Source organism: Flavobacterium aurantiibacter (assembly GCF_002251775.1).
Taxonomy (GTDB): domain Bacteria; phylum Bacteroidota; class Bacteroidia; order Flavobacteriales; family Flavobacteriaceae; genus Flavobacterium; species Flavobacterium aurantiibacter.
This window is the reverse complement of sequence record NZ_NOXX01000228.1, coordinates 1-57,671: the sequence shown is the minus strand read 5'-3', so window position 1 is coordinate 57,671 and position 57,671 is coordinate 1. Positions and strand designations below refer to the sequence as shown.

General features: G+C 39.5%; 40 protein-coding genes (1 of these 40 running past the window's edge). 16 read left to right on the top strand and 24 right to left on the bottom strand.

From position 1 onward, the window contains the following. From CHX27_RS15100 to CHX27_RS15085, 4 genes are all read left to right on the top strand, one after another. Nucleotides 1–923, top strand: the end of a protein-coding gene (locus tag CHX27_RS15100; protein WP_094487559.1) for an efflux RND transporter permease subunit. It extends 1,507 nt beyond the left edge of the window; 923 of the gene's 2,430 nt are visible here — the last part of the coding sequence; its start codon lies off the left edge, out of view; its stop codon occupies nt 921–923. A 62-nt stretch (nt 924–985) separates the two neighbouring features. Beyond that, the gene (gene asnS / locus CHX27_RS15095) at nt 986–2,419 is read left to right on the top strand and encodes an asparagine--tRNA ligase (RefSeq protein WP_094487558.1); all 1,434 of its coding nucleotides are present in this window, start codon (nt 986–988) and stop codon (nt 2,417–2,419) included. A gap of 72 nt (nt 2,420–2,491) precedes the next feature. Continuing rightward, nucleotides 2,492–3,955: an RNA polymerase factor sigma-54 gene (rpoN, locus tag CHX27_RS15090; protein ID WP_094487557.1), complete on the top strand. Its 1,464-nt coding sequence runs from the start codon at nt 2,492–2,494 to the stop codon at nt 3,953–3,955. Continuing rightward, nucleotides 3,955–4,581 carry a hypothetical protein gene (locus CHX27_RS15085; protein WP_094487556.1) on the top strand — a complete coding sequence of 209 codons (627 nt, stop codon included), beginning with the start codon at nt 3,955–3,957 and terminating at the stop codon, nt 4,579–4,581. The genes rpoN (CHX27_RS15090) and CHX27_RS15085 overlap by 1 nt, the downstream gene beginning before the upstream one ends. Before the next feature lie 19 nt (nt 4,582–4,600). Here CHX27_RS15085 and CHX27_RS15080 read toward each other — a convergent pair whose 3' ends face one another. The 5 genes from CHX27_RS15080 to CHX27_RS15055 all read right to left on the bottom strand — a co-directional run bounded on the left by CHX27_RS15080 (nt 4,601) and on the right by CHX27_RS15055 (nt 13,987). Further along, a complete protein-coding gene (locus CHX27_RS15080; protein WP_243389026.1) occupies nt 4,601–5,323 on the bottom strand; it encodes a porin family protein in 723 nt (240 codons plus the stop codon). 346 nt (nt 5,324–5,669) lie between these two features. Further along, nucleotides 5,670–8,831 (bottom strand): DEAD/DEAH box helicase family protein, encoded by a 3,162-nt coding sequence (locus CHX27_RS15075; protein WP_094487555.1) that lies wholly within the window; start codon nt 8,829–8,831, stop codon nt 5,670–5,672. Next, nucleotides 8,831–10,777, bottom strand: a complete 1,947-nt coding sequence (locus CHX27_RS15070; RefSeq protein WP_094487554.1) for an ATP-dependent nuclease — start codon at nt 10,775–10,777, stop codon at nt 8,831–8,833. The genes CHX27_RS15075 and CHX27_RS15070 overlap by 1 nt, the downstream gene beginning before the upstream one ends. A gap of 188 nt (nt 10,778–10,965) precedes the next feature. Further along, nucleotides 10,966–12,207 carry a DNA methyltransferase gene (locus tag CHX27_RS15065; protein ID WP_262494601.1) on the bottom strand — a complete coding sequence of 414 codons (1,242 nt, stop codon included), beginning with the start codon at nt 12,205–12,207 and terminating at the stop codon, nt 10,966–10,968. A gap of 460 nt (nt 12,208–12,667) precedes the next feature. Beyond that, nucleotides 12,668–13,987 carry an amidohydrolase gene (locus tag CHX27_RS15055; RefSeq protein WP_094485625.1) on the bottom strand — a complete coding sequence of 440 codons (1,320 nt, stop codon included), beginning with the start codon at nt 13,985–13,987 and terminating at the stop codon, nt 12,668–12,670. A gap of 561 nt (nt 13,988–14,548) precedes the next feature. On the opposite strand from CHX27_RS15055, the gene CHX27_RS15050 reads away from it, so the two are divergent. Together CHX27_RS15050 and CHX27_RS15040 are read left to right on the top strand one after the other, a co-directional pair. Then, the gene (locus CHX27_RS15050; RefSeq protein WP_094485626.1) at nt 14,549–15,166 is read left to right on the top strand and encodes a hypothetical protein; all 618 of its coding nucleotides are present in this window, start codon (nt 14,549–14,551) and stop codon (nt 15,164–15,166) included. A gap of 360 nt (nt 15,167–15,526) precedes the next feature. After that, complete coding sequence (locus CHX27_RS15040) at nt 15,527–15,961, top strand: hypothetical protein (RefSeq protein ID WP_133063418.1); 435 nt, start codon at nt 15,527–15,529, stop codon at nt 15,959–15,961. A 78-nt stretch (nt 15,962–16,039) separates the two neighbouring features. Here the strand turns inward: CHX27_RS15040 and CHX27_RS15035 are convergent, their stop codons facing one another. The 3 genes from CHX27_RS15035 to panB all read right to left on the bottom strand — a co-directional run bounded on the left by CHX27_RS15035 (nt 16,040) and on the right by panB (nt 17,946). Continuing rightward, on the bottom strand, nt 16,040–16,270 hold the full coding sequence (locus CHX27_RS15035) for a hypothetical protein (protein ID WP_094485629.1): 231 nt from the start codon (nt 16,268–16,270) through the stop codon (nt 16,040–16,042). A gap of 171 nt (nt 16,271–16,441) precedes the next feature. Then, complete coding sequence (locus tag CHX27_RS15030; protein WP_094485630.1) at nt 16,442–17,128, bottom strand: RluA family pseudouridine synthase; 687 nt, start codon at nt 17,126–17,128, stop codon at nt 16,442–16,444. Beyond that, nucleotides 17,128–17,946, bottom strand: coding sequence for a 3-methyl-2-oxobutanoate hydroxymethyltransferase (panB, locus tag CHX27_RS15025; RefSeq protein ID WP_094485631.1), 819 nt, complete (start codon nt 17,944–17,946; stop codon nt 17,128–17,130). The genes CHX27_RS15030 and panB overlap by 1 nt, the downstream gene beginning before the upstream one ends. A gap of 95 nt (nt 17,947–18,041) precedes the next feature. On the opposite strand from panB, the gene CHX27_RS15020 reads away from it, so the two are divergent. Further along, nucleotides 18,042–18,485 (top strand): hypothetical protein, encoded by a 444-nt coding sequence (locus CHX27_RS15020; protein ID WP_094485632.1) that lies wholly within the window; start codon nt 18,042–18,044, stop codon nt 18,483–18,485. Between the two features lie 3 nt (nt 18,486–18,488). Here the strand turns inward: CHX27_RS15020 and CHX27_RS15015 are convergent, their stop codons facing one another. The 3 genes from CHX27_RS15015 to CHX27_RS15005 are packed head-to-tail and all read right to left on the bottom strand — an operon-like array spanning nt 18,489 to nt 21,706. After that, nucleotides 18,489–19,913 carry an L-serine ammonia-lyase gene (locus CHX27_RS15015; protein ID WP_094485633.1) on the bottom strand — a complete coding sequence of 475 codons (1,425 nt, stop codon included), beginning with the start codon at nt 19,911–19,913 and terminating at the stop codon, nt 18,489–18,491. A 9-nt stretch (nt 19,914–19,922) separates the two neighbouring features. Then, a complete protein-coding gene (locus CHX27_RS15010) occupies nt 19,923–21,194 on the bottom strand; it encodes an adenylosuccinate synthase (protein WP_094485634.1) in 1,272 nt (423 codons plus the stop codon). Next, a complete protein-coding gene (locus tag CHX27_RS15005) occupies nt 21,194–21,706 on the bottom strand; it encodes a Fur family transcriptional regulator (RefSeq protein WP_094485635.1) in 513 nt (170 codons plus the stop codon). Before CHX27_RS15005 ends, CHX27_RS15010 begins: the two co-directional genes overlap by 1 nt. Nucleotides 21,707–21,870: 164 nt before the next feature. On the opposite strand from CHX27_RS15005, the gene CHX27_RS15000 reads away from it, so the two are divergent. Beyond that, complete coding sequence (locus tag CHX27_RS15000) at nt 21,871–23,181, top strand: mucoidy inhibitor MuiA family protein (RefSeq protein WP_094487569.1); 1,311 nt, start codon at nt 21,871–21,873, stop codon at nt 23,179–23,181. Between the two features lie 690 nt (nt 23,182–23,871). On the opposite strand, the gene CHX27_RS14990 is transcribed toward CHX27_RS15000, so the two are convergent. From CHX27_RS14990 to CHX27_RS14980, 3 genes are read right to left on the bottom strand one after another with little or no spacing between them, the layout of a single operon-like run. After that, a complete protein-coding gene (locus CHX27_RS14990) occupies nt 23,872–24,909 on the bottom strand; it encodes a hypothetical protein (protein WP_094487567.1) in 1,038 nt (345 codons plus the stop codon). 18 nt (nt 24,910–24,927) lie between these two features. Further along, nucleotides 24,928–25,623 carry a hypothetical protein gene (locus CHX27_RS14985; RefSeq protein ID WP_094487566.1) on the bottom strand — a complete coding sequence of 232 codons (696 nt, stop codon included), beginning with the start codon at nt 25,621–25,623 and terminating at the stop codon, nt 24,928–24,930. Continuing rightward, a complete protein-coding gene (locus CHX27_RS14980) occupies nt 25,610–26,170 on the bottom strand; it encodes an RNA polymerase sigma factor (RefSeq protein ID WP_094487565.1) in 561 nt (186 codons plus the stop codon). Before CHX27_RS14980 ends, CHX27_RS14985 begins: the two co-directional genes overlap by 14 nt. A gap of 191 nt (nt 26,171–26,361) precedes the next feature. Here CHX27_RS14980 and CHX27_RS14975 point away from each other — a divergent pair, with 191 nt between their 5' ends. Genes CHX27_RS14975 through CHX27_RS14960 form a run of 4 tightly spaced genes read left to right on the top strand, consistent with a single transcriptional unit; the run spans nt 26,362 to nt 31,043 of the window. After that, nucleotides 26,362–27,168, top strand: coding sequence for a patatin-like phospholipase family protein (locus CHX27_RS14975; RefSeq protein WP_094487564.1), 807 nt, complete (start codon nt 26,362–26,364; stop codon nt 27,166–27,168). Nucleotides 27,169–27,222: 54 nt separating this feature from the next. After that, a complete protein-coding gene (gene pyrH, locus CHX27_RS14970) occupies nt 27,223–27,930 on the top strand; it encodes a UMP kinase (protein ID WP_094487563.1) in 708 nt (235 codons plus the stop codon). Nucleotides 27,931–27,945: 15 nt separating this feature from the next. Further along, nucleotides 27,946–28,509, top strand: coding sequence for a ribosome recycling factor (frr, locus tag CHX27_RS14965; RefSeq protein WP_094487562.1), 564 nt, complete (start codon nt 27,946–27,948; stop codon nt 28,507–28,509). 53 nt (nt 28,510–28,562) lie between these two features. Next, complete coding sequence (locus CHX27_RS14960) at nt 28,563–31,043, top strand: DUF5686 family protein (protein ID WP_133063494.1); 2,481 nt, start codon at nt 28,563–28,565, stop codon at nt 31,041–31,043. A 21-nt stretch (nt 31,044–31,064) separates the two neighbouring features. Here CHX27_RS14960 and CHX27_RS14955 read toward each other — a convergent pair whose 3' ends face one another. Beyond that, nucleotides 31,065–33,335 (bottom strand): cation:proton antiporter, encoded by a 2,271-nt coding sequence (locus CHX27_RS14955; RefSeq protein ID WP_094487560.1) that lies wholly within the window; start codon nt 33,333–33,335, stop codon nt 31,065–31,067. A 173-nt stretch (nt 33,336–33,508) separates the two neighbouring features. Between CHX27_RS14955 and CHX27_RS14950 the strand changes: the two genes are divergently transcribed. The 4 genes from CHX27_RS14950 to CHX27_RS14935 all read left to right on the top strand — a co-directional run bounded on the left by CHX27_RS14950 (nt 33,509) and on the right by CHX27_RS14935 (nt 39,596). Next, nucleotides 33,509–35,938: an efflux RND transporter permease subunit gene (locus CHX27_RS14950; RefSeq protein WP_094487559.1), complete on the top strand. Its 2,430-nt coding sequence runs from the start codon at nt 33,509–33,511 to the stop codon at nt 35,936–35,938. Nucleotides 35,939–36,000: 62 nt separating this feature from the next. Continuing rightward, entirely contained in the window at nt 36,001–37,434 is a 1,434-nt protein-coding gene (gene asnS / locus CHX27_RS14945; protein WP_094487558.1) for an asparagine--tRNA ligase, read from the top strand. 72 nt (nt 37,435–37,506) lie between these two features. Beyond that, nucleotides 37,507–38,970: an RNA polymerase factor sigma-54 gene (gene rpoN / locus CHX27_RS14940; protein ID WP_094487557.1), complete on the top strand. Its 1,464-nt coding sequence runs from the start codon at nt 37,507–37,509 to the stop codon at nt 38,968–38,970. After that, entirely contained in the window at nt 38,970–39,596 is a 627-nt protein-coding gene (locus CHX27_RS14935; RefSeq protein ID WP_094487556.1) for a hypothetical protein, read from the top strand. Before rpoN (CHX27_RS14940) ends, CHX27_RS14935 begins: the two co-directional genes overlap by 1 nt. A 19-nt stretch (nt 39,597–39,615) precedes the next feature. Here the strand turns inward: CHX27_RS14935 and CHX27_RS14930 are convergent, their stop codons facing one another. The 9 genes from CHX27_RS14930 to CHX27_RS14890 form a co-directional block, all read right to left on the bottom strand. After that, nucleotides 39,616–40,338, bottom strand: coding sequence for a porin family protein (locus CHX27_RS14930; RefSeq protein ID WP_243389026.1), 723 nt, complete (start codon nt 40,336–40,338; stop codon nt 39,616–39,618). Between the two features lie 346 nt (nt 40,339–40,684). Continuing rightward, entirely contained in the window at nt 40,685–43,846 is a 3,162-nt protein-coding gene (locus CHX27_RS14925; RefSeq protein WP_094487555.1) for a DEAD/DEAH box helicase family protein, read from the bottom strand. Next, a complete protein-coding gene (locus tag CHX27_RS14920; protein ID WP_094487554.1) occupies nt 43,846–45,792 on the bottom strand; it encodes an ATP-dependent nuclease in 1,947 nt (648 codons plus the stop codon). The genes CHX27_RS14925 and CHX27_RS14920 overlap by 1 nt, the downstream gene beginning before the upstream one ends. 188 nt (nt 45,793–45,980) lie before the next feature. After that, nucleotides 45,981–48,881 carry a site-specific DNA-methyltransferase gene (locus CHX27_RS14915; protein ID WP_207758970.1) on the bottom strand — a complete coding sequence of 967 codons (2,901 nt, stop codon included), beginning with the start codon at nt 48,879–48,881 and terminating at the stop codon, nt 45,981–45,983. Nucleotides 48,882–48,892: 11 nt separating this feature from the next. Continuing rightward, the gene (locus CHX27_RS14910) at nt 48,893–49,576 is read right to left on the bottom strand and encodes a retron system putative HNH endonuclease (protein ID WP_094487553.1); all 684 of its coding nucleotides are present in this window, start codon (nt 49,574–49,576) and stop codon (nt 48,893–48,895) included. After that, the gene (locus CHX27_RS14905) at nt 49,576–50,868 is read right to left on the bottom strand and encodes an AAA family ATPase (RefSeq protein ID WP_094487552.1); all 1,293 of its coding nucleotides are present in this window, start codon (nt 50,866–50,868) and stop codon (nt 49,576–49,578) included. The genes CHX27_RS14910 and CHX27_RS14905 overlap by 1 nt, the downstream gene beginning before the upstream one ends. A 9-nt stretch (nt 50,869–50,877) precedes the next feature. Further along, on the bottom strand, nt 50,878–53,721 hold the full coding sequence (locus tag CHX27_RS14900; RefSeq protein WP_094487551.1) for an SNF2-related protein: 2,844 nt from the start codon (nt 53,719–53,721) through the stop codon (nt 50,878–50,880). Nucleotides 53,722–53,865: 144 nt separating this feature from the next. Then, nucleotides 53,866–55,494 (bottom strand): L-glutamate gamma-semialdehyde dehydrogenase, encoded by a 1,629-nt coding sequence (gene pruA / locus CHX27_RS14895; RefSeq protein WP_094487550.1) that lies wholly within the window; start codon nt 55,492–55,494, stop codon nt 53,866–53,868. A gap of 200 nt (nt 55,495–55,694) precedes the next feature. After that, nucleotides 55,695–57,212: a WG repeat-containing protein gene (locus tag CHX27_RS14890; RefSeq protein ID WP_094487549.1), complete on the bottom strand. Its 1,518-nt coding sequence runs from the start codon at nt 57,210–57,212 to the stop codon at nt 55,695–55,697. Between the last annotated feature and the right edge of the window lie 459 nt (nt 57,213–57,671).

Sequence of the window (57,671 nt, the reverse complement as noted above, 5' to 3'; positions counted from 1 at the left end):
AACCACTCTCGGTAGTTGGTGTGATAAAATACGCTAAGCAAGCGTATTACAACGGAAATCCGCAATTCTACGCACTTCCTACCTCTCAAGAACAAGCGTTTATTCTTACCTACATTAAGAATTCTTCCGGAAGCCAGAAAACCGATTTATTAAAAAGTTATGTCGATTCAACCGGGCGCTATGCTCGTGTAACCACATTTATGCGCGACGAAAACGGCGATAAGATTCCACTCATCGAAGCCGAACTCCGCAAAGAAATCGATAAAATTTTCCCGAAAGATCGCTACACCGTAACAATTACTGGAAAAGCTTTTGTCTTCCAAAAAGGAACGGGCTATTTGCTCGATAATTTAATGTCGTCGTTGCTGTTTGCCTTTTTCCTGACCTGTTTGTTAGTTGGATTTATGTTCCGTTCGCCGAAAATGATTTTAGTATCGCTCATTCCAAACATGCTTCCCCTTTTATTGACAGCTGGGTTAATGGGCTTTTTGGATATACCATTAAAACCATCTACCATTTTAGTTTTTGGAATTGCCTTTGGTTTGTCGGTTGATGATACCATTCGATTTCTGGCGCAGTACCGTGAAGAACTGAAACGCAACAACTGGAAAATTCGAAAATCGGTTTATGCCACCTTTAACGATGCCGGTTTAAGTATGTTCTATACTTCGATTGTGCTCTTTTTTGGATTTTCGGTGTTTATGTTGTCGAGCTTCGGCGGAACGATTGCTCTCGGCGGCCTCGTTTCGATAACACTTTGTTTCGGCATGTTATCGAACTTAATGTTACTTCCATCGCTGGTATTAACACTCAATAAAACCTTGGCAAACGAACAAGAATTTAAAGAACCGATTGTTCCAATTGCCGAACGCACCGACGATGAAATCGATCAAATGCCCGGACATCGCGATTTATCGTCTTAGCATAAAAAAATACTTTTTAAACTATATTTGCGCGCTATTGCAAATTAACAGATTGCCCGATTATGAAATATTCTAAGGTAAAAGATTTATTGGCCGGAACCCTTGTAAATACAGAGGTTGGCGTTCGCGGATGGGTACGAACTTTTCGTAACAACCAGTTTATTGCATTGAACGACGGATCGACAATTAACAACATTCAATGTGTTGTCGACTTTGAAAATACCGATGAAACAACTTTAAAGCGAATCACAACCGGTGCTGCTTTGCAATTGCACGGCACTTTGGTGGAAAGTCAGGGCGCCGGTCAAAAATTTGAAGTTCAGGTAACGCGTTTGGAAATTTTGGGCGATTCGGATGCGGAGAAGTTTCCGATGCAACCGAAAAAACACAGTCTCGAATTCCTGCGTGAAAACGCGCATCTTCGCGTGCGTACCAACGCTTTTGGAGCCATCATGCGCGTACGTTCTGCACTCGCTTTTGCCATTCATCAGTATTTTAGAGAAAAAGGCTTTGTGTATGTACATACACCTGTAATTACGGGTGCCGATGCAGAAGGAGCGGGCGAAATGTTTCAAGTAACGTCTTTAAACCTAGATCAAATTCCAAGAAAAGAAGACGGAACCATCAATTACAAAGAAGATTTCTTCGGAAAACATACCAATTTAACGGTGTCTGGTCAGCTTGAAGCGGAAACCTACGCGATGGCATTAGGGCAAGTCTATACATTCGGACCGACATTTCGTGCCGAAAATTCAAACACCTCGCGTCACTTAGCCGAATTCTGGATGATTGAACCCGAAGTAGCGTTTAATGATTTGCACGACAATATGGATTTGGCGGAAGATTTCATTCGTTACGTCATCAAATACACGCTCGATCACTGTGAAGACGATATCGCCTTCCTCGAGTCGCGTTTGTTAGACGAAGAGAAATCAAAACCTCAAGCCGAACGCTCGGAAATGAAACTTCGCGAAAAGCTGAACTTTGTTTTAGAAAACAACTTTAAGCGCGTTTCGTACACCGAAGCAATCGATATTCTCAAAAACAGCAAACCCAATAAAAACAAGAAATTTGCCTACGTGATCGAAGAATGGGGCGCCGATTTACAGTCGGAGCACGAGCGTTACCTGGTTGAAAAACACTTTAAATCTCCAGTAATCTTATTCGATTATCCGGCAAACATCAAAGCGTTTTACATGCGTTTGAATGAAGACGGAAAAACCGTTCGCGCTATGGATATTTTGTTCCCGGGAATTGGGGAAATTGTAGGTGGTTCGCAGCGAGAAGAACGCTACGAGGTTCTGGTCGAAAAGATGGAAAAACTCGGAATCGACCAAGAAGAATTGTGGTGGTATCTCGATACACGCCGCTTCGGATCGGCAATTCACTCCGGTTTTGGTCTTGGTTTCGAACGTTTGGTACTTTTCGTTACCGGAATGAGCAATATTCGCGACGTAATTCCGTTCCCAAGAACACCACAAAACGCAGAATTTTAATCGTTGGAAAAATAAATTTCGGCTTGACACACGTGCTTCTAAATCCGTAAATTTAGGCTACCAATAATCGTTATGTTAAAACAGCATCTAAACCTCAAACTCTCTCAGAAGCTTTCGCCTCAACAAATTCAGTTGATGAAATTGATTCAGCTTCCTACCCAAGCGTTCGAACAACGCCTCATGGAAGAAATGAACGAGAATCCGGCACTGGAATCGGGCAATGAAGACGAATTTGAAAAAGACGCCTACGAAAACGACAGTTACGACGAGTATGATAACGACGACAACGAACACATCGATGCCGACGACATCAACATCGATGAGTATTTGAGTAACGACGAAACGCCCGATTACAAAACACAAATCAATAACTACAGCGACGACGATGACGACCGCGAATCGCCGTACGCCGCAGCGGTTAGTTTTCATCAAGATCTTATCAATCAGCTCAATACCTTCATTCTCTCCGAAAACGAACGCGCCATAGCCGAGTTTCTTGTGGGAATGATCGACGATATGGGCTACATCCGCAGAAGCATCGCCGATATTGTAGACGATTTGGCTTTTACCCAAGCCATTTATACCGACGAAAAAACCGTGGAACGCATGCTGCACGTAATCCACGAACTCGAACCTTCGGGCGTAGGTGCGCGCGATCTGCAAGAGTGCTTGCTGCTTCAATTAAAACACAAAACACCTTCGGAATACGTTGATTTAGCCATCGATATCATCGAGAACCAATTCGATGCCTTTACGAAAAAGCACTACGACAAACTCGCCCAGAAATACGGTGTCAGCAACGAGCAGTTGAAAAAAGCGATTCACGAAATCGAGAAACTCAACCCGAAACCAGGCGGCTCGTTCGCAGGCAGCAGCCGACTCACCGAAACCGTTGTGCCCGATTTTGCGATTCGCATCAACAACGGCGAACTCGAACTCACGCTTAACGGACGTAATGCACCTAGCTTGCACGTATCGCGCGATTACCAAGAAATGATGCAGACATACAAGGTTTCTCGCGATAAATCGTCGCAACAAAAAGAAGCCGTGCAGTTCATCAAACAAAAACTCGATGCAGCAAAATGGTTTATCGATGCCATCAAGCAACGCCAAGAAACGCTGTTTGTAACCATGAACGCCATCATGCATTATCAAGAAGAATACTTCTTAGATGGCGATGAAACCAAACTGAAACCGATGATTTTGAAAGATATCGCCGATTTAGTCGGTCTTGATATCTCAACCGTTTCGCGCGTGGCCAACAGCAAATACGTGGAAACGCCTTACGGAACGAAACTCATCAAAGAGTTTTTCTCCGAAGCCATGAAAAACGATCAAGGTGAAGATGTTTCAACCATCGAAATCAAAAAGATTTTGCAAGACGTAATCAGCGAAGAAGACAAACACAAACCGTTACCCGACGATCAGTTAGCCGAAATTCTCAAAGAACGCGGCTATCCTATTGCGCGCCGAACCATTGCAAAATACCGCGAACAACTCGACATTCCCGTGGCGCGTATGCGTAAGAAAATGTAATGAATCAGCAGCTAAAAAAAGCACTTCGCAACATCCTAATCGGATTTTCATACGTGTTCCATCCGCTGTTTACGCCGCTATTTGCCGTTACTTTCTACGATTTTTTTATTGGCATCAATTATCCTGCCGAGGCTAAATACCTGTTTTACATTCAAATAATTTTGGTTACGGTGTTTATTCCGCTAACCGTTTATTTCTTACTGCGATCTTACAAAAAAGTAGAGTCTATTATGTTGGCAAATGTCAACCAGCGTAAAATGCCTCTAGCTATTCATAGCTTATTGGTGTTTATTTTATTGAAAAATACGGTTTCGGTTGAGTTTGGCTTACCGTTGTACTACTTTTTCTTAGGAACTTTAATCAGTACGCTGTTGGCTTTAGTGGCCACTTTTCTAGAATTTAAAGTTTCGTTGCACCTCACTGCTACAAGCGGTCTGGCAACTTTTGTTGTAGTAACTTCCTTGTTTTTTCAGGTAAACTTATTGCCGGTAATTGCAATGCTTTTGTTTTCTATCGGTGCTGTAGCCACATCGCGACTCCTCATGAAAGCACACACACCAAGCGAATTACTCGCGGGTTTAATCGTCGGAACAGCGCCGCAATTACTGCTATTATTTTGGTTTTAAGACGGTTAGCGAAGCCTTTCTACAAAATATAAAACATCAAACCTAAATTTAAGGTCGTTAAGTCAATGCGTCGGCCATCAATTTGCGCGTTACGGAATAAAGGTTGCGAGCCGTAATACGCGTAAAAATTCCAGGTATTGTAGCCTGCCGAGAGGTATGGACCAAATTGCCATTTTCGAAAATCCCGATTATTAATAACCGTAACCGTTTCGTTTCCAACGAATTTGGTTTTCGAAAAAACTAAATACGAGGCTTTAAAACCGGCATAAAACCGCCAAAACTTGTGCGACTCCGGCGTTGAATTTCGAAACCGAATTTCGAGCGGAAACTCCAGTAAAACTTGTTCCATTTTATTCCGATCGTAATTCACATCTTGTAAAATCACATAGTTTCGCATGCCATCAAACTCGCTAACTTGTAAATCGTGGTGGTATTTGTTGTACGAAATGCCCATACCGGCGGCTACAGCAAATGTTCGCTTTTTGTTCAGCGGAAAATCGCGCAGAAAACCGCCGCCAAAACCGGGCGATACACCGTTTTGCGAATATCCGTCAGGCATTTGTCTCACCAAATTGTAAGTAATACGCAGGTAAAATTGGTCTTCGCGATACAACGAATCAACTTTCGAGTAAAAGGTCGTGTCGGCAACCGTCGTCGGAAGCTCCTGCGCGGCTGCTACAACGCTGCAAAAAATAAAAAGTAAAAAATAGCGAAGTCGCATAATTCCTGTCGGTGTAACCATGTTATAAGCGAAGATATTACATTTATGCGAGCGTTTCCAAGCTATTTTTACGATTTTAGGTCGCTTATTTGGGCAACTGCCCGGCAAACGTTCGCTGGAAATACCTGTGCCGGTCACCGCGCTTTCCAAGTCAAGGTGCGCTAAAAAAACAACAACAGCTACACGTCTTATAGCTTCCGTTGGTCGCTACAATCCGCGTGCTGTTGTACGTTTTTTTACGCGCACGCTTGCTTTTCCAATCGCTGTTGCAGAAAAATCGTGTTAACGTGTGTGCATAAAAAATCGAGAAAAATGTAGCTCAATTGCCATGAACCCCAGATTAATTCGCAATTCAAACGATCTTTAACTATATTACAATCGATCTAAAAAGTAGGTCAAAAAAATCTCTTTGCTCCCTTTGAAAAAATACATGATTTGAATTAAAGTCTTCAATGCTTTCTTGTCCTTTCCAATGTTTCAATTGGTTGTAAGGGGTATTAGAAATTATGAATGAATTTAGTTCAATGTCCGGGTCATTCAATTTTTGTTGAATACTTGTCTTGATTGTTTTATGTAATTGAATTTTAGGGTCTGTCAAACCTTGAATTTGTCTAAGTCCTTTAGGGTCAATAAATGAAACGTATTGCTTGTTGCCTATGACAAGCCAAAGGATAAAGTCAGGGAAAAAGTTGTTTGCCTCAAAAAAGCCAATACCTTTTTTACTCATGTTTCTCAATAAGTACAGTTTTTTGTCTTTAAAGAACTCCGTATTGGTGTTAAAATATTGTTTTAGGTCTTCAACTAAATCTCTTTCGCCTTTATTCAAAGGAACCGGTTGTATTTTTATTACTTCTTCATATCTGCCTTTGTCAATATAAATTAAAGGCTGATAAAGATGAAGATTGGCATACAAAGCCTCAAAGTCATTGTCGATTTTGAAGTTTTCCTGAAATTCTTTTTTGCGAACTACTTCCTTTAATTCTTTAATCTTTCCGATTAGCCTGTCCTCTGTCTTTTTAACAAGAAAGTTGTATTCTGCTTCAAAATTTGGATGTGTGCTATCAATAAATGCAACTTCTATCTTGTCGCTGTAAAACTTGTTTTTCTGATAGTTATAAAGTCTTTCTACAAATGATTTCAAAAGTGTAAGAGCCAATTCATGCCAAAGCTTTACTTTACTGTAATCAGTTAATTCAAGTTCGCTGGAAGGAATTAGTAAGGTGTACCATTCCGAACTTTGAAGAATATCTTTTAATGCTTCAATGGATAGGTTTACATTATACCAACTGCGTTCATTTTTGAACTTCTGTATTTCAAAATAGATTTTATTCCAATCTAAAAAGGCAATATGAATATTTTCAAGTTTACCTTCTTCCACTGTTACTACGGTTGAAACATTTGTGGTTTTAGAACTTTTTAATACCTGGACTTTCGGATACCAATCCACTATCACTGGCGGAACTTTTTCGGTTATTACAGCATCCACCAAAACATCACGTTTAAAATTGGAGCCATCTTTAACCTTGATGTATTTCAGCTTTTTCTCCGACAAATCTGAAATGGTCGGCAAAATGTCAATGGTAATTTTTTCAAAATCAGAATCAGTTGGCAAGCCTTCTTCTTCCAAGTAATCTTTGAATTGCTGCATGTAATCGGCTCTTAAACCGAAAATATTCAGCGTTTCAAGGATGGGTAATACTTCAGGAATGTATTCAGGTTTTAAACTGGCATCTAATGCTGTACTGCGTTTCAATGAAAATTTATAGCCTTTCAATCGTACACCTCTACCAAATAACTGAATGATTTCAGAACCTTCGCCTCGACCAATATTCAACAAGCCCATTGTGCTTACCCGCCAACTGCTCCAACCTTCACTGAATTTTTTTGAACCTATTAGAATATTTACTTTACTGCTTTTGCTATTGATGTCGTGAAATAATGAACTGGAAAAATCTCTTTCACCTGTGTTCATTTTGTGTGCTTCGCATATTTTTAATAAACCTTTATCGTCACCCACATTAATAACTCCAAAATACTCTCCGTTACCAATGCGTAAACCAATTTCTCCCTCTTGTCCTTTAAGGTTGTCTACATGCAAGGAAGCTCCAGCAACATCTGAATTGAAAACTTCTTTTAGAACATCCTGAAAAACAAACTGTGCTGATTTTCCTGATTTACGGATTTCTTTAAAAGCATTTCTAAAAATGGAATGTCCTAATTCATTATTCAAACCATCTTTGGCTTCTAATAATAATTTAATTCGTTCGATAGATTGTGCGTCATTCTTTGCAAAAGCCTCAATGAATTTTAATACTTCCACCACATCAGAAGCCGTTTCTTTGCTGATACTTTTGGTTACTTTACCACCTACAAAAATCGCTAATGGTTTATCAATCAAAAATGGTTCTATGGCTTTTCCATGCTCTTTGAAAACCAATAACTGTTCATAGAACGAAAGTAAACTGGCAGTCAAATAAAGAACAACACGTTCTTCTTTTCCCGGTTCATGCCATTGTTCATTTAGGTTTAAAATTTGATAATCTTTTCCATAACCATCATTATAGAAATAGCGATAGGAATAGTCAAATAATGTTGCCTTTCCATATTCATCAATCAATGCTTTTTGTTTTGCACCAGATAAAGCATGTACTGCCTGACCAAATGTGGCTGAATACTCGAATGAAAAACCTGTTTCACACAAACGGTTTCGTTTGTCTTTCCATTCTGTACCACCTGCACCTCTGTGTCCTTCATCTACTAAAACCAAGTTGTTACCTTCAAATGCTTCAACTGCAACCGTTTTATTGCCGCTTGTTTCTTCGAGTTTGTGAATGTCAATGATTTCAATTTTCTGCCCTGAAAATAAAGAGCCGCCTGATTTATCAAACAATTCCGCTTCCATGCCTGACTGACCAAACTCCTTTAAATGCTGTTTAGAAAGTCCTTCATTGGGAGTTAGCACAATAATTCTGTTCAGCGATTTTTCAAGATTGTGTTGACTTAAGTAATACCTATACTGCAAAATGTTTACATGCATCAATAAGGTTTTACCTGAACCTGTTGCATTCCAATAAGCAAGCTTATTTAAATCATTAATAATAGTTTCTAATTTGAATTCATTGATCACTTTAAAATCATTGCCATGTTTGCCGTGATTGAAGTCTAAAAAAGTATTTAACTCACTTTTTAAGGCGGTTTTATCGCTGAAGTATTTGTCTAAATAGATTTCTGTAAAAAGCAATGCCAAATACTGAAAATATTTCCATTTGATGGGTTCTGTCCTTTTCTCTGAAATTGTTTGGGTATGAGAAAAAATATTTTGATCATATTGAAGTAATAATTCCTTGGGAAGATTTGCATTGCTGTAGAACCTTGCGACCAAAGCATGATGGAAATGGGAAATGTTATTCTCGTCATACCCTTCCAACGATGAATCTTTTAAATCAGATGACAATGCCTCCAAATCTGTTACCCCAAACAGATTGAGTATATATTTATTAAGTACGAGTGATGAACTGAGTTTTGCCATTAAATTCTATTTAGAAAATCCCATTCTGAAATCCATGTAGATTTATCAACCAACTTAATTAATTCGATAAAGTCGCTTTCAATAGAAAAATTGACACCATGCTTATCAATTGTTTGTTTAACGACATTTTCAACGTCATACTTATCCATAATTTTATGGTACTCTTCTTTCGCAATTGTTTCATCAAAATAGTTTCGAACATAACTTACAAAAGTGTGTTCATCCATATTTACAGCTCTCTGACCAAAGACTTGAGCTGTTTTTTCAACCTTACTGTTTTTATATCTATAATAGGTGTTTTTATGAAATTCATCATTGAATTTAGCTTTTAATGTTACATCATAATTCAAATAATTCGATTCTAAATCATCAAAAATGTCTTGCTCGCTGACAATTGTTGCTGTTGCTTTTTCTATCAGTTTTGATAATAGTTTCGCTGTTTTTCTCAAATCAGAAAACAATGTTGCCTCGAAAGTATAAGAGTTTGCACAATAAGTATCAATACCTAATTTTTCTTTGAATTTTTGAGTAAATAAGTCTTTGTGCTCGTTTGATAATTCATCTTTGTCAAAAACTAAAACAGATTTGTCCCAAAGGCTTGTTCCATTTTTAAGACCTGAAAATACAGCCTTGTAAGAAAGTATATTTTCGAATACTTCACTTATACCCCCCAAAACCCAAAACATGTATTTTTTTCTGTTGTTCAATTGTTGGTTGAGCAAAATTCTGAACACTTTTGCGTCATCCTCACCTTCCACAAAAACGAGTCTATCTGCTTCCAAAGCATTTATAAAATCCAACCCCGTGGTATTACCAATGGAACGAATTACAGGAGATAAATTACTTGGCATTATACCTTTGAAATGCAAGCCTAGATGACCTGAGTCAATATTAAAATGAATACTTCTTATTTCTCCAGTAGGTTTTCCTTCCAAATGAAACACTTGATAAGGTGCAGCACTTCTAATTAATGATTCATTGTGTGTAGATAAAAATGTTTGCACTCCGCTACCGTATTTATTGAATACTTCGACTAATCTTCGTTGAATATCTCTGTGGATATGACTATCCGGCTCATCAAGTAAAACAATATTCAAATCCGTCTTATTTTCTGATTTCAAATGAATATTCAGAAGAATGCCGATTATTTGTAATGTACCACTTCCAAGTAGGGATAAGTCTTTAAATACGTCTTTAGAACCTACTCTGAAAAGAATAATTGCTTTAGCATCTTTTTGGATATTAGTTTCGGATTTAAATTCGATTTTTTTCTCTGAATTGTAAAGAACATAATTCAAATCATTAAGAAAAGCTTCGTTAAGAGTGGCATCGAGTCCACTAATAATTCTGTAAAGCCTGTTTCTTAATACAGTTTCGGATTTTCGTACTAATAGCTGCTCTTTAATGATAGGATCGGTTACAAAAGCTTCTTCAAGATTTATCTGTGCGACAGGCGTACTATAAATTAATGATATTGGATTGGGTAAATTAGCAAAATAATCATTGAATGCTCTGTGATCATAGATGCTATAATTTTGTAAAGCAATAACATAGTTACTACCAGAACTTGATATGGTGAATGGAATACAAAGTTCTAGGTTTTCTTCATCTATTAGCGTTAATGCTAACAAAACTTCATTCTTTTTTACTCTTTGGTGAAATATATCCTCAAAATTGGGACTTCTCACCGAATTGATCTCATTGAACGGGAAGTACTTATTATAAGAAGGGCCTAATACATAATCTCCTCTTTTGTAGCCTTTTTCTCCTCTTTTGGCCTCAGAAATAAGTTTAGTAAAACACTCTTGCCAAAGTGATAAAGCCTCCAAAACCGTTGTTTTTCCTGAGTTATTTACCCCTGTTAGTATATTCAAGTCCTTGTTGAAATACAAGGTAATGTCCTTAATGGACTTGAAATTCTTGATTTGAAATTTATGTATATGCATATACTTCTATTTTTTAATTCATTTCAAACATTTTCTTCCCAAACTCTTCTTCAATCAATACCACTTTCCAGCGTTCGTCACCGGTTTTTAGGTTTTCTACGTTGTTGTCGCCATTTACGTAGATGCGGTCAAACTCGGCATCGAGTGGGTTGTATTTACTCTTTTCTAGGAATTGGTTGAGGGCTGTACTATTGTGTTGGGTGCAATCTCTCCATACTACCAGTATTTTTTCTCCGGCTAAATTTTTTACCTGTTACCACTACATAGCCTTCTTTGGGTTTGGCATAACTTTCAACAACCAACCCAATCAGGTAATTGAAGGTTTCAACCAAATCTACTTTGGTAGGTTGCAGCTCGTTGTTTTTGGTAATATTTAAGTAGCAGTTAAACGGATTTTCAAACCACTCCAAATTGAGCAAACTTTCTTTTGCCTCTACATCTAACATATAGTTGAGCATATAGCCTTCTTTAAAGGTAGGGTTCATTTGTAAAGCCTGTTGTTGGGTTACGGTTTGTTTTAAAGCCAAGTTGTTGAGTGTATCTTCATAACTCTCCAAACGCATGTATTTAAAACAATGACTGATACCTTCACGGCTAACAGGCTTGCCTTCTTTCCAGTCTTTGCTGTAGATTACTTTTTGTATGCGGGGTTTTGTAACAATGTTAAAGTATTCCCCCATTTCAACTAAAATATATTTTCGTTTTCCGTTATCCTCTCTATTCAAACTAATTATTGAGTGACCCGTTGTGGCGGAACCTCCAAAGAAATCTAGAATAGTACTATTTGATTCAATATTTAAAGCCTTTATACAATCTTCTACTAAGCTTTTTGCCTTTGGAAAATCAAAAGGCTTCTCATTAAATAGTTCTTTTAATTCTGCAGCACCATAGTTTGCTGATGCATATTCCTTTTTGTCCCACCAAGTTGTGGGCAATGAACTTTCATCTAATCTTGTCTTAAAATCGATACTTACTTCGCCATCAGAATTCTTTCTTACTCTATATTCAGATAATTCATTTGGAACTCTTGCATTCCCTCTTTGCCAATTTTTTTCTATTATTCTGTCACCTTGTTTGATAGTCGGATAGACAATTACTTCACCATCTCGAGGTTGTTCAAGTAAATCGTACTCATTACTTTCATTATTCCATACCATTTCAGGAATTCTAATTTTGTTTTCATCAGCATTTGCAAATATTGGATAATACAACTTTGGCCTATCTTCCCTTTTATCATTGTTCCCTGACCTTATAAAATTTGCCCAAGCAAAACGACCATTTTCATCTTCCTTTGGATATCTTGCCAATCTTTGTTCAGTTAAGTCAAGACTACCCGGCACTGATTTTTCGGATTTTCCATAAAACAAAGCATATTCATGTGCTGGAGCAAATNTGTCGAAGGCCGGTGCCTGAGCTTGTCGAAGGCTAATGGAGATTTTTGTATTAAGACTTGAGTCCCGATAGCTATCGGGATAGTTCCGATAGCTATCGGAATCGTAACGTTCACCCTTTTACGTATCATCTTCCCAACCTAACCCACGTATCATTGGTGCCTCAGCTCGTAGAAGGCAGCTTGTCGAATGCAGCGTTGCGTACATCGTGAAAAACTTTGTGAGACATTGTGCTCAATTTTCGCTTCTTTCCATTTTTTCCATTTTTTCCATTTGCCGCTGCCCCCGGGTGAGCGACAGCAGCGGCATCCTTTGCGGCGCTACGGAATTTCCACAATGCGTTCGCCGGAAAGATACAGCGGATGGCGCGACGGCGGTTCGGTGATCCGTTTGCGAAGCGATATGCTTGCACCGCCGGCACCCCCAAAACAGACAATGAATTAGCCTCTAAAATGACTAGAAAATTGTTCTCTTTTTAAGTTTGCGAACGGTTGCATTTTTACATTTTTTGCAGTTTTCCATAATCGAAAACTAACTGACAAAAAGCTACTACGCCAAGTTTGAAAGAACTGTCGTCGAGCATAAACTCGGGTGTGTGGTGTGGTCCTGCTGTTTTTGGATCTTGTCCTTTGGGCATACCGCCGAGAAAAAAGAAAAGTCCGGGAACCTTTTCCGCGAAGAACGAAAAGTCCTCCGAACCGGTTTTTGCGGGAATCAGTTTTACCTTTTCGGCACCGGCAGCCTTTTTCAGGCTGGGTAGCATACGCTCGGTTAGTGAAACATTATTAAACGTAACGGGATACTTCACTGAAAACGGAAGTTCGACCAAAGCGGTAGCTCCGGCAGCTTCGGCAGTTTTTTCGGAAATTTCACGTATGCGTCTGTAAATTAGCTGCTCATCGGCTTCGGTAAACGCACGTACGTTGCCAATCAGTTCTACTTGTTCGGAAATGATGTTGTGTCTGTTACCTCCGTGGATCGCGCCAACAGTAACTACCGCGGCATTTTCAGTAAGGTTTACGTTGCGACTCACAATGGTTTGGAGCGCAGTTACAATTTGTGCCGCAACGGGAATCGGATCAACAGCTAACCAAGGTTGCGAGCCGTGGCTGGGTTTTCCTTTTACGGTAATTTTAAAATCGCCCACGCCGGCCATAATTCCGGCTGGTCGGTAGGTAATTGTACCGGTTTCGATCATCGAATCCATGTGTAATCCAAAAACAACATCTACTTTCGGATTTTCGAGCACACCTTCTTTAACCATCAGCTTTGCACCGCCTTCTTCGCCTTTTGGCGTTCCTTCTTCGGCGGGTTGAAAAATGAATTTTACTGTTCCCGCCAGTTCATTTTTCATGGCAGCGAGTACTTCGGCAACACCCATTAAAATGGCTACGTGCGCGTCGTGTCCGCATGCGTGCATTACCGCTGTCTCCGCTCCGTTGTATTGCGCACGTACTTTGGAGGCAAATGCTAGGTTATTTCGTTCCTCGACGGGAAGCGCATCCATATCGGCACGCAGCGCAATCACCGGTCCGGGTTTTGCGCCTTTCAAAATTCCCACAACACCTGTAACGGCCACTCCGGTTTTTACTTCGATGCCGAGCGCTTGTAAATGAGCTGCAATAAGCGCCGCCGTGCGTACTTCGCGATTTCCTAGTTCTGGATTTTGGTGAATATCCTGACGCCAGGCAATTACTTTCGATTCGATTTCGGAAGCTCTCCGATTGAGTTCGTCGGTAAGCTTATTCTTTTGTCCATAAACTGTGGAAGTGAAAAAGGCTAAGACAAAAAGCAGACACAGATTTTCTTTGATGTTCATAAAGACTTGTTTTCAAATAGGTACAGGTGAGCGAGATTGATCAATTCAACTAGATTCACATTGAGAGTCAAATTTAGGCTAAAAGAACATGACTTGTTGGATCTGTGGAAACTGATTTTCGGACGTAAATAGCTCAGAAAGCCGATTACTTTTCGTTTTAAGAGTTGAGCTGGTAAATTCTTTGAGAAGCTTTTCCGGCTGTTCGCTATAGTCCGCAAAAAATACGCCTCGTTCAGTCGGCAGGTGTTGGGCTTCTTGGGTCGCCCACACGTACCGCTTCACGTAGCCGTATTTTTCTTACGGGCTGCCGCTACCATCCGGGCTAGGGCATACGTTACTAACGTTTGGTGGAAAAATACCTATAAGTAGGTAGTTTTGGGAGAAGCGAATCCCGTAAATTAGCAAAAGACAAAAGGCAAAACAAGTGTCCAATTTAATAGATTCAAAATACGTATAAATTTTTTGATGTAATGGATTGTTATTGAATAATTTAACGGCGTTTTTAAAAATTGAAAAAGTTGCAGGGACTTCGCCAATTGTAAAGTTATCCACAAGCTTAAAATGACAGACACGAAAAACTGGAAAATTGACACTTCTCTTCTGATAGCTTACAAAAAAAGCGATTGGACAGACGACTCCTTTTCAGAAACAGGTGACGGAAAATATGGCGTTTACATCTATAATATTGACGAATGGAGAATGATGTCTTACGCTGGACTAATAGCCATTTATGCTGACAAGAACAACACAAAACCGTTAGTTAACTCGGCTGACACATGGATATGGTATGACAACGAAAAGACTTTTGACTACGCTCAACTTTCGGACTGTTTTATCTTCAGGAAACCCGCATATAATGAATATTCAACAAGACCTGACTTTCCATTTATTCTAATTAAGCCAACAGAAAAAGTATTTGGTTTTATTGAGTGGGACGCAACTTCAATTTATTACGGTTTTACTGAATTGCAAAATGGTAAACTGACAGTTAAAGAAGTTCATCCGAAAGACTTGGAAAATCTAAATAGACCAAAAAGAACAAACGAAATTATTGACTTGAACAACATCGACTGGTATCACATTAAGGATTTTGACAAAGCTTTAGAAATATATCATAGAAAGACGAAAAAGCCTGTGCATAACAGGACCTTGCCAAAAGCGAGACGGACGTGGTGGTAGAAATTTTTCGGCTCCTAAGAAACTTATTGGTAGCTTGATAGGTAAGTGCTCCGAAAGTATTGCTATTTGTAATAAAGAAAACGTTATGCTTCATACTGCCCAACAGTTTCACCAGCGTTGGGGTGACAGTAATTATGTTCTATATCATTTAGGGTTGACTTGACTCAAAGCCCACATCAGCTTGACAATCTTTGTTCAGCTTTTATAGATTTTTTGTTCTTTTGGTTTTCAATTTAGAATTTGAATCGGGTGGAGTTTTGCTCAAGTCATATGCAAGTGGGCAAAACACACAATTTGACAATCACTTCAACTTGACAAAAACTGTTAAGCAGAACGACACACAACTAAAATACATTAAAAATGTGTACTGTTTCAGAAAAATTAAAACTTTGCACTTGCAAGACTGAAAATGTTGAGCGGCTTAAACATTATTGGACTTTAAAAAGACCAACAGAGAAATCACATTTTGTTGTTGGTGAAATGATTTTACCCGCAAACATTGGTGAGACAACTAACAAAATAAATCAGAATACAATCCTTAAGCTGCTTAACAAAGGAAATTGCTTTGACATAGAATTGCAACATAAAGAGAATGATATTTTAGAGTTGCATTTTACATGTAAAGGTCACCTGGAAAAAGATTTGACATTAAACTTTTATGGAGATTTTTTAGCTTATACTTTTAAATTTAAAAAAGGAAAGTGGAAGAAAGATTATTATGACCCATTTAAAAGAGACTTTGCAGAAGTTCAAAAAGGAAAAATTGTTAGACCGTTTTCAAAACAAAACAATTGATATGAAGAAATACGGCACTTAACAAGTGGTTTTGTGCTAGTGTGGTAGACGAACAAAAGCTCAACATTAGTAATACTATTAAACTTGTGTTCCAGCTTGACAGAACTCTAATGAACTTTTGTACCTAACTCTGTTCTCCGCAAACGCTCCCGACTTTGAGGTTACCTTTAAAATACGATGCACCAACGAGCCTAAGTGCATGACACAAAACGCCAACAAACAACCAAACCGCTTCCGCAACGCAGCGGTTCCTTTTTCTTTCCCTTCTTTCGCTTCTTTCCCTTCTTTCGCTTCTTTTGCTTTTTTCAATCTCTTCCCCGGGTGAGCGACAGCAGCGGCATCCTTTGCGGCGTTATGGTATTTCCACCAGGCGTTTGCCGGAAAGATTTAGCGAATGGCGCGACGGCGGTTCGGTGATCCGTTTGCGAAGCGCTATGATTGCACCGCCGGCACCCCCAAAAAATCATGAATTTAATGTAGTTATCCCTCGAAAATATCTCCAGCGGGATAGGGTGCGCGAATTTTCACTTCGCTTTTAGCAACCGGATGCACAAATGTGAGCTCTCGCGCGTGTAAACTTATGCCACCGTTCGGGTTGGAACGCTTGGCACCGTACTTTAAATCGCCTTTAATGACCATGCCGCAAGCCGCCAACTGGGCCCGAATTTGATGATGCCTGCCCGTTTCTAACTGTATTTCCAACAAACTGTAGTTGGTATATGCGCGAAGCAATTTGTAATGCAAAACGGCTTTTTTGCTGTTAGTAACCTCTTTTTCAAAGGCTTTGCTCGTATTGTTTTTTTCGTTACGAACCAAAAAATGCGTTAACGTAGCGGCTTCTTGCTGCGGCTTTCCTTCGATTAAACAATGGTAAACTTTCTCCGTTTCACGACTGCTAAAAAGGGCGTTCATTCGAGCTAAAGCCTTCGAAGTTCGCGCAAAAACAACCACGCCCGAGGTAGGTCGGTCTAAGCGGTGCACCACACCCGCAAACACAGCTCCAGGTTTCTGATATTTAGTGGCAATGTAGTTTTTTACGGCATCCAACAAAGTTTCGTCGCCGGTTTTATCACCCTGAACTAAGTCGCCACAACGCTTGTTAACCGCCAGCAAATGATTGTCTTCGAACAAAACATGCAAGTTCGAACCGTCTGCAGCCGTTTTCATTAATACTGTTCTCCGGCGTTTGGAAAATCAACCGACTTCACATCCGAGACGTACTGCGAGATTGCAGCCGTCATTTGATCGTATAAATTGAGGTAGCGACGTAAAAATCGAGGTGAAAACTCATTATTCATGCCCAACATATCGTGAATGACGAGTACTTGGCCATCGACATCGCTTCCAGCACCAATACCGATCACAGGAATGCTAATGCTTTCGGCTACGCGTTTGGCGAGTTCTGCCGGGATTTTTTCGCATACTAATGCAAAACAACCCAGCTTTTCGAGCATGATGGCATCCTCAATGAGTTTTTCGGCTTCGGCGTTTTCTTTCGCACGAACGTTGTAGGTTCCGAATTTATAGATGGATTGTGGTGTAAGTCCTAAATGTCCCATGACGGGAATACCCGCATTAAGTATTTTCTTGATTGAATCTTTTATTTCGCTGCCGCCTTCGAGTTTTACGGCGTGTCCGCCACTTTCTTTCATGATGCGAATGGCCGAACGCAACGCTTCTTTCGAATCCGATTGGTAACTTCCGAACGGTAAATCTACAACGACTAAGGCGCGATTGATGGCACGTACTACCGACGAGGCGTGGTAAATCATTTGATCGAGTGTAATCGGTAGTGTGGTTTCATGACCTGCCATAACGTTACTGGCCGAATCGCCTACCAAAATGACGTCGATCCCCGCTGAATCTACGATTTTGGCCATAGTGTAATCGTAGGCAGTGAGCATGGATATTTTTTCGCCCTGACTTTTCATTTCAATCAGCGAACGGGTGGTAATTCGTTTGTAGTCTTTTTTAGCAACCGACATAGCACAAAATTTAAGTCGCAAAGTTAGCTAATTCGCGATACTGTAGTCATCAAATTTCACGCTATTAAGATATATTTGCCGAAAGTACTATTACTATGAAAAAGTTGTTTTTGTTTGCCGTTTTGTTTGCGAGTTCGGCTTCGTTTGCGCAAGATTCGGCTAGTCCGGAAAAAATTGTCGAATGGTTTTTTTCGGGTTTGAATCAGAAGACACCCGCCATCATGCGTCCGTTATTGTTGAATGAATCCGTTAACTTCGATACGTTGATGTATATAAATGGTGAACCTAAAGTTGTTTCGAGAGGTGCAACTGATTTTTTGAATGAGTTTTCGAATATTCCTCAAAGTATCAAGTTAGAAGAGCGTATTTCGAATGTTATTGTTCGCAACTACGGACAAACTGCCGACGTTCACATGGATTATGAGTTTTATGTAAACGATACGTTGCAGCACAGCGGTCGAAATTACTTTTTCCTCGTTGCTGTTGACGGTCAATGGAAAATTGCCCACACGTACGATACGCGAAAGTCTGCGAAATAAGAATTAGCAGTCGGCAATATTCACAGCCACTGCCAACCCACCTTCGGAAGTTTCTTTGTATTTGGAATTCATGTCTTTGGCCGTTTGCCACATGGTATTGATGACTTTATCCAAAGGAACTTTTGCATTTTTAGCATCGGTTTCTAGGGCGAGTTCCGCGGCGTTAATCGCTTTTATTGCACCCATGGTATTTCGCTCGATGCATGGAATTTGAACCAAACCGCCTATCGGATCGCAGGTTAACCCCAAATGATGCTCCATCGCAATTTCTGCTGCCATGAGCACTTGTTCGGGTGATCCGCCCATTAATTCGCATAACGCGGCTGCGGCCATGGCCGATGATACGCCAATTTCAGCTTGGCAGCCACCCATTGCCGCCGAAATCGTTGCGCCTTTTTTGAAAATACTGCCTACTTCGCCGGCAACCATTAAGAATTTCTTTACTTCATCGTCGCCTGCTTGGTGGTTTTCGATAACCATATAGTACATCAACACGGCAGGAATCACGCCCGCCGAGCCATTTGTAGGAGCTGTAACCACACGACCTAAAGCCGCATTAACTTCGTTGACAGCCAAAGCAAAGCATGACACCCATTTTAAAATTTGGCGAAATTTAACTTCGGTTTTACGAATGGTTTGCAGCCATTCTTGCGGATTATTGTATTGTCCGTTGCCCAATAAATTCTGATGCATATCGAACGCGCGTCGCTTTACATTCAAACCGCCGGGTAAAATTCCGTCGGTATGGCAGCCAATATACATACATTCGAGCATGGTATTCCAAATTCGGAGCAACTCGCTGTGCACCAGTGCTTCCGGGCGCATAGAAATCTCATTTGCATACACTACCTCCGATATTTTTAGCTGATGCTCACTGCAATAATGCAATAATTCAACTGCGGTATCGATCGGGTAGGGGAACGCACAGGTAAAATCGGTGCTGTTTTCGTTGTTTTGTTCTTCTTTTACAACAAACCCGCCGCCAATCGAATAAAAAGTTGATGCGTATGCGTCGCCATTTTCTTTAAATGCGGTGAATGTGAGGCCGTTTGCATGAAAGGGTAGGAAGTTCTTATGAAATACGATATCTGTAAGAAATGAAAATCCGATTGTCTTTTCATTTCCCAGCTGCAAAGTCTGGCTGTTTTGGATGTCTGTAATGATACTTCCGATGTTTTCAACAGGAATGTATTCTGGGTCTTGTCCGCTCAATCCGAGCATAACTGCTAAATCTGTTGCGTGGCCTTTGCCGGTAAGAGAAAGTGAGCCGTATAAATCAACTTTCACGGCGAAGGTTTCAGCGAAGAATCCATTTGCGCGAATTTCACTTAAAAACTTTTCGGCAGCACGCCAAGGCCCAAGTGTGTGCGAGCTTGAAGGCCCAACACCAACTTTGAGCATATCGAAAACAGAAATGCACTTATCCATGACGCAAAGTTAGCGCGAAATCGTTTGCGTACGGTCGGGTCCTACCGAAATAATTTTAATCGGAACGCCGACTTCAGCTTCGATAAATGAAACGTAGTCTTTTAATTCGGTCGGTAAATCGCTGTATTCGGTAAGTCCAGTAAGGTCGGCATGCCATCCTTTGAAACTTTTATAAACCGGACTCACGTTTTCTTCTTCGATGTTGTAGGGTAGGTGGTCGATGATTTCGCCGCGATACTTGTAAGCTGTACACACTTTAAGCTCTTCAAAACCAGAAAGTACGTCGCCTTTCATCATCATGAGTTGGGTAACGCCATTTATTTCAACGGCATATTTCAGAGCAACGAGATCGAGCCAGCCGCAACGACGTTTACGTCCGGTAACCGAACCGAATTCGTTGCCAATTCGCGCCATAGTTTCGCCCACTTCGTCGAAGAGTTCTGTGGGAAAAGGTCCGCTGCCTACACGTGTCGTATAAGCTTTGAAAATTCCGTAAACGTCTTTGATTTTATTAGGAGCGATTCCCAATCCGGTACAAGCGCCGGCAGCCGTAGTATTCGAAGAAGTTACAAACGGATAGGTACCGAAGTCAACGTCGAGTAAACTTCCTTGAGCACCTTCGGCTAAAATCGATTTGCCGTCTTTTAGCGCTTGAAAAAGATAGGCTTCGCTGTCGATGAATTGCAGTTTTTTTAATGTTTCGATGGCTTCGAAAAATTCGTTTTCCATTTCAGCCAAGTTGTACTGAATGGAAACGTCGTAGAATTTAATCATTGCCTCGTGTTTATCGGCGAGATTTCGGTAACGTTCTTTAAAATCGTCGAGTTCTAAATCGCCGATTCGCAAGCCATTACGTCCGGTTTTATCCATGTACGTTGGTCCGATGCCTTTGAGTGTCGAACCAATTTTTGCTTTGCCTTTTGAGGCTTCGGATGCCGCATCTAGCAAGCGATGTGTCGGTAAAATCAGATGTGCTTTGCGCGAAATGATCAGTTTGTTGTAAATGTCAATTTTGAATTGTTCCAAACCTTCGAGTTCTTTTACAAAAACCACGGGATCGATAACAACACCGTTTCCGATGATGTTGACCGCGTTTTTGTGGAAAATTCCGCTTGGGATGGTTCGTAATACGTGCTTGATTCCGTCGAATTCGAGCGTGTGTCCGGCGTTTGGTCCACCTTGGAATCGAGCAATAATATCATACTTTTGGGTGAGCACGTCGACAATTTTTCCTTTGCCTTCGTCGCCCCATTGCAAGCCTAACAGTAAATCTACAGACATTAGTTGATTGGGTTATATTCAGTTGTGTTGGGAAGATTCTCTTCCGTAGTTGTTGCGTTTTGAGATTTACGAGTACCGTAAAAATAGAGGGAATGATTGGAAATTTCTACGTCGAAAATCTCTTCAATCGTTTTTTTGATGGTTTGAATGCGCGGATCACAAAATTCGATTACTTCGCCGGTATCGGTCATGATGATATGATCGTGTTGTTTGTCGAAGTACGATTTTTCAAAATACGCTTGAGATTGTCCGAATTGGTGTTTGCGAACCAAGCCACAGTCGAGCAATAGTTCGATGGTGTTGTAAAGCGTAGCGCGACTTACGCGGTAGTTTTTGTTTTTCATTTTGACGTACAAATTCTCGATGTCAAAATGCTCCTGACTGTCGTAAATCTCTTGTAGAATAGCATAGCGCTCAGGAGTTTTCCGGTGCGCGTTTTTCTCGAGATATTTTGTAAAAACGTTTTTTACAATCTCCTGATTCTTGCTGTTGTCTTCGCTTATGAGTGTCATAGTGGCAAAGATAGTAAAATTGAATTTTAGATTAAAGTGTCGAGTTTGTCTCTGTTTACTCAAAATATCACAAAAATTCCATTGTTTATTTTCTTTGTTTTGATGACAAAAAATAACGACGAGGGTAATGGTATTTTTTCTACCTTGCGTTAAAACTTTTGTCTATGAGACTTTCTTTAAACTATATTCTTCTGTTTGCCCTGCTCTCAATTCACACTGTATTTAGTCAAGATGAGCCGCCAAAAATTAATTCTGAAATTAAATCGGTGAAGGTTTTTACCTCGGGCGCTCAGGTAACACGTACCGCACAAATACAGCTAATTGCTGGAAAAAATGCAGTGGTGCTGACGGGATTGAGTCCGCAGATCAAAGAAAACAGCGTTCAAGTTACTACTCCCGATTTTGCCAGTGTAGCTTCGGTTAAAGTACAGCTAGACGTTTTGTCTTCGAAGAAAGTGCGCGATGAGGTTAAAGCTTTGGAAGATCGATTGGAGCGATTGCGAAAACAGCGTAACGACCAACAGGATCTATTGAAAGTGTATAAGAATGAAGAGTCGATTTTATTGAAGAATCAAGCCGTTGCTGGCGAAAATTCGGGATTGAAAATGCCTGATTTGAAAGCTGTTTTAGATTATCAAAAAGCGCAATACACGGAGAATTTACGCAATCAGAGTTTGACGAATGCCGCCATTAAATCGAGCGATAGTTTGTATAGCCTTGTCAATCAACAACTAAATGAAGTTCGCGGTTCGTCGAATAAGCAAATCGGCGAATTACTGCTGAGTTTACAATCCGATCGCGGTGGAAAAGCGCAAATTATATTTACCTATTTTGTAGACGCCGCAGGTTGGGCGCCGGTTTACGATTTGAAAGTAACCGACATCAGCGCGCCGGTGGATCTAACTACGAAAGCTGAGGTCTATCAAAACACGAATGAAGATTGGAAAAACGTACAATTGTCCTTGAGTAGTGGAAATCCGACAGAAAACGCCATAGCGCCGACTTTGCGACCTTGGTATGTTGCTAAAGTTAAACAAGTAGAAAAATTAAGAAGAGCAAAAGCAGACAAAGCTGCTAGCGTTGTTGTGGCGAATAGAACTTATTTTGGTGATGAAGTGCAAGGAACAGTTTATGATACAGAGGGCCTACCGTTGCCCGGCGCAAGCGTATATACAGATGTCGGTAATGGCGTTTATGGCGTTTCGGCTGACTTAGATGGTCGTTACAAAATTAAAATACCAAAAAATGCTAAATCTCTTACTGTGTCTTTTATCGGTTTAGAAAGTTTAACGCTAGGAATTAACTCTGCAAGGATGGATTTTAGACTTCAGGAATCGGCTCAAATGTTGGAAGAAGTTGTTGTTGCTGGTTACGGCAGAAGTGTAAATGACGACGGCGAATTTAAAGTTAAAGAACGAGTAAATGAGGCAAATTTATCCGTGCAAACCACCACTNTCGAGAGACTATCACATTAAGAGGATCGGCATCAACGCGCATGACTTTTACGGATTCGAGCGATACAAACTTAATTACTTCACTGCAAGGTCAAGTTGCCGGTTTGGTGATTAATTCTGGGGCACCTGGAGCTGCAAAAAATATGCGTAGAAAAGTTAGCCTAGCTGAATTGACATCTCAAACCACTACCGTTACTTTCGATGTAAAAGAACCGTTTACTGTTTTATCCGATGGCAATATGTACACGGCTAATTTGAGTCAGCAGGAAATTCCGGCAAGCTATCGGTATTTTAGTGTTCCGAAGTTGGATAAGGCGGCGTATTTAAATGCGGAAATTAGAGATTGGCAGAATTACAATTTACTTCCGGGCGCTGTAAATCTTTATTTTGAAGGCACGTACTTAGGTCAGTCGTTTTTGAATGTTNATATTGCAATATTACGGTTGTTAAAATTCGCGGCTTCTTCTCGACTATTTTTTTGGAAAACGACATGCGGGAAACGATTGCTGCGGCCCGGATGGCAGCAAAAAGCCTTGCCAAGTGCGGCGCGTGCAAAAGCAAAAAACGCAGAGCGACTAGCAGAAGCTACTGCGGTTTTACCTTTTGCCGTGTTGCGGTGGCAAGCTTGGAGCGAACAGCCGGAACAGCCGCCCATAAAAAAAGCACTTGCTAAAAAACAAGTGCCTTTTCAAAACTAACTAACCCAAAATTTTAATTCATATCGAAGCGAATTCCCATGGAAATGTTGCGCTGATCGACAGCATTGTTCTGAAACAACGGATTTAAATCGTACTTGGCATACAAACTTATTTCGCCGTAGCCAATGTACGCGCTGAGTCCGTAGATGAAGTTATTGGTATTCCAATCGCCTTTAGTAACCACTTTTGACTCGTAGCCGTCGGTGTCGAATTTTTGAACCAGCTTAGAGCGTACGTTCAAACCGGTATAACCTCCTAAACCAAGCCGGAAAGAGTTGTGCGAATTAAAAATCTTTTTCCCGTCTTTTTCTTGAGTTCTTGAGAAGTCTAATTCAAAATGCACCGGAAGCACCAAGTTTACGTTTCTAAAGCGCGCATCCTGCTGTTGTACTGGGTTAACTACTAGGTCGGTTGTTTCTCCGTTGTCTACAAAGTAGCGGTTATCCGTTGGTCGCAAGTCGTTGTATTGCAAAGACAAACCGTATTTTAGGTGAAACAGCTGCGAGCTTTTATCCAAGCGTGTGTTGTAGGTAAATCCCCATTCGTAGAAACGTGATTTGTACACGCGAAAATCGGAGTTGGCAATAGAGCCATTGGTAACCACATTGTTGAGTCCGATGGCAAATACAAATTGAGTGGTGGTGCGCAGTTCGCCGTTTTTATTTCTCAAGCTCTTGCTGCTTAATTGAAACTTGTAATTTTTTGTTTTGGTCGAATCGCTTTTAGCGAATTCTGTTTTTCCATCGATTTTGTTCTGTATTAAGCTGTTGCGCTCCTGATCGATTTCGGCGAGTTTCTCGTCTAAACGTGCTGCACTTTCGGTAGCAAGCTGTTTTTTCTTGGTTTCGGCTTCGGCTTCGGTAATGGTTCCGAATGTCAGTTGGTTGTTAACAGCTTCAAGCTGATTAGCGAGTTGCGCTTTTTCGTCGGTTATGGCTTTTTCCATTTTCAACGACAGGTCATTCAGTCTGGAGGTAAAGTCGCTTTGTGCGTAAACTTTGCAAAGTATAGACGCGAGAAATAAGGCCAAGTACAAAGTAATTGATTTCATGGTAGTGTGTATTGATGATTATTTTAGTGTGTTTCGGTTTTGGACAACGACTTTTACTTCGTTGAATCGTTTGGCAACTGCGGCCAACATCTGGTTTTGGTACTGTCGTTCGGTTTCTTGAGAAGCGGCTTGCAGCAAGGCATCGGGATTGGTTTTAAAACGTGTGCGCTTTTTGATTTTTTCAGACAGTGCGGCTACTTGAGCTTCGTCGGAAACGCTTGGAGCTACTTGCTCAATGGCATTTTGTTCGTTTTGCAACTGATTTTCGAAGGTTGCACTGCCGTTTGCATTTGGCGTAGATGTTTGCAGCGGTACAGCAGCCACTGCCTTTGATTGTTGATTGATTGATTTGATTTTTGGATTGATTGATGAATTGAAACTCGGTTTTTGCTGTATGTTTTGATTTACGGTGTCGCTGCTTGCTGTGTCGTCAGAAACGCCAGCTGCTGGTTTTGCTGTTTCAGAAGAAACAACTTGTTTTTCGGGCAAGGCTACATCGACTATTTCTTCCGATTGAAACAGGTAAAAGCTGAATAGTCCGATAAAAACAGCCACTGCAGCAGCAATATTCCAGTACGGAAAAATTTTGCGAACGGGCTTGCTTTCGTTTGCAGTAAGCATGGCGTTTAAGCGATCCCAAGATTCGGGACGAGGCGAGATTTCTCGATTCTCGAGCGCTTTTTTTATTTGATCTTCTAGTTTATGCGGTTTCATGATTGCTCATCTTTCTTTTAATAATTTGTTCTTGTAGCAAACGTCGTGCGTGCGACAATTGCGATTTTGAGGTTCCTTCGCTGATGTCGAGCAGCTTGGCAATCTCGTGGTGTTTGTATCCTTCGATTACATACAAGTTGAAAACCATTCGATAACCGTCGGGCAAGGCGTCGATTAATTCCTGAATTTCATTCACCGTGAACTCGTGCTGTTGTTCTTCCGACCATGAACTTTCACTACTTAAATCGTCTATAAAAACAGCCTTTTTCTGAACACGTAAGTAAGAAATTGCTTCGTTAATCGTAATCCGTCGTATCCAGCCTTCAAAATTTCCGACACCTGAATATTGCGGCAGGTTTTCGAATACTTTAAGAAAGGCGCAAATCATTACATCTTCGGCTTGGTGAACGTCTTTGATGTATTGGCGGCAAACGCCCAACATTTTCGGAGCGAAGCGGCTGTAAATTTCCTGCTGCGCGTGTCGGTTGCGGTTGCGTGCCAATTCAATGACTTGCTCAAGTTCGTTCCGTAATTTGATTACCTTCACGTTTAATCTTGCTTATATTTTAAAAGACGATTTTCGATCAGAAATGGTTGTATCAGCGATCAAAAAAAGTTGATTTTTTTCAGATACTTTTTGCAACAATCTAAAAATCAAAATTTTGCAAATAATGATTTTTTTACTGAAACAGCAGTCTCTTACAAAAATTAGGCTAATTTCGTTTAATTCTTAGTCGTATGACACCATTAGCTGAATTTTCAAGTGCGGTAGGTTATGTGTTTTCCGGAGGCGGAAGCAAAGGTTTGGCACATGCCGGTGCTTTAAAGTTTTTGGAAGAAGTAGAAGTGTTTCCGTCGGAAATTGCGTGCAGCAGCGCGGGTAGTATTGTAGCTTCGCTGTATGCTTGGGGAAAAACTCCGGAGGAAATTCTCAGTTTTTTTCAGTCGGTTGATTTTTTTTACTGGCGTCATTTTACTTTTCGAAAAGCGGGTTTGATGGATTCTGAGGCTTTTGCCAGTTATTTGGATGCCATTTTTGGAGAAGCTACGATTGGCGATTTAAAAATTCCGATTCACATTACTGCAACGGATATGATTCGGGGAAAGCTCACGGTTTTTTCAGCCAAAACCCGAATTAAAGATGCCGTGGTGGCGTCGGCGGCCTTTCCGGGAATTATTTCTCCACATGTCATTAACGGCAAAGTGTATAGCGATGGCGGGATTTTAAATCATTTCCCAGCAGATATTTTACAAGGTCGTTGCGATTATTTAATCGGCATGTACGTGAGTCCGTTACAAGCTATCGAAGCCAAAGATTTGCGCACTATTAAACACGTAACCGCGCGGGCATTTGATTTGCTTAGCGCGAATACCAACAACCAAAAGTTTAATATTTGCGATTGGGTGATTACGCCTGATGATTTATCGGCTTATTCTACTTTCGAGACTAAAACGTACCGGATGCGTCAGATTTTTGATATTGGTTATCAAGCGGCGCGCGATGCCTATTTTCAGAAGTTTATTCATCCTGCATTTGAGCGATAAGCTTCTTCGCTGATTACGGAATTCCGCTATATTTGCACAACAATTTTAAACGCTATGAAATACAAAAGAATTTTGCTAAAACTGAGTGGTGAAGCGCTCATGGGTTCACGTGCTTACGGTATTGATCCGGGAGTTTTGGCAAAATATGCTGATGAAATTAAGCAAATTCACGATCAAGGAGTGCAAATTGCCATAGTTATTGGTGGTGGAAACATTTTTAGAGGTGTTGCCGGCGCTTCTAACGGCATGGATCGTGTTCAGGGCGATTATATGGGAATGCTTGCAACCGTAATTAACGGAATGGCGCTGCAAGGTGCTTTGGAAGACAAAGGTATGCTAACGCGCTTGCAAACTGCATTGAAAATTGAAGCGATAGCCGAACCGTATATCAAACGCCGCGCGGTGCGTCATCTCGAAAAAGGACGCATCGTTATTTTCGGCGCAGGAACCGGAAATCCATATTTCACCACCGACACCGCGGCAGTACTACGCGGCGTAGAAATCGATGCCGACGTTATCCTTAAAGGAACTCGTGTCGACGGGATTTATACTGCCGATCCAGAAAAAGACAGCTCAGCAACGAAATTCGATACATTGAGTTTTGAAGAAGTTTTGGCCAAAGGTTTAAATGTAATGGATACTACAGCTTTCACTTTAAGTCAAGAAAACAAACTTCCTATCGTTGTATTTGATATGAACGGACAAGGGAATTTGCTAAAAATTTGTAAAGGAGATACCATAGGTACAGTTGTTACCGTTTAAATACAAGAAACTGTTATGAACGAAGAAATCGATTTTATTTTAGACAGCGCTGAAGAATCCATGAATGCAGCAATTGCTCACTTGGAAAAATCATTTTTGAACATTCGCGCAGGAAAGGCATCTCCGGCTATGCTCGGAAGTGTTTTTGTAGATTATTACGGATCGCAAACACCTTTAAATCAGGTGGCTAAAATCAGTATTCCAGACGCACGAACAATTACCGTACAACCGTTCGAGAAAAATTTGTTGCACACCATTGAAAAGGCCATCATGATTGCCAATTTGGGTTTCAACCCAATGAATAACGGCGATGTGGTAATTATCAGTGTTCCGCCGCTAACCGAAGAACGTCGCCGAGATTTAGCCAAACAAGCTAAAGCAGAAGCAGAAGACGCGAAAATTAGCGTGAGAAATGTGCGCAAAGATGCCAATACGGATATCAAAAAGCTGGAAAAAGATGGTATGTCGGAAGATGTTTGCAAGTCGGCAGAAGAAGAAGTGCAAACGTTAACCAACACGTATATTAAAAAAATAGACGAACTGACAGCGGCTAAAGAAGCCGAAATCATGAAAGTCTAATTCGTATTAATTACGCTAATGTCCGCCTTAGTGCGGACATTTTTTTATATCCTATGCAAAAATTCAGTGTCACGCTTTTCTTTATGCTGCTGTTCTTTACAGCGCACGGTCAGCAGCAGTTGCGTGGACTAGTAATCGATTCGAACACGGCACGCGCAGTGAGCGGAGTTTCGATAGTAGCCGGTAATCGGGTAACGGCAACCGACATTAACGGATATTTCGAAATTGAGGTACAACAGCTGCCTGCTCTAATTAAAATTAGTGCCTTGGATTACGAGTCGCAAGAATATCGCTTTGCAGACGTGTTTCCCAAACAAATAAAAGTGCACAGCAAACCGAAACAAGCGGAGACAATCCGCAATGCAACAGCATTGCTACAAAAAGTTATTGCAAACAAACGCAATAACGATCCGTTGAAAAAGCTGCAAACCTTTGAAATCGAAGCGTATAATAAAGTTGTTGTAACTGCCAATGCTGCCGACGTTGATGCGAAATTAGACACGGTTTACAAGCGCAAATGGCTGGGTAAGAAGCGTATGGAAATCGACAGCAGTAGTGTGAAATTTAAAGCCTTGGTGCAAAAGCAACATTTGTTTGACGCTGAAAAAGTTTCGAAGTTTCAGTTAAGCAAAGGCAACTTTAAAGAAACAATAACAGCCGCGCGTATGTCGGGTTTGCAAACTCCTATTTATGAGTTGGTTGCATTTCGACTGCAATCGTTTTCTGTGTACGAAAATTATTTTGAAGTACTGCAAACCAGATACGCTTCGCCACTAAATGCCAGCGAACAAGATTTGTTTCAACTTACTATTTTAGATACTATTCAATTATCGAAAAGAAATCTTGCTGTTTTGCATTTTGAAAATAAGAAGTCGCGAAAAAAGGGATTAAGCGGAATTTTGTATTGTGACTTAGAGAATTTTGCAATTGCAGCAGCAGTCTTCAGAGTTCAAGGTGTTCTTGATGTAACGGCCCGCTACGAATTTAGCTACGATGCAGAAAGTTCGTTGTACATCATATCAAAAAAGGAGTTCAAAGTAGTTAAAGGAAAGAACAACAAAGATATCAGTATACTCGGTGAGACGTTTCAGTTTGATCCAGAAGACAGTCCGATTTATCGAACGCGCAAACAGCAGCTCACCGATATAACGTATTTGCTTTCTCAAACGCATTATGAAAATCCGAAGCTCAATACAGAAGTTACTATAAAGAAGGCGGCAATTGCGCTTCAAATTAACGACGCAGCAGTTCGCCGACCGGTAAGTTATTGGAATGAGTATATGCAACGATATCCCGACGAAAAAAGTCCGGAAACGTATCGAAAACTCGACAGTTTGGTGCGTGCCGAAGGTATAGAAAGCAAGCTGCGCATTGGTAGAAAGATTTTAAATGGATACGTACCGTTCTCATTTTTTGATATGGATTTGCGTCAGTTGCTGAGCTACAACAATTTTGAAGGTTTTCGGTTGGGCGTGGGCGGTATTACAAACGAGCGACTTTCACAGTACATTAAATTTGACGGTTATTATGCCTTTGGAACGAAAGATCGAAAAGCGAAATACAGTTTAGGAACCGCAGTTCGAATCGGTAAGTTTTCAAGTTCATGGATTGGCGCTGGTTATTCGGACGACATTCGAGAGATTGCGAGTACGAGTTATACGATCGATAAACGTGTTTTCAAGTTATACGATCCGCGCCCAATTAACATTTCTACATTTTACAATTATAGGTCGGTTCGCGCTTACGCAGAAACGAAAATCATTCCCAAAACCGAGAGTATTTGGCAGTTCCAACACATGGAAGTTACACCGCTTTTTAATTACCTGTTTAATTACAACGGGCAAGTATTTGACAATTTTACTCTTTCCACGTTCCAAGCCTCAGTACAATGGAATCCGTTTTCTGATTTTATGCAAACTCCCACCGGTCGTGTAGAGATTTATAAGAGGTATCCGCGTTTCACGTTCCAGCTAACTAAAAGTGTTAAAGATATTTTTGGAAGTAATTTTGATTTTCAGAAGCTCGACGTTCGGGTAGATTATCAGAAGAAGTTTATTGGCGGTGAGCGATTTTCTATTTTACTCGAAGCCGGAATGGCATCTGGCGCAGTGCCATTAACTCATTTATACAACACAGCCCCAAACAATTTAACGAAAGACAGATTACTGCAACGCATCACTATCGCGGGTAAAAACAGCTTTGAAACCATGTTTTTCAATGAGTTTTTCTCTAGTTCGTTCGCGGCATTACATGTAAAACACGGCTTTAAACCGCTGCAAATTAGTGGAAAAATTAGACCTTTAATTGTATTGGTTACGCGCGGTGCTGTAGGAACGATGCGCAATCGAGAACGTCATGTTGGCATTCCGTTTAAAACGCTCGACAAAGGGTTTTTAGAATCGGGTTTAGAGTTGAATAAAATTTATAGCGGCTTTGGCCTTACGGCTTTTTATCGTTACGGACCCAATCAACTTCCGCGATTAGAGGATAACATCGCAATAAAGCTGAGTTTTATGTTGAATTTAGGGTTTTAAAGAAACTAGTGTAATTCAAAATTACGCCCGCATAATCAGCGTTGATGGACTGTTGCTCAACCAAACACTTTGCGAACTAACAAGCTTTCGCCAACTTTCGAACGATACCAGCATAATGTCTTGCTGCGCCAAAAATTCTTTCTTTATAATCCGATCTTCCAACATATCGGTACTGCCTGGGAAATCGCGTTCAATTAAGTCGAGCGCTCCGTAAAATTGCGCATTGTTTTTGACCACGTTGTTTGGATCGATTAGCGTAACCGAAGAAACGCCGTTGCGAATCAATCGCGCAGCGTAATCAATTAAAAAACGATCGTCTTCACTGAAAATCGGCAGAAAAACCTTGGTGATTTGTTCTAAGTTCTTTTCCACCAAAATTCCAACTGGCATTTTTGCTTTGGATAAAATGAGTCGGGTGCGCTCGTCGAAAGGCGAATTCGCAAACAATCCTTCTTTTCCGGTGAACTTATCCAACAAACGATCCGGATTAATGATCGAAGTCGTAATCCCCAAAACCTTACCCAATAGAGTACCGTCAAAAATCGACTGCCCCAATCCGATGAGCAGCAAATCGTAATCACCTTGGTTCGAAATCTCAACAATGTCGGTATCAATGTCGTTCGACGCTTTAAAAATCGTTAATATTGGCTGGTTTAGATTTTTAGCTTCCGTTAGAATCGGATTGAAGTTCTTGTTCTCCAGTTCGTCGAATTCAAAGGTGTGTAATTCATTACTCAAGGTGAGGTGCATTGCGGTAACTATACTTGTTTGCTGTTCTTTCTGCGTAAGCGCGTGCGACAATCGCAGCAACGCCTTTCCGCGCTCGGCGTTTCCAAACGACAATAAAATCTTGAATTTATCGCTCAAAGTAACCGTTTCCGGTACAATCGAATCTTTTTTCTTCGAAATGTAATTGATTAAATCCAACGCCGGTCCCGTCATAAACGTGGTAACTAACGCCATGATTACCATCATCGTAAACACTTCGGTGGTAAGTACGCCCAAATCTAAACCGATGTTCAATACAATAAGTTCCATCAAACCTCGTGTGTTCATCAGGGCACCAATGGTAAATGAATCGCGCCACGACTGACCCACAAATTTTGCTGCCAAAGCCGAGCCTAAGAATTTTCCGGCAACCGCTACAACGATGATTATACCGGTCATTTTCCACAACTCAACGTCGTCTATCAAACCAATTTGTGTACGTAAACCCGTGAAAACAAAGAAGAGAGGTAAAAGTAAGATTACAGAAACGTCTTCTACTTTTTCGATGATTATTCCGCGAAAGCGTGCATTTTCAGGCATAATTGCACCGGCCATAAACGCACCAAATAAGGCGTGGATTCCAATAATTTCGGTTACGTACGCTGAAATAATGAGCGTTAACAAGAAGATAGCTACTACCGGCTTGCTCAAACTTTGACGTGAGTTTTTCAGTGCTCCTACGCGCGCCAAGAACGGCTTTACCAATTTTAGCATCAGAAAAACGTAGGCTACTGCCATAGCAATTACGTACAAGGACGAAATTAACGAGCCTGCTTTAACAATGGCAATTACGGTGGCTAATAGGCACCATGCGGTTATATCGTCGGCGGCCGCGCACGTAATTACGATGGTTCCGAGCTTTGTTTTATGAATGCCTCGTTCCTGAACAATGCGTGCTAACACCGGAAACGCGGTGATACTCATGGCAATTCCTAAAAAGAGGGCAAACGAGGAGAAGGCAATACCTTTTGGAGCAAAATCAGTGAAAATGAAGTAGGCGAGGGCCGTTCCGAGCGCAAACGGAAAAATGATACTCGCGTGACTGATGACTACGGCGTCGTTGGCTTTATTTCGCAACGCGCTGAGGTCGAGTTCCATACCGATAACGTACATGAAGAGTATTAATCCAATCTGACTCAAAAACTTCAGATTCGCCAGAGACGCCACCGGGAAAAGGGCTTCGAAAAATTCCGGAAAATACATGCCAACAAGCGAGGGTCCGAGTACGATACCGGCAATCATTTCGCCAATTACGCTGGGTTGTCCGATTTTTCTGAAAATCCATCCAAAAATTCGAGCAGTCAGAATAATGGTAATAATTTGCAGCAAAAGTATCGCCAGAGGTTCGCGCACACTTTCGATCATCGATTCGACGAAATGTCCCCACTGGTCCGGGATATTTTTCAACGCCGGCTTGGGAACATAGCCTTGCATTTTTTTGCCTTCAATGAGAATGAAGTAAATCAGCGCTGAAAATCCGCCGGTTATCAATATGTAAAAAGCTGTGTTTTTAAAATTCTTCATTCACAAAAAGACCTAAAAATTCAAATGTCGATGTTTTCAAATATATACATTTTCTTTTCAAAACATTTTACGTGAAATTTAAATTGTAAACCGATTAAGAAATGCCGTAAAATCGCGCATTTTCCTATTCCATAACCCTTAGTTTTACGCTACCTTTGCCGAAATTTTTTTGGATGGTTAAGTGGTTTAGTTTGGGCTTTTGGGAGTTAATTGCGCGGGTTGTTTTGCGAAATAAAACACTCATGCTCATAGCTTTGGCCGTTTTAACTGCCTTTCTTTGTTTGCAGTGGAAATACATCAAATTTACGCATACCGAAGCTAATTTACTGCCTGCCGACAATCCGGTAAATATTGAATACAACGCCTTTCTAAACCGCTTTGGCGAAGAAGGAAACCTGATTGTCATCGGAATAAAGCAACATGATTTGTTTAAACCGCAGACTTTTGAGCAGTGGCAAAAATTGATTAGCAGTTTAGAAAGCGACAAGGAAATTAGTCTGGTTTTAGCGCCGAACAACCTCAAAGTTCTCACGCGAAACGACTCGATTCAAGGTTTCGAACTCCGATCGTTTGTCGATGCGGCTAAAGTGAAAAACCAAAGATATCTCGATTCGCTTCAAAGAGTTCTGTTTACAAAGCTTCCTTTTTACGAAGGTTTGCTGCTCAATCGAGCAAGCGGAACGGTGCGTGCCGCCATTTACATGCGAAAAGATTTGGTAAACACGCCCGAACGCAAACAATACATACTAAAACGCTTTGTTTCGCTGGTGGAAAATTTCGAGAAATCAACGAAAGTGGATCTTCGCGTAAGCGGTATGCCCTACATCCGAACCTTAAATGCCGAGAAAATTTTATCGGAAATCAGCATTTTTATCGGTGCGGCATTGCTCGTTACTTCTTTACTGTTTTTCTATTTTTTCCGAAGTTTCAGAGCTACACTTATCTCGGCCATCATTGTGATTATTGGCGTAATGTGGTCGTTCGGCATACTCGGTCTTCTAAACTACGAAATTACAGTACTCACCGCGCTGGTTCCCGCTTTGGTAATTGTTATTGGCATTCCGAACTGTATTTTCCTTACCAACAAGTACCATCAAGAATTTAAAGTACACCGAAATAAAGTTAAGGCACTGCAACGCGTTACCACAAAAGTGGGTATGGCAACGCTCATGACCAATCTGACCACCGCTATTGGTTTTGCCACTTTCGTTACTTCGAACAATCAATTATTGTTGGAATTTGGAATCGTAACTGCAATAAACATCATGGGCTTGTTTGTCTTGTGTTTGATTGTGATTCCGATTGCACACAGTTACATTCCGCCGCCGAAAGATCGCCATCTCGAACACCTCGATTCCAGTGCCGTGAAAACTTTTATGGATTGGATATTGCGCACCGTAAAATACAATCGTTTTTCCGTGTACAGCGCGGCTGTAGCCTTACTCGTGTTGAGCATCATTGGAATATACAAAATGCGTATCAGCGGCAGTATCATCGAAGACATGCCTCGAAATACCGACTTCTTCCGAGATATTCAGTTCTTTGAAAAAGAGTTCGACGGCGTTATGCCACTGGAAATAATGATCGATACCAAGCGCAAAAAAGGTGTGATGAAATCGGCTACTTTGCGTCGTATCGACGAGCTCGAACAAGCGATCGATGAAGTGCCGGGCTTGTCGAAACCACTCTCGGTAGTTGGTGTGATAAAATACGCTAAGCAAGCGTATTACAACGGAAATCCGCAATTCTACGCACTTCCTACCTCTCAAGAACAAGCGTTTATTCTTACCTACATTAAGAATTCTTCCGGAAGCCAGAAAACCGATTTATTAAAAAGTTATGTCGATTCAACCGGGCGCTATGCTCGTGTAACCACATTTATGCGCGACGAAAACGGCGATAAGATTCCACTCATCGAAGCCGAACTCCGCAAAGAAATCGATAAAATTTTCCCGAAAGATCGCTACACCGTAACAATTACTGGAAAAGCTTTTGTCTTCCAAAAAGGAACGGGCTATTTGCTCGATAATTTAATGTCGTCGTTGCTGTTTGCCTTTTTCCTGACCTGTTTGTTAGTTGGATTTATGTTCCGTTCGCCGAAAATGATTTTAGTATCGCTCATTCCAAACATGCTTCCCCTTTTATTGACAGCTGGGTTAATGGGCTTTTTGGATATACCATTAAAACCATCTACCATTTTAGTTTTTGGAATTGCCTTTGGTTTGTCGGTTGATGATACCATTCGATTTCTGGCGCAGTACCGTGAAGAACTGAAACGCAACAACTGGAAAATTCGAAAATCGGTTTATGCCACCTTTAACGATGCCGGTTTAAGTATGTTCTATACTTCGATTGTGCTCTTTTTTGGATTTTCGGTGTTTATGTTGTCGAGCTTCGGCGGAACGATTGCTCTCGGCGGCCTCGTTTCGATAACACTTTGTTTCGGCATGTTATCGAACTTAATGTTACTTCCATCGCTGGTATTAACACTCAATAAAACCTTGGCAAACGAACAAGAATTTAAAGAACCGATTGTTCCAATTGCCGAACGCACCGACGATGAAATCGATCAAATGCCCGGACATCGCGATTTATCGTCTTAGCATAAAAAAATACTTTTTAAACTATATTTGCGCGCTATTGCAAATTAACAGATTGCCCGATTATGAAATATTCTAAGGTAAAAGATTTATTGGCCGGAACCCTTGTAAATACAGAGGTTGGCGTTCGCGGATGGGTACGAACTTTTCGTAACAACCAGTTTATTGCATTGAACGACGGATCGACAATTAACAACATTCAATGTGTTGTCGACTTTGAAAATACCGATGAAACAACTTTAAAGCGAATCACAACCGGTGCTGCTTTGCAATTGCACGGCACTTTGGTGGAAAGTCAGGGCGCCGGTCAAAAATTTGAAGTTCAGGTAACGCGTTTGGAAATTTTGGGCGATTCGGATGCGGAGAAGTTTCCGATGCAACCGAAAAAACACAGTCTCGAATTCCTGCGTGAAAACGCGCATCTTCGCGTGCGTACCAACGCTTTTGGAGCCATCATGCGCGTACGTTCTGCACTCGCTTTTGCCATTCATCAGTATTTTAGAGAAAAAGGCTTTGTGTATGTACATACACCTGTAATTACGGGTGCCGATGCAGAAGGAGCGGGCGAAATGTTTCAAGTAACGTCTTTAAACCTAGATCAAATTCCAAGAAAAGAAGACGGAACCATCAATTACAAAGAAGATTTCTTCGGAAAACATACCAATTTAACGGTGTCTGGTCAGCTTGAAGCGGAAACCTACGCGATGGCATTAGGGCAAGTCTATACATTCGGACCGACATTTCGTGCCGAAAATTCAAACACCTCGCGTCACTTAGCCGAATTCTGGATGATTGAACCCGAAGTAGCGTTTAATGATTTGCACGACAATATGGATTTGGCGGAAGATTTCATTCGTTACGTCATCAAATACACGCTCGATCACTGTGAAGACGATATCGCCTTCCTCGAGTCGCGTTTGTTAGACGAAGAGAAATCAAAACCTCAAGCCGAACGCTCGGAAATGAAACTTCGCGAAAAGCTGAACTTTGTTTTAGAAAACAACTTTAAGCGCGTTTCGTACACCGAAGCAATCGATATTCTCAAAAACAGCAAACCCAATAAAAACAAGAAATTTGCCTACGTGATCGAAGAATGGGGCGCCGATTTACAGTCGGAGCACGAGCGTTACCTGGTTGAAAAACACTTTAAATCTCCAGTAATCTTATTCGATTATCCGGCAAACATCAAAGCGTTTTACATGCGTTTGAATGAAGACGGAAAAACCGTTCGCGCTATGGATATTTTGTTCCCGGGAATTGGGGAAATTGTAGGTGGTTCGCAGCGAGAAGAACGCTACGAGGTTCTGGTCGAAAAGATGGAAAAACTCGGAATCGACCAAGAAGAATTGTGGTGGTATCTCGATACACGCCGCTTCGGATCGGCAATTCACTCCGGTTTTGGTCTTGGTTTCGAACGTTTGGTACTTTTCGTTACCGGAATGAGCAATATTCGCGACGTAATTCCGTTCCCAAGAACACCACAAAACGCAGAATTTTAATCGTTGGAAAAATAAATTTCGGCTTGACACACGTGCTTCTAAATCCGTAAATTTAGGCTACCAATAATCGTTATGTTAAAACAGCATCTAAACCTCAAACTCTCTCAGAAGCTTTCGCCTCAACAAATTCAGTTGATGAAATTGATTCAGCTTCCTACCCAAGCGTTCGAACAACGCCTCATGGAAGAAATGAACGAGAATCCGGCACTGGAATCGGGCAATGAAGACGAATTTGAAAAAGACGCCTACGAAAACGACAGTTACGACGAGTATGATAACGACGACAACGAACACATCGATGCCGACGACATCAACATCGATGAGTATTTGAGTAACGACGAAACGCCCGATTACAAAACACAAATCAATAACTACAGCGACGACGATGACGACCGCGAATCGCCGTACGCCGCAGCGGTTAGTTTTCATCAAGATCTTATCAATCAGCTCAATACCTTCATTCTCTCCGAAAACGAACGCGCCATAGCCGAGTTTCTTGTGGGAATGATCGACGATATGGGCTACATCCGCAGAAGCATCGCCGATATTGTAGACGATTTGGCTTTTACCCAAGCCATTTATACCGACGAAAAAACCGTGGAACGCATGCTGCACGTAATCCACGAACTCGAACCTTCGGGCGTAGGTGCGCGCGATCTGCAAGAGTGCTTGCTGCTTCAATTAAAACACAAAACACCTTCGGAATACGTTGATTTAGCCATCGATATCATCGAGAACCAATTCGATGCCTTTACGAAAAAGCACTACGACAAACTCGCCCAGAAATACGGTGTCAGCAACGAGCAGTTGAAAAAAGCGATTCACGAAATCGAGAAACTCAACCCGAAACCAGGCGGCTCGTTCGCAGGCAGCAGCCGACTCACCGAAACCGTTGTGCCCGATTTTGCGATTCGCATCAACAACGGCGAACTCGAACTCACGCTTAACGGACGTAATGCACCTAGCTTGCACGTATCGCGCGATTACCAAGAAATGATGCAGACATACAAGGTTTCTCGCGATAAATCGTCGCAACAAAAAGAAGCCGTGCAGTTCATCAAACAAAAACTCGATGCAGCAAAATGGTTTATCGATGCCATCAAGCAACGCCAAGAAACGCTGTTTGTAACCATGAACGCCATCATGCATTATCAAGAAGAATACTTCTTAGATGGCGATGAAACCAAACTGAAACCGATGATTTTGAAAGATATCGCCGATTTAGTCGGTCTTGATATCTCAACCGTTTCGCGCGTGGCCAACAGCAAATACGTGGAAACGCCTTACGGAACGAAACTCATCAAAGAGTTTTTCTCCGAAGCCATGAAAAACGATCAAGGTGAAGATGTTTCAACCATCGAAATCAAAAAGATTTTGCAAGACGTAATCAGCGAAGAAGACAAACACAAACCGTTACCCGACGATCAGTTAGCCGAAATTCTCAAAGAACGCGGCTATCCTATTGCGCGCCGAACCATTGCAAAATACCGCGAACAACTCGACATTCCCGTGGCGCGTATGCGTAAGAAAATGTAATGAATCAGCAGCTAAAAAAAGCACTTCGCAACATCCTAATCGGATTTTCATACGTGTTCCATCCGCTGTTTACGCCGCTATTTGCCGTTACTTTCTACGATTTTTTTATTGGCATCAATTATCCTGCCGAGGCTAAATACCTGTTTTACATTCAAATAATTTTGGTTACGGTGTTTATTCCGCTAACCGTTTATTTCTTACTGCGATCTTACAAAAAAGTAGAGTCTATTATGTTGGCAAATGTCAACCAGCGTAAAATGCCTCTAGCTATTCATAGCTTATTGGTGTTTATTTTATTGAAAAATACGGTTTCGGTTGAGTTTGGCTTACCGTTGTACTACTTTTTCTTAGGAACTTTAATCAGTACGCTGTTGGCTTTAGTGGCCACTTTTCTAGAATTTAAAGTTTCGTTGCACCTCACTGCTACAAGCGGTCTGGCAACTTTTGTTGTAGTAACTTCCTTGTTTTTTCAGGTAAACTTATTGCCGGTAATTGCAATGCTTTTGTTTTCTATCGGTGCTGTAGCCACATCGCGACTCCTCATGAAAGCACACACACCAAGCGAATTACTCGCGGGTTTAATCGTCGGAACAGCGCCGCAATTACTGCTATTATTTTGGTTTTAAGACGGTTAGCGAAGCCTTTCTACAAAATATAAAACATCAAACCTAAATTTAAGGTCGTTAAGTCAATGCGTCGGCCATCAATTTGCGCGTTACGGAATAAAGGTTGCGAGCCGTAATACGCGTAAAAATTCCAGGTATTGTAGCCTGCCGAGAGGTATGGACCAAATTGCCATTTTCGAAAATCCCGATTATTAATAACCGTAACCGTTTCGTTTCCAACGAATTTGGTTTTCGAAAAAACTAAATACGAGGCTTTAAAACCGGCATAAAACCGCCAAAACTTGTGCGACTCCGGCGTTGAATTTCGAAACCGAATTTCGAGCGGAAACTCCAGTAAAACTTGTTCCATTTTATTCCGATCGTAATTCACATCTTGTAAAATCACATAGTTTCGCATGCCATCAAACTCGCTAACTTGTAAATCGTGGTGGTATTTGTTGTACGAAATGCCCATACCGGCGGCTACAGCAAATGTTCGCTTTTTGTTCAGCGGAAAATCGCGCAGAAAACCGCCGCCAAAACCGGGCGATACACCGTTTTGCGAATATCCGTCAGGCATTTGTCTCACCAAATTGTAAGTAATACGCAGGTAAAATTGGTCTTCGCGATACAACGAATCAACTTTCGAGTAAAAGGTCGTGTCGGCAACCGTCGTCGGAAGCTCCTGCGCGGCTGCTACAACGCTGCAAAAAATAAAAAGTAAAAAATAGCGAAGTCGCATAATTCCTGTCGGTGTAACCATGTTATAAGCGAAGATATTACATTTATGCGAGCGTTTCCAAGCTATTTTTACGATTTTAGGTCGCTTATTTGGGCAACTGCCCGGCAAACGTTCGCTGGAAATACCTGTGCCGGTCACCGCGCTTTCCAAGTCAAGGTGCGCTAAAAAAACAACAACAGCTACACGTCTTATAGCTTCCGTTGGTCGCTACAATCCGCGTGCTGTTGTACGTTTTTTTACGCGCACGCTTGCTTTTCCAATCGCTGTTGCAGAAAAATCGTGTTAACGTGTGTGCATAAAAAATCGAGAAAAATGTAGCTCAATTGCCATGAACCCCAGATTAATTCGCAATTCAAACGATCTTTAACTATATTACAATCGATCTAAAAAGTAGGTCAAAAAAATCTCTTTGCTCCCTTTGAAAAAATACATGATTTGAATTAAAGTCTTCAATGCTTTCTTGTCCTTTCCAATGTTTCAATTGGTTGTAAGGGGTATTAGAAATTATGAATGAATTTAGTTCAATGTCCGGGTCATTCAATTTTTGTTGAATACTTGTCTTGATTGTTTTATGTAATTGAATTTTAGGGTCTGTCAAACCTTGAATTTGTCTAAGTCCTTTAGGGTCAATAAATGAAACGTATTGCTTGTTGCCTATGACAAGCCAAAGGATAAAGTCAGGGAAAAAGTTGTTTGCCTCAAAAAAGCCAATACCTTTTTTACTCATGTTTCTCAATAAGTACAGTTTTTTGTCTTTAAAGAACTCCGTATTGGTGTTAAAATATTGTTTTAGGTCTTCAACTAAATCTCTTTCGCCTTTATTCAAAGGAACCGGTTGTATTTTTATTACTTCTTCATATCTGCCTTTGTCAATATAAATTAAAGGCTGATAAAGATGAAGATTGGCATACAAAGCCTCAAAGTCATTGTCGATTTTGAAGTTTTCCTGAAATTCTTTTTTGCGAACTACTTCCTTTAATTCTTTAATCTTTCCGATTAGCCTGTCCTCTGTCTTTTTAACAAGAAAGTTGTATTCTGCTTCAAAATTTGGATGTGTGCTATCAATAAATGCAACTTCTATCTTGTCGCTGTAAAACTTGTTTTTCTGATAGTTATAAAGTCTTTCTACAAATGATTTCAAAAGTGTAAGAGCCAATTCATGCCAAAGCTTTACTTTACTGTAATCAGTTAATTCAAGTTCGCTGGAAGGAATTAGTAAGGTGTACCATTCCGAACTTTGAAGAATATCTTTTAATGCTTCAATGGATAGGTTTACATTATACCAACTGCGTTCATTTTTGAACTTCTGTATTTCAAAATAGATTTTATTCCAATCTAAAAAGGCAATATGAATATTTTCAAGTTTACCTTCTTCCACTGTTACTACGGTTGAAACATTTGTGGTTTTAGAACTTTTTAATACCTGGACTTTCGGATACCAATCCACTATCACTGGCGGAACTTTTTCGGTTATTACAGCATCCACCAAAACATCACGTTTAAAATTGGAGCCATCTTTAACCTTGATGTATTTCAGCTTTTTCTCCGACAAATCTGAAATGGTCGGCAAAATGTCAATGGTAATTTTTTCAAAATCAGAATCAGTTGGCAAGCCTTCTTCTTCCAAGTAATCTTTGAATTGCTGCATGTAATCGGCTCTTAAACCGAAAATATTCAGCGTTTCAAGGATGGGTAATACTTCAGGAATGTATTCAGGTTTTAAACTGGCATCTAATGCTGTACTGCGTTTCAATGAAAATTTATAGCCTTTCAATCGTACACCTCTACCAAATAACTGAATGATTTCAGAACCTTCGCCTCGACCAATATTCAACAAGCCCATTGTGCTTACCCGCCAACTGCTCCAACCTTCACTGAATTTTTTTGAACCTATTAGAATATTTACTTTACTGCTTTTGCTATTGATGTCGTGAAATAATGAACTGGAAAAATCTCTTTCACCTGTGTTCATTTTGTGTGCTTCGCATATTTTTAATAAACCTTTATCGTCACCCACATTAATAACTCCAAAATACTCTCCGTTACCAATGCGTAAACCAATTTCTCCCTCTTGTCCTTTAAGGTTGTCTACATGCAAGGAAGCTCCAGCAACATCTGAATTGAAAACTTCTTTTAGAACATCCTGAAAAACAAACTGTGCTGATTTTCCTGATTTACGGATTTCTTTAAAAGCATTTCTAAAAATGGAATGTCCTAATTCATTATTCAAACCATCTTTGGCTTCTAATAATAATTTAATTCGTTCGATAGATTGTGCGTCATTCTTTGCAAAAGCCTCAATGAATTTTAATACTTCCACCACATCAGAAGCCGTTTCTTTGCTGATACTTTTGGTTACTTTACCACCTACAAAAATCGCTAATGGTTTATCAATCAAAAATGGTTCTATGGCTTTTCCATGCTCTTTGAAAACCAATAACTGTTCATAGAACGAAAGTAAACTGGCAGTCAAATAAAGAACAACACGTTCTTCTTTTCCCGGTTCATGCCATTGTTCATTTAGGTTTAAAATTTGATAATCTTTTCCATAACCATCATTATAGAAATAGCGATAGGAATAGTCAAATAATGTTGCCTTTCCATATTCATCAATCAATGCTTTTTGTTTTGCACCAGATAAAGCATGTACTGCCTGACCAAATGTGGCTGAATACTCGAATGAAAAACCTGTTTCACACAAACGGTTTCGTTTGTCTTTCCATTCTGTACCACCTGCACCTCTGTGTCCTTCATCTACTAAAACCAAGTTGTTACCTTCAAATGCTTCAACTGCAACCGTTTTATTGCCGCTTGTTTCTTCGAGTTTGTGAATGTCAATGATTTCAATTTTCTGCCCTGAAAATAAAGAGCCGCCTGATTTATCAAACAATTCCGCTTCCATGCCTGACTGACCAAACTCCTTTAAATGCTGTTTAGAAAGTCCTTCATTGGGAGTTAGCACAATAATTCTGTTCAGCGATTTTTCAAGATTGTGTTGACTTAAGTAATACCTATACTGCAAAATGTTTACATGCATCAATAAGGTTTTACCTGAACCTGTTGCATTCCAATAAGCAAGCTTATTTAAATCATTAATAATAGTTTCTAATTTGAATTCATTGATCACTTTAAAATCATTGCCATGTTTGCCGTGATTGAAGTCTAAAAAAGTATTTAACTCACTTTTTAAGGCGGTTTTATCGCTGAAGTATTTGTCTAAATAGATTTCTGTAAAAAGCAATGCCAAATACTGAAAATATTTCCATTTGATGGGTTCTGTCCTTTTCTCTGAAATTGTTTGGGTATGAGAAAAAATATTTTGATCATATTGAAGTAATAATTCCTTGGGAAGATTTGCATTGCTGTAGAACCTTGCGACCAAAGCATGATGGAAATGGGAAATGTTATTCTCGTCATACCCTTCCAACGATGAATCTTTTAAATCAGATGACAATGCCTCCAAATCTGTTACCCCAAACAGATTGAGTATATATTTATTAAGTACGAGTGATGAACTGAGTTTTGCCATTAAATTCTATTTAGAAAATCCCATTCTGAAATCCATGTAGATTTATCAACCAACTTAATTAATTCGATAAAGTCGCTTTCAATAGAAAAATTGACACCATGCTTATCAATTGTTTGTTTAACGACATTTTCAACGTCATACTTATCCATAATTTTATGGTACTCTTCTTTCGCAATTGTTTCATCAAAATAGTTTCGAACATAACTTACAAAAGTGTGTTCATCCATATTTACAGCTCTCTGACCAAAGACTTGAGCTGTTTTTTCAACCTTACTGTTTTTATATCTATAATAGGTGTTTTTATGAAATTCATCATTGAATTTAGCTTTTAATGTTACATCATAATTCAAATAATTCGATTCTAAATCATCAAAAATGTCTTGCTCGCTGACAATTGTTGCTGTTGCTTTTTCTATCAGTTTTGATAATAGTTTCGCTGTTTTTCTCAAATCAGAAAACAATGTTGCCTCGAAAGTATAAGAGTTTGCACAATAAGTATCAATACCTAATTTTTCTTTGAATTTTTGAGTAAATAAGTCTTTGTGCTCGTTTGATAATTCATCTTTGTCAAAAACTAAAACAGATTTGTCCCAAAGGCTTGTTCCATTTTTAAGACCTGAAAATACAGCCTTGTAAGAAAGTATATTTTCGAATACTTCACTTATACCCCCCAAAACCCAAAACATGTATTTTTTTCTGTTGTTCAATTGTTGGTTGAGCAAAATTCTGAACACTTTTGCGTCATCCTCACCTTCCACAAAAACGAGTCTATCTGCTTCCAAAGCATTTATAAAATCCAACCCCGTGGTATTACCAATGGAACGAATTACAGGAGATAAATTACTTGGCATTATACCTTTGAAATGCAAGCCTAGATGACCTGAGTCAATATTAAAATGAATACTTCTTATTTCTCCAGTAGGTTTTCCTTCCAAATGAAACACTTGATAAGGTGCAGCACTTCTAATTAATGATTCATTGTGTGTAGATAAAAATGTTTGCACTCCGCTACCGTATTTATTGAATACTTCGACTAATCTTCGTTGAATATCTCTGTGGATATGACTATCCGGCTCATCAAGTAAAACAATATTCAAATCCGTCTTATTTTCTGATTTCAAATGAATATTCAGAAGAATGCCGATTATTTGTAATGTACCACTTCCAAGTAGGGATAAGTCTTTAAATACGTCTTTAGAACCTACTCTGAAAAGAATAATTGCTTTAGCATCTTTTTGGATATTAGTTTCGGATTTAAATTCGATTTTTTTCTCTGAATTGTAAAGAACATAATTCAAATCATTAAGAAAAGCTTCGTTAAGAGTGGCATCGAGTCCACTAATAATTCTGTAAAGCCTGTTTCTTAATACAGTTTCGGATTTTCGTACTAATAGCTGCTCTTTAATGATAGGATCGGTTACAAAAGCTTCTTCAAGATTTATCTGTGCGACAGGCGTACTATAAATTAATGATATTGGATTGGGTAAATTAGCAAAATAATCATTGAATGCTCTGTGATCATAGATGCTATAATTTTGTAAAGCAATAACATAGTTACTACCAGAACTTGATATGGTGAATGGAATACAAAGTTCTAGGTTTTCTTCATCTATTAGCGTTAATGCTAACAAAACTTCATTCTTTTTTACTCTTTGGTGAAATATATCCTCAAAATTGGGACTTCTCACCGAATTGATCTCATTGAACGGGAAGTACTTATTATAAGAAGGGCCTAATACATAATCTCCTCTTTTGTAGCCTTTTTCTCCTCTTTTGGCCTCAGAAATAAGTTTAGTAAAACACTCTTGCCAAAGTGATAAAGCCTCCAAAACCGTTGTTTTTCCTGAGTTATTTACCCCTGTTAGTATATTCAAGTCCTTGTTGAAATACAAGGTAATGTCCTTAATGGACTTGAAATTCTTGATTTGAAATTTATGTATATGCATATACTTCTATTTTTTAATTCATTTCAAACATTTTCTTCCCAAACTCTTCTTCAATCAATACCACTTTCCAGCGTTCGTCACCGGTTTTTAGGTTTTCTACGTTGTTGTCGCCATTTACGTAGATGCGGTCAAACTCGGCATCGAGTGGGTTGTATTTACTCTTTTCTAGGAATTGGTTGAGGGCTGTACTATTGTGTTGGGTGCAATCTCTCCATACTACCAGTATTTTTTCTCCGGCTAAATTTTTTACCTGTTACCACTACATAGCCTTCTTTGGGTTTGGCATAACTTTCAACAACCAACCCAATCAGGTAATTGAAGGTTTCAACCAAATCTACTTTGGTAGGTTGCAGCTCGTTGTTTTTGGTAATATTTAAGTAGCAGTTAAACGGATTTTCAAACCACTCCAAATTGAGCAAACTTTCTTTTGCCTCTACATCTAACATATAGTTGAGCATATAGCCTTCTTTAAAGGTAGGGTTCATTTGTAAAGCCTGTTGTTGGGTTACGGTTTGTTTTAAAGCCAAGTTGTTGAGTGTATCTTCATAACTCTCCAAACGCATGTATTTAAAACAATGACTGATACCTTCACGGCTAACAGGCTTGCCTTCTTTCCAGTCTTTGCTGTAGATTACTTTTTGTATGCGGGGTTTTGTAACAATGTTAAAGTATTCCCCCATTTCAACTAAAATATATTTTCGTTTTCCGTTATCCTCTCTATTCAAACTAATTATTGAGTGACCCGTTGTGGCGGAACCTCCAAAGAAATCTAGAATAGTACTATTTGATTCAATATTTAAAGCCTTTATACAATCTTCTACTAAGCTTTTTGCCTTTGGAAAATCAAAAGGCTTCTCATTAAATAGTTCTTTTAATTCTGCAGCACCATAGTTTGCTGATGCATATTCCTTTTTGTCCCACCAAGTTGTGGGCAATGAACTTTCATCTAATCTTGTCTTAAAATCGATACTTACTTCGCCATCAGAATTCTTTCTTACTCTATATTCAGATAATTCATTTGGAACTCTTGCATTCCCTCTTTGCCAATTTTTTTCTATTATTCTGTCACCTTGTTTGATAGTCGGATAGACAATTACTTCACCATCTCGAGGTTGTTCAAGTAAATCGTACTCATTACTTTCATTATTCCATACCATTTCAGGAATTCTAATTTTGTTTTCATCAGCATTTGCAAATATTGGATAATACAACTTTGGCCTATCTTCCCTTTTATCATTGTTCCCTGACCTTATAAAATTTGCCCAAGCAAAACGACCATTTTCATCTTCCTTTGGATATCTTGCCAATCTTTGTTCAGTTAAGTCAAGACTACCCGGCACTGATTTTTCGGATTTTCCATAAAACAAAGCATATTCATGTGCTGGAGCAAATCTACCTTTAGTCTTTCTGCCAGCTGGATTTGATCTAACCGCAACTATACCTAGTTCTGAAAAAAATGCACTTTCAAGAATAGATCTTAAAGGTGAAACTTCTTCATCATCGATTGCTACACATATAATTCCACGATTTGATAGAATATCATTTGAAATTGTAATTCTGTTTTCTATTAAAGATAGGAAGGAAGAGTCCTTATAATCATTTTTATATAGTATAGAGGATGCGTCAGTGTTGTACGGTGGGTCTATGTAAATTCCATCAACTGAACCATTGTATCTTTTATTAATAAGGTTTAAAGCGTGATAATTGTCTGAATTAATCAACAATCCATCACAAGCATCATCAAAGTTTTCAATACTGCTTATCAATTGCGATTTAAAGGCTTCAGAGAAAAAGGCAGTATCTAAAACTAAAAATCGGTTTTGATTTAAAAACTCCATCGTAAGCGGGTTGCTAAAGCCCACTTTATCTTCCGAAAACAAGCTCCCTGTTTTTTCGGTTTTTATTTCATCAATGGCAAAGAGTTTTATCCATTCCTGTATTTGGGCTTGGTTATTCAGTATTTCGGGGTGCAAATCTTTTGGTACACGGTCAAGCGTAATGCAGTAGTTACATTCAACCACCATTTTCTTTTTCAGCCACAGTTTCTTTTGGAAATTTTCTAACTGTGCCAGGAAAGCAATGATCTTTTCGCCTATCTTTTTAATGGCTTTTATCTTGCTCAGTTGTTTTAAAAATTCCTGTTCGTCACGGGTGTTCAGGTCATCAATAAACAGTACTTCGTTTTTAATATAGAAGTCTAATTCACGGTTAAGGAAACCACCAAGGTCTTTGTGTATAAAGTAGTCAAAAGTGTTTCGGGCTGTATAATCGTTTAAGTGCTTTTGCAGCAAGGTTCTTTGTTTGTCTTTTTCTGTTGGTTTCAGGCTAAGCAAATCCAAAAACTCTTGCGGTATTTGGGCTTTTAGAGCATCAAAAGCTTGTCCCATTAATTCGCTTTGTTTTACTTTTTTGTCGGTGGGTTCATAGGTAAAGTAAATTTTAAATTCATCGCCTACGGTTTCACAAACCTTGTCTGTATAAATAGCAAATCGCCTTTCTTTATCGCCTTGTGTTTTGTTGTTGTTTTGTTCGGTACTGGCTTCTACCAATTCAAAACAAACGGTCTTGCCATTGCTCAACTTAAAGCGATATACTTTAAAGTACTCGCTGGTTTTAATGTAGTATTGGTCGGCATTTGCCCAATGCAGTTTTACTTCTTCGCCTTCGTAGGGTATGGCATACACATCTTTCTTATACCTACGCATGCTGATAAAATCGCCATTATCAAAATAGCGTTTAAAGAAATTGGCAAGCAGTGAGAAAACCTCGTTTTCGATGGAGGTCAAATCACCTATCCTTTCATATTGCGCCTTTAGCTCTTGCACTTGGGGAAGTTCTTCTGGATTGGGGTTTCCATATTTACGAGCAGTCTCAATTTCAGTATCTATTTGCTTTTTCAATTGAGCTGCATCAATAGCCTGACTATTGTTCAGCACTTCTTTCACTTGTGGTATAAGGTCCACCACTAAAAATTGTTCAATGTCTTTCCGCTTTTGATTCATGATGCGGTAAATACCAAAATCAAGTTCCGCTTTATCCAGCATGAACACTTCCTTGAGTGTATTGATGAGTTTATCGTAGTTTGTCATTTTTAATTTCTTTAATTCAATCCAATTTTTGGACCGATATACACTAAAAGATATTCTCTGAAAGGATGTCCTAAATCCAATAGAATTCGTGTGTACTGTGCTCGCCAATATCTTTGTTTATCTGCCACTGAATTAGCTGCTATCGAAATTCCAGTTAGAACATCCTTTGCTCTTTTGTTTTTGATAATCGAATGATTTAAATTCAATTGGCTAATAAATGCTTCAACCTGATTCTTTGTATTCATATCTAACCTATGCTTAGGGACAACTTCCCTTGTGCTGTAGGCACTGAAATATTTGTTTAGATTTTGATCAGTTGATTGAGCATTTGAGTAAAATATTAATGGAGGTAATAATTCACTTCCTCTGGTACTATCGCAATGAAGATTTCCTGTCAAAGGGTCTAGGACTTGCTGTTTTTTGCAAACAGCCACCAGATTGAAATAATTTGTTGATAGTTCTTTATTATGTTCTTTAGGTGTTACATGCTCAATGGAAGCATTTTCCAAAGTAATTTTTTGTTGACAATAAGCACATAAACTGTGTTGTTCATTAATTAAAAAAGATTTGGCTAGTCGCAAATCAGGTAATGACCTGTCATCAGCACCATAATCATAGCTTCTTCTATTTGGCGGAACTGTAAACCAATTGTTCCAGTCAGCAGGTTCAGTATTTTGTTTTTTTATGTATTGCATTAGTCTTCATATTTAGAAAGTTCCCACAATGAAATTGCCTTTTGCATATCAGGGTCATCTAACCCTATTTGTTGCTCTAGTTCATCTAAAAGTGTTTGAATTATCTGGTTTTTTGGGTCGGAATCAATTAGATTTAGAAGCTTATCAATTTTTTCTTGTGTTGGTACATGTCGATCATTTGCTCCTAATATATTCCTTAAAACAGCATTTATTTCTTTACCGAAATAAGTTGTATTCTGCTTTAGAATTTTATTTTCATTAATAATATACAAAGAGCCCTTTTCAAAATTAGCAACAACCGTTGGACTATGCGTAGTAATAAAAAACTGTACATTCGGCAACAAGTCTTGTAATATGCCAATTGTCTTTGCTTGCCATTTAGGATGTAGGTGCAAGTCAATTTCATCAATCGTTACGCAACCAAACTGCTTCTCAGACAATTCTTCAAGGGTTAACCATGGATTTAACTGTGATGCTCTCCAGATAATATCAATAATCAAATAAATAAGGTTTCTGAAACCATCGGAGTAATAGTTTATCGGTAAAGCAAAATTGGGCTTAAGTTGCAGAAATACATCAAAATCAAAATCTGGCTCTTGGTATATTTTTATTTCCTCTTTTTTTAAGTCTTCGAGGAAATAGACAAGTGTTTTGGTAATGGCTTGATCAACGTTTTCAAGGACTAAATCAATGAGTTCAACACCTTTGATTTGCTTCGTAGCCCTGCTGGTTACAGCATTGCCTAACCATTCTAATAAAGTACCTTTAATGGCATTGTCTTTCAAACATTGTAAATACCCATTTCTTCTGCCGGCCAAAGGGTCATATTTTTGTTTAGCCGATTGACTAGCATCTTTAAAAAGTCGTTGAGTTGAATAGTATGCTATTAGTGGCGCAACATCATGATTGGTTTTGTAGAAGCCATCTAAAATTTTGCTGCCGTATTCGCCTGCTGGTTTAACGAATTTAACATCATTATTTTTTGTCTTTGAATTGAAGTTTCTTGTCCATGATTTATCAATTAATTCAGAGAAAGCAGTAATAGATGTTTTAGGCATTGTAGTTAATTCACCATTTACCAGAACCATACGAGCCTCAGAAATATCAATCATCCTTTGCATCTTCTGTTCTTGCAAACTAAAAAATCCACCAAGTGATACATTGATTGCTTCAAGAATGGATGTCTTACCACTCCCATTTGAACCAACAAATAAGTTCACCCCCTTTTCAAATTCAACTTCGAGCTTTTCAAAGTTTTTGAAATTTTCTATTTGTATTTTATCTATTCTCATGTGTTGAATTTAAATTAGTTGCCAATTTATGGTAAACAAATGTGTTTTGTTAATCGCTTGTTTCATTCGCTTTTGTATATCAGCTATCATTTTATCTCTCATTTCTGCAATTTCATCTTCCACGATAAAAATTTCCTGCCTTTGTTTTTTCTGTTTCCTTGATTCTTCCTGTAATTGTTGTTGCAGTTTCAATTGAGCCATCGGGTCAGTGGTTTTCTGTACCTCACGGTTTAACTCTTTTATTTTAGCCTTAGTCTCCTTAATGGCTAATTCAGCAGCATTCATTCTGTCCTCAGCCCATTTGGTGAGTTTCTCTGTTTCAAATTTCAAGTAGTTGTTGTCCCTTTCTGAAATAGATTTCAATAAAGCATCTAAATGACTTTCAGTTTGTTTTGCAACTAGTTTTTCATCAATGCTTGTTGCGTTTCCATTGGCTTGTTTAACAGGCAAAGTGAGTAACCTTTTGGCTTGTTCCTCACTCAATGGTTTGCCATCGTCTGTTTGGCCAAATGCAACTACATAGTCAGATGATTCAAAAGAGTCCACACTTACAGCCAAAGCACTCAGCCAGCCTTGTTTTCCTTTCAGTTCTTCGAGTATTGAAACATTTCCTTCATAACCTGTTAAGTCAAAGTTGAGTGTTGTTACAGGTAATTCTTTTTCTTTAGCTTTTTCTAAAACAGTTTGTGCCAATGGATGCCCCATGCGATACACATGGGCTTCGGTATTTGGTTTACCCAATTTGAAAGATTCTGTGGGGAAAGTTGCTTCTGAATAAGGTTGCTTTTTGAGTTTGAAACTTAGATTTTTATCATTGAAAGTCGCAGCACCGTTCAATTCAAACTTGGTAACAGCCCAAAGCCATTGTTCATATTTATTGATGTATTCTCTGCTTTCAGACAAACGGATTTTCAATTTATCCAACACTTCATCATCAAAATTTGCCAAAAGTGTTTCTCTTGTAGAGAGCATTTTACTGTTGATTTGCTCGTCTAATTCTTTTTGAAGTAAATCAAACTGTTCAATGATTTCCTGTTCCGTTCTATATTTCTGATAGATTTCAGCAATACGTTTTTCAAAATCAACTCCCGATTCAATACTACCCAACACATCATCACTTGCCCCAAATACACCACTGAACAATTTGAATTTTTCATCCAATAATTGAAATACCCGGATGTCGGCAGCATTTTTCACATTCAGGAAGTTCACTACCACTACATCATATTTTTGACCGTAACGATGGCAACGACCAATACGCTGTTCAATGCGTTGTGGATTCCAAGGCAAGTCGTAATTGATAAGCAAAGAACAGAATTGCAAATTGATACCTTCGGCTGCTGCTTCGGTTGCAATCATAATGGTGGCGTCATTTCTGAAATACTCTACCAATGCAGCTCTTTTATCAGCCGTTGGAGAACCGGTTACTTTATCAGTTCCTTTGTTAGTCGCCAACCAACTTTTGTAAACCTTATTAGAAGTTTCATCATTATTTGAGCCGTTAAACAAAACAATCTTGTTGGGATATTGCTCACTCAGCAAATTGAAAAGGTAATTCTGCGTTCGGGTAGATTCTGTGAAGATGATGGCTTTCTTGTTGGCATGTTTATCCATTTTAGAAAAGCCTTCTTTCAAAGCGGTCAATAGTTTTTCTCCCTTAGCGTTATGCTTAATGGATTCTGCTAAATCTCTAAATTTTTCTAATTCAGTAATCTCAAGTTTTATAGCATCAATATCTGCCTCGGTCAAAGAATTATCATCTGTCTGTTCATCCTCTTCCCATTCTTCGGCTTGTTCTTCAAACAGTTCATAGTCTTCTGAAACTTCATCAATCACACTCACTTTTTGGTGGTCTTTAATAACCTGATGTAATTTCTTAATCAGGCTATTCAATGTTCCTGCAATCGCAAAGGAAGATGAAGCCAAAAGTTTTCTGAGAATCAAAGTCATTAAATGCCTTTGACTGGCAGGCAAAGCATACAACAACTCCTTTTGCAGATAATCACTTACTGCTTCATAGAGTTTCTGTTCATCATCCGATGGCTCAAACTTTATAGTAAGTGGAATTCGGTTGGTGTAACGAATGTATTCCTGAACTTGTCTGCGAAGATTGCGGATGCAAACCGATTTCAAACGGTCTCGTAAGTCCTGATAATTTTCTCCTTCAACTGTTCTTAAAAATTGACTTCTGAAACTTTTGATATCGCCAAAAGTGTGTTCATCAATAATGCTTACAAGCCCGTATAATTCAAGTAGTGAGTTTTGCAAAGGGGTAGCAGTTAATAACGCTTTTCTTGAATGTGATAAGGCTTCTTTAATTGCGTTTCCGATTTTGTTGGTCAGCTTGTAAACATTGCGTAAACGGTGTGCTTCGTCAACAACTGCCAAATCCCAGGAAATTAATTGCATTAAGTCTGCCTTTGCTCTTGCAAACTGATATGAACAAATGATAATTTTATTTTGGTCAAACGGGTTTCGCTTGCCCGATTTTACAAACTCATTGAAGTTCTTGTTTTCAAGAATGATGGAGTCCAAAAAGAACTTATCATATAATTCTTGGCTCCATTGTTTTCTTAGGTTTGCTGGGCAAATAATTAAGAGCTTCTTTCTTCTTTCAGCCCACAGTTGAGAAAGTAAAATACCTGCTTCAATGGTTTTACCTAATCCAACTTCGTCTGCCAATATAGCACCTTTTGACAATGGAGATTTAAAAGCAAATAAAGCCGATTCCACTTGATGTGGATTCAAGTCAACTTGAGCGTCCATTAACGCAATATTAAACTTTTCATTGCTCCCAGAGGGAAAACGCTTTGTCAGCTCGTAAGCGATGTATTTAACCTGATAAGGATTCATCTGAGATAAAATGAAAATAAATGCAAATTAGCACTTGTAGTTGCAATTACCTCAATTATCTGAAAAAAGTTCAATATTAAAAAGAAAAGGCGCTAATGTTTGACATTTAGCCCCTTCATTTTTTAGTTATTATTTCTACAAAATCTATTCGCCTAAAAACGGATAGCGGTAATCTTCCGGCGTTACAAAAGTTTCTTTGATGGTGCGCGCCGAAACCCAACGCAACAAGTTCATCGCCGATCCGGCTTTGTCGTTTGTTCCCGAAGCACGTGCGCCACCAAACGGCTGCATACCCACCACGGCACCTGTTGGCTTATCGTTAATGTAAAAGTTTCCAGCCGAGTTTTTCAAAGCGGTTGTTGCTTCTGCAATAGCATAACGATCGCTGCTAAAAATAGCTCCCGTTAGCGCGTATTCGCTGGTTGTATCCACTAGGTGCAACATGTTATTCCATTCGGCGTCGTCGTACAAATACAAGGTTATCACCGGACCAAAAAGTTCGGTTTCCATCGTCTCGTACTTGGGATTTGTTGTTAAAATTACCGTTGGCGCAATAAAATACCCAACCGATTTGTCGTACGTTCCTCCGTAAATAATCTCGGCATCTGTTGCTGTACGTGCTTTTTCGATGTAGCTTACTAATTTATCAAACGAACCTTCGTGAATAACGGCAGTTATAAAGTTGCTAAAATCTTGCGGCGATCCCATTTTTAAAGTGGCCAATTCTTTTCCGAGCAAATCGTTAATAGCTGGCCACAAACTTTTAGGTAAATATGCCCGCGAGGCCGCCGAACATTTTTGTCCTTGAAATTCGAACGCACCGCGAATAATTCCCGCAACAACTTGTTTTACGTTAGCCGACGGGTGTGCAACGATAAAATCTTTTCCACCGGTTTCGCCTACAATGCGCGGATATGTTTTGTATTTGTAAATATTTGTTCCAATGGTGTTCCAGATATCTTTGAAAACGTGCGTAGATCCGGTAAAGTGAACACCGGCAAAATCAGCGTGATTAAAAATAGTTTCGCTAATCATTTGCGCATCGCCAAACACCACGTTAATGACACCGTCGGGAACGCCCGCTTCTTGAAATACGTCGAGAATTACTTTGGCTGAGAAAACCTGACTGTCGCTCGGTTTCCAAACCACGGTATTTCCCATTAACGCAGCGCTCGCAGGCAAATTTGCTGCAATGGCCGTAAAGTTAAAAGGTGTAATGGCATAAACAAATCCTTCTAAAGGGCGGTATTCAACACGGTTCCAAACACCCGAATCCGATTTTGGCTGGTCGGCGTAAATCTGCGTCATAAATGCCACGTTGTAACGTAAAAAGTCGATTAACTCGCAGGCGGCATCAATTTCCGCTTGAAAAATGTTTTTCGATTGCGCAATCATGGTCGCCGCATTGATTTTTGCACGATACGGACCCGCGATTAGCTCGGCTGCTTTCAAAAAGATGGCAGCGCGTTGTTCCCAAGCTAAATTTTCCCATTGAGCTTTTGCGTGTAATGCCGCATCGATTGCTGCCTCAACGTGCGATCTCTCTGCCAAATGATAGGTTCCCACTACATGCTGATGATCGTGCGGAGCGGTCATTTTTCGTGTAGTTCCTGTTTTAATGCGTTGGCTTCCAATGTACAAAGGCACATCTATCGGGTTGTTCCACAGGGTTTCGTACGCTTGCAATACAGCTTCTTTTTCCGGACTACCGGGTTTATACGACTTTACCGGTTCGTTTACCGGAGTAGGCACAGAGAAAAATCCTTTTAACATGAGGTGTTGTGGTATTTAGGTTTTTGAAAACGTTTTCGTAAAATGAAATACAAAGGTATAAACCTATGCGCGATAATTAAAACGAGAGGGGAAATTGTTGGTGGTTAGTGAATTTTTCGGACAGTTTTATTGAAGCTAAGAGCGAAACCATCAAAAAAGATGTTAGAATTTCGACTTTGCTACTTGCAGTTCTCAACTTACTAATTATTGAAAAGCCCTTGTTTTACTTCATAGTATTTTTTTAATTTTTGCTTTCTAAATTCAATGACTTCTTTTTTAATTACAAACGCATCATATTCTATTTCAAGAAGAACTTTATTTTCTGAGTTTACTATTCCAAATTTTTTGCCCTTTTTGACGATAAATTCATTGCTGAGATAAATGTTTTCGATAAAATCGTATTCACAGGGAACTACTATCTTATTTTGATAATTCACAATGCCAAACTTCCCATTTGCGGAAAATATTTGATTAGCATTTGTGACAAAATGAGGCGTTTCAGTAAATGCAACCAAATCATCGGCAAGTATTTCTAGTTCTTCGAATTTCTGACCATCTAGTTTTACTATAATTGGCCTTTTATTCTTTGTTGCAAAAATGGAATTTTCGAAAACATTAAAAAATTGATAATCTTCATCCAATAATTTTTCTCCATTCACAAGGAATAACCCGTTTTTATCTTCAGTATTTACCACAATGTAGTAAGAATTTAATGCTGTGGATATCCATTTATAACGCATTGGTAGTACATCTTGTTCTAAATGAAGGTCAACTATTCCGCATAAATTATCTTTGACAACAGTGTAGTGGGAACTCTTTTTGTTATCTCCGTCGATAGAGAATTTTTCACGAAAAGAAGGGTAAATGTGATCGTATATAAATGGCTTTATTACGGAATCTGTGCGGGAGATGATTCCTTTTTTACCATCTCTGGTCGCTATGAAAACATCTTCCGTTTGTTCTAGTTTGTCGAATTTTACTGGAATTAAAAACTGTGCTTTTACAGTAACAACCCCAAATTTTGCACTTAAATTATCTTTTATCAGAAATAAGTCATCTTTCAGAATAGCTTCAAAAGCACAGTCTTTAATGGGCTTTAGAACAATATTTGCTTGATTATCAATAATAAAATTTGATTTATTAGCATCCGTAACTATTGCTTTACCATCTTTAAACCTAGAGATTTTTAAAAATTGTAAATCAGTAATTTGTTTTCCTTGATAGTTATATAGGCTTTTAGCACCACCCGTTTCGGCAATGATCAAATTTCCATCGAAAAACAGATAGTCGTACTTGAGTGGTAAAACAAGGTTATTTAGCGTATCTAAAACACCGTGTTTTCCGGCTTTTGAAACACCTATGAGTCCTTCTTGGTGATAATAAACATTATCGTAATCAATTGGAATTCTGATATTTCCCTTTAAATCAATATACCCTCTTTTGAATTTTCTATTGACTCTATTTCCTACTTCAAATAAATTTTTGAGTTCAGATCTGTTGTAAATGAAAGAGAAAGTTGGCTGGATAAAGACATTTCCCGTGCTGTCGATAACCCCCATTTTTTTATCAAATGTTCTAAAAACCGCATAATTATTTTGAAAATCATAAACGTATTCATACTTTTTCTTTAAAACCAATCTCTCTTTTACAAAATTAAATTTGCTTTGACTCAAACATATAATTGGGAACAGTAACAAATAAATTTTAAGTGCTTTCATTAGTTTTTTTCTAGCGGAATCAATACTTCTTAAAAGGGTCGTTAATATGTGGTTTAAAGATACTTAAACCGACATATATTCTCTATAATTTCAACGTTATATTCAAATCTCGTTCCTCTAAAAAAAACGGGATTTCTCGGATTTATTGCCTAAACTATATTGCAACTNCCGAAGTTGGATAAGGCGGCGTATTTAAATGCGGAAATTAGAGATTGGCAGAATTACAATTTACTTCCGGGCGCTGTAAATCTTTATTTTGAAGGCACGTACTTAGGTCAGTCGTTTTTGAATGTTGAACAAGCTTCGGATACCTTGTCGGTTTCGTTAGGTCGCGATAAGGCGATTGTTATCGATCGTGTGAAGCGACAAGATTTTACCAAAAAGCAGTTCTTAAGCTCGAACAAAACCGAACGTAACGGCTTTGATATTTCGGTAAAGAACAATAAAAAGCAAGCAATT

What these genes read in the sequence shown, in the direction of transcription:
- asnS (WP_094487558.1), top strand. Translation starts at nt 986, where the DNA reads ATGAAATATTCTAAGGTAAAAGATTTATTGGCCGGAACCCTTGTAAAT.
- rpoN (WP_094487557.1), top strand. Translation starts at nt 2,492, where the DNA reads ATGTTAAAACAGCATCTAAACCTCAAACTCTCTCAGAAGCTTTCGCCT.
- CHX27_RS15085 (WP_094487556.1), top strand. Translation starts at nt 3,955, where the DNA reads ATGAATCAGCAGCTAAAAAAAGCACTTCGCAACATCCTAATCGGATTT.
- CHX27_RS15080 (WP_243389026.1), bottom strand. Translation starts at nt 5,323, where the DNA reads ATGGTTACACCGACAGGAATTATGCGACTTCGCTATTTTTTACTTTTT.
- CHX27_RS15075 (WP_094487555.1), bottom strand. Translation starts at nt 8,831, where the DNA reads ATGGCAAAACTCAGTTCATCACTCGTACTTAATAAATATATACTCAAT.
- CHX27_RS15070 (WP_094487554.1), bottom strand. Translation starts at nt 10,777, where the DNA reads ATGCATATACATAAATTTCAAATCAAGAATTTCAAGTCCATTAAGGAC.
- CHX27_RS15055 (WP_094485625.1), bottom strand. Translation starts at nt 13,987, where the DNA reads ATGAACATCAAAGAAAATCTGTGTCTGCTTTTTGTCTTAGCCTTTTTC.
- CHX27_RS15050 (WP_094485626.1), top strand. Translation starts at nt 14,549, where the DNA reads ATGACAGACACGAAAAACTGGAAAATTGACACTTCTCTTCTGATAGCT.
- CHX27_RS15040 (WP_133063418.1), top strand. Translation starts at nt 15,527, where the DNA reads ATGTGTACTGTTTCAGAAAAATTAAAACTTTGCACTTGCAAGACTGAA.
- CHX27_RS15030 (WP_094485630.1), bottom strand. Translation starts at nt 17,128, where the DNA reads ATGAAAACGGCTGCAGACGGTTCGAACTTGCATGTTTTGTTCGAAGAC.
- panB (WP_094485631.1), bottom strand. Translation starts at nt 17,946, where the DNA reads ATGTCGGTTGCTAAAAAAGACTACAAACGAATTACCACCCGTTCGCTG.
- CHX27_RS15020 (WP_094485632.1), top strand. Translation starts at nt 18,042, where the DNA reads ATGAAAAAGTTGTTTTTGTTTGCCGTTTTGTTTGCGAGTTCGGCTTCG.
- CHX27_RS15015 (WP_094485633.1), bottom strand. Translation starts at nt 19,913, where the DNA reads ATGGATAAGTGCATTTCTGTTTTCGATATGCTCAAAGTTGGTGTTGGG.
- CHX27_RS15010 (WP_094485634.1), bottom strand. Translation starts at nt 21,194, where the DNA reads ATGTCTGTAGATTTACTGTTAGGCTTGCAATGGGGCGACGAAGGCAAA.
- CHX27_RS15005 (WP_094485635.1), bottom strand. Translation starts at nt 21,706, where the DNA reads ATGACACTCATAAGCGAAGACAACAGCAAGAATCAGGAGATTGTAAAA.
- CHX27_RS14990 (WP_094487567.1), bottom strand. Translation starts at nt 24,909, where the DNA reads ATGAAATCAATTACTTTGTACTTGGCCTTATTTCTCGCGTCTATACTT.
- CHX27_RS14985 (WP_094487566.1), bottom strand. Translation starts at nt 25,623, where the DNA reads ATGAAACCGCATAAACTAGAAGATCAAATAAAAAAAGCGCTCGAGAAT.
- CHX27_RS14975 (WP_094487564.1), top strand. Translation starts at nt 26,362, where the DNA reads ATGACACCATTAGCTGAATTTTCAAGTGCGGTAGGTTATGTGTTTTCC.
- pyrH (WP_094487563.1), top strand. Translation starts at nt 27,223, where the DNA reads ATGAAATACAAAAGAATTTTGCTAAAACTGAGTGGTGAAGCGCTCATG.
- frr (WP_094487562.1), top strand. Translation starts at nt 27,946, where the DNA reads ATGAACGAAGAAATCGATTTTATTTTAGACAGCGCTGAAGAATCCATG.
- CHX27_RS14960 (WP_133063494.1), top strand. Translation starts at nt 28,563, where the DNA reads ATGCAAAAATTCAGTGTCACGCTTTTCTTTATGCTGCTGTTCTTTACA.
- CHX27_RS14955 (WP_094487560.1), bottom strand. Translation starts at nt 33,335, where the DNA reads ATGAAGAATTTTAAAAACACAGCTTTTTACATATTGATAACCGGCGGA.
- CHX27_RS14950 (WP_094487559.1), top strand. Translation starts at nt 33,509, where the DNA reads ATGGTTAAGTGGTTTAGTTTGGGCTTTTGGGAGTTAATTGCGCGGGTT.
- asnS (WP_094487558.1), top strand. Translation starts at nt 36,001, where the DNA reads ATGAAATATTCTAAGGTAAAAGATTTATTGGCCGGAACCCTTGTAAAT.
- rpoN (WP_094487557.1), top strand. Translation starts at nt 37,507, where the DNA reads ATGTTAAAACAGCATCTAAACCTCAAACTCTCTCAGAAGCTTTCGCCT.
- CHX27_RS14935 (WP_094487556.1), top strand. Translation starts at nt 38,970, where the DNA reads ATGAATCAGCAGCTAAAAAAAGCACTTCGCAACATCCTAATCGGATTT.
- CHX27_RS14930 (WP_243389026.1), bottom strand. Translation starts at nt 40,338, where the DNA reads ATGGTTACACCGACAGGAATTATGCGACTTCGCTATTTTTTACTTTTT.
- CHX27_RS14925 (WP_094487555.1), bottom strand. Translation starts at nt 43,846, where the DNA reads ATGGCAAAACTCAGTTCATCACTCGTACTTAATAAATATATACTCAAT.
- CHX27_RS14920 (WP_094487554.1), bottom strand. Translation starts at nt 45,792, where the DNA reads ATGCATATACATAAATTTCAAATCAAGAATTTCAAGTCCATTAAGGAC.
- CHX27_RS14915 (WP_207758970.1), bottom strand. Translation starts at nt 48,881, where the DNA reads ATGACAAACTACGATAAACTCATCAATACACTCAAGGAAGTGTTCATG.
- CHX27_RS14910 (WP_094487553.1), bottom strand. Translation starts at nt 49,576, where the DNA reads ATGCAATACATAAAAAAACAAAATACTGAACCTGCTGACTGGAACAAT.
- CHX27_RS14905 (WP_094487552.1), bottom strand. Translation starts at nt 50,868, where the DNA reads ATGAGAATAGATAAAATACAAATAGAAAATTTCAAAAACTTTGAAAAG.
- CHX27_RS14900 (WP_094487551.1), bottom strand. Translation starts at nt 53,721, where the DNA reads ATGAATCCTTATCAGGTTAAATACATCGCTTACGAGCTGACAAAGCGT.
- pruA (WP_094487550.1), bottom strand. Translation starts at nt 55,494, where the DNA reads ATGTTAAAAGGATTTTTCTCTGTGCCTACTCCGGTAAACGAACCGGTA.
- CHX27_RS14890 (WP_094487549.1), bottom strand. Translation starts at nt 57,212, where the DNA reads ATGAAAGCACTTAAAATTTATTTGTTACTGTTCCCAATTATATGTTTG.